At 64.7% G+C, this 57,671-nt stretch carries 47 protein-coding genes (1 of these 47 only partly in view); 28 read left to right on the plus strand and 19 right to left on the minus strand.

Going from position 1 to position 57,671, the window contains the following annotated elements:
* From DUPY_RS07675 to DUPY_RS07685, 3 genes are all read right to left on the minus strand, one after another.
* Positions 1–1,583 carry the 5' portion of a TonB-dependent siderophore receptor gene (locus tag DUPY_RS07675; protein ID WP_070247237.1) on the minus strand. 859 nt of this gene lie to the left of the window's left edge, so the window shows 1,583 of its 2,442 coding nt (coding positions 1–1,583); it begins with the start codon at positions 1,581–1,583; its stop codon lies off the left edge, out of view.
* Between the two features lie 84 nt (positions 1,584–1,667).
* Positions 1,668–2,669, minus strand: a complete 1,002-nt coding sequence (locus DUPY_RS07680) for a FecR family protein (protein ID WP_070247238.1) — start codon at positions 2,667–2,669, stop codon at positions 1,668–1,670.
* A 15-nt stretch (positions 2,670–2,684) separates the two neighbouring features.
* Positions 2,685–3,191 (minus strand): sigma-70 family RNA polymerase sigma factor, encoded by a 507-nt coding sequence (locus DUPY_RS07685; protein WP_070247239.1) that lies wholly within the window; start codon positions 3,189–3,191, stop codon positions 2,685–2,687.
* 173 nt (positions 3,192–3,364) lie between these two features.
* On the opposite strand from DUPY_RS07685, the gene DUPY_RS07690 reads away from it, so the two are divergent.
* Positions 3,365–5,068, plus strand: a complete 1,704-nt coding sequence (locus DUPY_RS07690) for an ATP-binding protein (protein WP_070247240.1) — start codon at positions 3,365–3,367, stop codon at positions 5,066–5,068.
* Positions 5,069–5,082: 14 nt separating this feature from the next.
* On the opposite strand, the gene DUPY_RS07695 is transcribed toward DUPY_RS07690, so the two are convergent.
* Entirely contained in the window at positions 5,083–7,260 is a 2,178-nt protein-coding gene (locus DUPY_RS07695; RefSeq protein ID WP_070247282.1) for a TonB-dependent receptor, read from the minus strand.
* Between the two features lie 142 nt (positions 7,261–7,402).
* Between DUPY_RS07695 and DUPY_RS07700 the strand changes: the two genes are divergently transcribed.
* The 3 genes from DUPY_RS07700 to DUPY_RS07710 all read left to right on the plus strand — a co-directional run bounded on the left by DUPY_RS07700 (position 7,403) and on the right by DUPY_RS07710 (position 10,289).
* Positions 7,403–9,541 (plus strand): TonB-dependent siderophore receptor, encoded by a 2,139-nt coding sequence (locus tag DUPY_RS07700; protein WP_070247241.1) that lies wholly within the window; start codon positions 7,403–7,405, stop codon positions 9,539–9,541.
* Between the two features lie 101 nt (positions 9,542–9,642).
* The gene (locus DUPY_RS07705; RefSeq protein ID WP_070247242.1) at positions 9,643–9,828 is read left to right on the plus strand and encodes a type II toxin-antitoxin system RelE/ParE family toxin; all 186 of its coding nucleotides are present in this window, start codon (positions 9,643–9,645) and stop codon (positions 9,826–9,828) included.
* A gap of 68 nt (positions 9,829–9,896) precedes the next feature.
* Entirely contained in the window at positions 9,897–10,289 is a 393-nt protein-coding gene (locus DUPY_RS07710) for an addiction module antidote protein (RefSeq protein WP_070247243.1), read from the plus strand.
* Between the two features lie 30 nt (positions 10,290–10,319).
* On the opposite strand, the gene DUPY_RS07715 is transcribed toward DUPY_RS07710, so the two are convergent.
* On the minus strand, positions 10,320–10,646 hold the full coding sequence (locus DUPY_RS07715) for an NIPSNAP family protein (protein ID WP_070247244.1): 327 nt from the start codon (positions 10,644–10,646) through the stop codon (positions 10,320–10,322).
* A gap of 137 nt (positions 10,647–10,783) precedes the next feature.
* Between DUPY_RS07715 and DUPY_RS07720 the strand changes: the two genes are divergently transcribed.
* Together DUPY_RS07720 and DUPY_RS07725 are read left to right on the plus strand one after the other, a co-directional pair.
* Positions 10,784–11,965, plus strand: coding sequence for an endo-1,4-beta-xylanase (locus DUPY_RS07720; RefSeq protein WP_070247245.1), 1,182 nt, complete (start codon positions 10,784–10,786; stop codon positions 11,963–11,965).
* Positions 11,966–11,974: 9 nt separating this feature from the next.
* Positions 11,975–12,409 carry a DUF2177 family protein gene (locus tag DUPY_RS07725; RefSeq protein ID WP_208600010.1) on the plus strand — a complete coding sequence of 145 codons (435 nt, stop codon included), beginning with the start codon at positions 11,975–11,977 and terminating at the stop codon, positions 12,407–12,409.
* A 1-nt stretch (position 12,410) separates the two neighbouring features.
* Here DUPY_RS07725 and DUPY_RS07730 read toward each other — a convergent pair whose 3' ends face one another.
* From DUPY_RS07730 to DUPY_RS07745, 4 genes are all read right to left on the minus strand, one after another.
* Positions 12,411–14,162, minus strand: coding sequence for a putative bifunctional diguanylate cyclase/phosphodiesterase (locus DUPY_RS07730; RefSeq protein WP_070247246.1), 1,752 nt, complete (start codon positions 14,160–14,162; stop codon positions 12,411–12,413).
* Positions 14,159–15,496 carry a sensor domain-containing diguanylate cyclase gene (locus DUPY_RS07735; protein WP_084640595.1) on the minus strand — a complete coding sequence of 446 codons (1,338 nt, stop codon included), beginning with the start codon at positions 15,494–15,496 and terminating at the stop codon, positions 14,159–14,161. Before DUPY_RS07735 ends, DUPY_RS07730 begins: the two co-directional genes overlap by 4 nt.
* A complete protein-coding gene (locus DUPY_RS07740) occupies positions 15,493–15,882 on the minus strand; it encodes a phosphonate transporter (RefSeq protein ID WP_070247247.1) in 390 nt (129 codons plus the stop codon). Before DUPY_RS07740 ends, DUPY_RS07735 begins: the two co-directional genes overlap by 4 nt.
* 120 nt (positions 15,883–16,002) lie before the next feature.
* Positions 16,003–17,613, minus strand: coding sequence for a methyl-accepting chemotaxis protein (locus DUPY_RS07745; RefSeq protein ID WP_070247248.1), 1,611 nt, complete (start codon positions 17,611–17,613; stop codon positions 16,003–16,005).
* 360 nt (positions 17,614–17,973) lie between these two features.
* Here DUPY_RS07745 and DUPY_RS07750 point away from each other — a divergent pair, with 360 nt between their 5' ends.
* The gene (locus tag DUPY_RS07750; protein ID WP_070247249.1) at positions 17,974–18,960 is read left to right on the plus strand and encodes a TauD/TfdA family dioxygenase; all 987 of its coding nucleotides are present in this window, start codon (positions 17,974–17,976) and stop codon (positions 18,958–18,960) included.
* A 2-nt stretch (positions 18,961–18,962) separates the two neighbouring features.
* Complete coding sequence (locus tag DUPY_RS29045) at positions 18,963–19,877, plus strand: AEC family transporter (protein WP_070247250.1); 915 nt, start codon at positions 18,963–18,965, stop codon at positions 19,875–19,877.
* 13 nt (positions 19,878–19,890) lie between these two features.
* Here DUPY_RS29045 and DUPY_RS07760 read toward each other — a convergent pair whose 3' ends face one another.
* Positions 19,891–21,270, minus strand: a complete 1,380-nt coding sequence (locus tag DUPY_RS07760; RefSeq protein ID WP_208600011.1) for an aminotransferase-like domain-containing protein — start codon at positions 21,268–21,270, stop codon at positions 19,891–19,893.
* Between the two features lie 145 nt (positions 21,271–21,415).
* On the opposite strand from DUPY_RS07760, the gene DUPY_RS07765 reads away from it, so the two are divergent.
* From DUPY_RS07765 to DUPY_RS27835, 9 genes are all read left to right on the plus strand, one after another.
* The gene (locus tag DUPY_RS07765) at positions 21,416–21,589 is read left to right on the plus strand and encodes a hypothetical protein (protein ID WP_307188192.1); all 174 of its coding nucleotides are present in this window, start codon (positions 21,416–21,418) and stop codon (positions 21,587–21,589) included.
* Between the two features lie 98 nt (positions 21,590–21,687).
* Complete coding sequence (locus DUPY_RS07770) at positions 21,688–22,770, plus strand: catalase family peroxidase (protein ID WP_141749462.1); 1,083 nt, start codon at positions 21,688–21,690, stop codon at positions 22,768–22,770.
* Complete coding sequence (locus DUPY_RS07775) at positions 22,767–23,303, plus strand: cytochrome b (protein ID WP_070247253.1); 537 nt, start codon at positions 22,767–22,769, stop codon at positions 23,301–23,303. The genes DUPY_RS07770 and DUPY_RS07775 overlap by 4 nt, the downstream gene beginning before the upstream one ends.
* Positions 23,304–23,606: 303 nt before the next feature.
* The gene (locus DUPY_RS29105) at positions 23,607–25,226 is read left to right on the plus strand and encodes a methyl-accepting chemotaxis protein (RefSeq protein WP_070247254.1); all 1,620 of its coding nucleotides are present in this window, start codon (positions 23,607–23,609) and stop codon (positions 25,224–25,226) included.
* Positions 25,227–25,699: 473 nt separating this feature from the next.
* Positions 25,700–28,729: a TonB-dependent receptor gene (locus tag DUPY_RS07785; RefSeq protein ID WP_070247255.1), complete on the plus strand. Its 3,030-nt coding sequence runs from the start codon at positions 25,700–25,702 to the stop codon at positions 28,727–28,729.
* 65 nt (positions 28,730–28,794) lie between these two features.
* The gene (locus DUPY_RS07790; protein ID WP_070247256.1) at positions 28,795–29,739 is read left to right on the plus strand and encodes a glycoside hydrolase family 6 protein; all 945 of its coding nucleotides are present in this window, start codon (positions 28,795–28,797) and stop codon (positions 29,737–29,739) included.
* A 25-nt stretch (positions 29,740–29,764) separates the two neighbouring features.
* On the plus strand, positions 29,765–31,000 hold the full coding sequence (locus DUPY_RS07795; RefSeq protein ID WP_084640597.1) for a sugar MFS transporter: 1,236 nt from the start codon (positions 29,765–29,767) through the stop codon (positions 30,998–31,000).
* 54 nt (positions 31,001–31,054) lie between these two features.
* A complete protein-coding gene (locus DUPY_RS07800; RefSeq protein WP_084640598.1) occupies positions 31,055–31,996 on the plus strand; it encodes a glycoside hydrolase family 6 protein in 942 nt (313 codons plus the stop codon).
* A 73-nt stretch (positions 31,997–32,069) separates the two neighbouring features.
* Positions 32,070–32,669: a PEP-CTERM sorting domain-containing protein gene (locus DUPY_RS27835; protein ID WP_229255276.1), complete on the plus strand. Its 600-nt coding sequence runs from the start codon at positions 32,070–32,072 to the stop codon at positions 32,667–32,669.
* A 95-nt stretch (positions 32,670–32,764) separates the two neighbouring features.
* Here the strand turns inward: DUPY_RS27835 and DUPY_RS07810 are convergent, their stop codons facing one another.
* A complete protein-coding gene (locus DUPY_RS07810) occupies positions 32,765–36,079 on the minus strand; it encodes a glycoside hydrolase family 2 TIM barrel-domain containing protein (RefSeq protein ID WP_229255277.1) in 3,315 nt (1,104 codons plus the stop codon).
* A gap of 287 nt (positions 36,080–36,366) precedes the next feature.
* On the opposite strand from DUPY_RS07810, the gene DUPY_RS07815 reads away from it, so the two are divergent.
* Complete coding sequence (locus DUPY_RS07815) at positions 36,367–37,263, plus strand: isoaspartyl peptidase/L-asparaginase (RefSeq protein ID WP_229255278.1); 897 nt, start codon at positions 36,367–36,369, stop codon at positions 37,261–37,263.
* A gap of 172 nt (positions 37,264–37,435) precedes the next feature.
* Here DUPY_RS07815 and DUPY_RS07820 read toward each other — a convergent pair whose 3' ends face one another.
* The 4 genes from DUPY_RS07820 to DUPY_RS07835 form a co-directional block, all read right to left on the minus strand.
* Entirely contained in the window at positions 37,436–38,938 is a 1,503-nt protein-coding gene (locus DUPY_RS07820; protein ID WP_070247258.1) for a tryptophan halogenase family protein, read from the minus strand.
* 191 nt (positions 38,939–39,129) lie between these two features.
* Positions 39,130–40,404 carry a DUF819 family protein gene (locus DUPY_RS07825; protein WP_070247259.1) on the minus strand — a complete coding sequence of 425 codons (1,275 nt, stop codon included), beginning with the start codon at positions 40,402–40,404 and terminating at the stop codon, positions 39,130–39,132.
* Between the two features lie 95 nt (positions 40,405–40,499).
* Positions 40,500–40,883, minus strand: a complete 384-nt coding sequence (locus DUPY_RS07830) for a nuclear transport factor 2 family protein (protein ID WP_070247290.1) — start codon at positions 40,881–40,883, stop codon at positions 40,500–40,502.
* An 88-nt stretch (positions 40,884–40,971) separates the two neighbouring features.
* Positions 40,972–42,147, minus strand: a complete 1,176-nt coding sequence (locus DUPY_RS07835; RefSeq protein WP_084640600.1) for an NADH:flavin oxidoreductase/NADH oxidase — start codon at positions 42,145–42,147, stop codon at positions 40,972–40,974.
* Between the two features lie 82 nt (positions 42,148–42,229).
* Here DUPY_RS07835 and DUPY_RS07840 point away from each other — a divergent pair, with 82 nt between their 5' ends.
* Entirely contained in the window at positions 42,230–43,186 is a 957-nt protein-coding gene (locus DUPY_RS07840; RefSeq protein ID WP_070247260.1) for a LysR family transcriptional regulator, read from the plus strand.
* Here DUPY_RS07840 and choxAB read toward each other — a convergent pair.
* Together choxAB and DUPY_RS07850 are read right to left on the minus strand one after the other, a co-directional pair.
* Positions 43,137–44,732 carry a cholesterol oxidase gene (choxAB, locus tag DUPY_RS07845; protein ID WP_070247261.1) on the minus strand — a complete coding sequence of 532 codons (1,596 nt, stop codon included), beginning with the start codon at positions 44,730–44,732 and terminating at the stop codon, positions 43,137–43,139. The two genes, DUPY_RS07840 and choxAB, sit on opposite strands and share 50 nt — an antisense overlap.
* Before the next feature lie 84 nt (positions 44,733–44,816).
* Positions 44,817–45,758, minus strand: coding sequence for a DMT family transporter (locus DUPY_RS07850; RefSeq protein ID WP_070247262.1), 942 nt, complete (start codon positions 45,756–45,758; stop codon positions 44,817–44,819).
* Between the two features lie 269 nt (positions 45,759–46,027).
* Here DUPY_RS07850 and DUPY_RS07855 point away from each other — a divergent pair, with 269 nt between their 5' ends.
* Together DUPY_RS07855 and DUPY_RS07860 are read left to right on the plus strand one after the other, a co-directional pair.
* Positions 46,028–47,566, plus strand: coding sequence for a CitMHS family transporter (locus DUPY_RS07855; protein ID WP_070247263.1), 1,539 nt, complete (start codon positions 46,028–46,030; stop codon positions 47,564–47,566).
* 71 nt (positions 47,567–47,637) lie between these two features.
* Positions 47,638–47,823 carry a DUF1289 domain-containing protein gene (locus DUPY_RS07860; protein ID WP_070247264.1) on the plus strand — a complete coding sequence of 62 codons (186 nt, stop codon included), beginning with the start codon at positions 47,638–47,640 and terminating at the stop codon, positions 47,821–47,823.
* A gap of 1 nt (position 47,824) precedes the next feature.
* On the opposite strand, the gene DUPY_RS07865 is transcribed toward DUPY_RS07860, so the two are convergent.
* Positions 47,825–48,541, minus strand: a complete 717-nt coding sequence (locus DUPY_RS07865) for a hypothetical protein (protein WP_070247265.1) — start codon at positions 48,539–48,541, stop codon at positions 47,825–47,827.
* A 149-nt stretch (positions 48,542–48,690) separates the two neighbouring features.
* On the opposite strand from DUPY_RS07865, the gene DUPY_RS07870 reads away from it, so the two are divergent.
* The 7 genes from DUPY_RS07870 to DUPY_RS07895 all read left to right on the plus strand — a co-directional run bounded on the left by DUPY_RS07870 (position 48,691) and on the right by DUPY_RS07895 (position 56,135).
* Entirely contained in the window at positions 48,691–49,425 is a 735-nt protein-coding gene (locus DUPY_RS07870) for a hypothetical protein (RefSeq protein WP_141749464.1), read from the plus strand.
* A 316-nt stretch (positions 49,426–49,741) separates the two neighbouring features.
* Entirely contained in the window at positions 49,742–50,068 is a 327-nt protein-coding gene (locus DUPY_RS29225) for an RES domain-containing protein (RefSeq protein ID WP_371851761.1), read from the plus strand.
* Positions 50,069–50,307: 239 nt separating this feature from the next.
* Complete coding sequence (locus DUPY_RS07875) at positions 50,308–50,493, plus strand: hypothetical protein (RefSeq protein ID WP_070247267.1); 186 nt, start codon at positions 50,308–50,310, stop codon at positions 50,491–50,493.
* A complete protein-coding gene (locus DUPY_RS07880) occupies positions 50,490–51,458 on the plus strand; it encodes an alpha/beta hydrolase (protein WP_070247268.1) in 969 nt (322 codons plus the stop codon). The genes DUPY_RS07875 and DUPY_RS07880 overlap by 4 nt, the downstream gene beginning before the upstream one ends.
* A gap of 87 nt (positions 51,459–51,545) precedes the next feature.
* Positions 51,546–53,267 (plus strand): ubiquinone-dependent pyruvate dehydrogenase, encoded by a 1,722-nt coding sequence (gene poxB / locus DUPY_RS07885; RefSeq protein WP_070247269.1) that lies wholly within the window; start codon positions 51,546–51,548, stop codon positions 53,265–53,267.
* Between the two features lie 15 nt (positions 53,268–53,282).
* Positions 53,283–54,392 carry an NADH:flavin oxidoreductase/NADH oxidase gene (locus DUPY_RS07890; RefSeq protein ID WP_070247270.1) on the plus strand — a complete coding sequence of 370 codons (1,110 nt, stop codon included), beginning with the start codon at positions 53,283–53,285 and terminating at the stop codon, positions 54,390–54,392.
* 105 nt (positions 54,393–54,497) lie between these two features.
* Positions 54,498–56,135, plus strand: a complete 1,638-nt coding sequence (locus DUPY_RS07895) for a family 43 glycosylhydrolase (protein WP_229255279.1) — start codon at positions 54,498–54,500, stop codon at positions 56,133–56,135.
* A gap of 46 nt (positions 56,136–56,181) precedes the next feature.
* On the opposite strand, the gene DUPY_RS07900 is transcribed toward DUPY_RS07895, so the two are convergent.
* The gene (locus DUPY_RS07900; protein ID WP_229255280.1) at positions 56,182–57,609 is read right to left on the minus strand and encodes a sugar porter family MFS transporter; all 1,428 of its coding nucleotides are present in this window, start codon (positions 57,607–57,609) and stop codon (positions 56,182–56,184) included.
* Positions 57,610–57,671: the final 62 nt, after the last annotated feature.

Below are 57,671 nucleotides of genomic sequence, written 5' to 3' on the forward strand. Positions count from 1 at the left end.
TTGCTGGTAACGGTGTAGGCGCCGGTGGACACGCCGCCGGACAGCGCGGCCAGGCGGTCCATGTCGAATCTCGGCTGGTAGGGGTCGGGGTTGAATACATCGACCGTGCCCAGGCCGGTGGCGGCGATGGCGTAGCGGTCGTCCGACGTGTAGCGCGAGTAATTGGCCCCCACGATCACTTCGTGGGCGCGGCCCCAAGCCTGGAACGCGCCATTGAGCGAGGCGTCGAAGCCGGCGTGTTCGCCGGCAAAGTCGGTGGCGACACCGACCCGGGTAGCTCCGGTGCCGGTGGCGCGCCCTATGTTGCCCTGGCCATAGCTGTACAGCGACTTGTTGTGTTCATCCATGTACACCGCGCCCACCTTCAGGCGCCAGTCGTTGTCGAACCGGTGGGCCAGGTCCGCGAACACCCGCGTCTGGCGGTTCGACAGGTCGTTCCAGTCGGCGCCGAGGAAGGTGCCGCGCCGCAGGCCCAGGTCGCCACCGTCCGCGTAGCGCGGCAACCCCGCGAACGACGGCGTGGCATCGGTTCTTTCGTGGCTGACCCCGAAGCCCGCAGTGGTGCGCGCCGTCAGGTCGATATCGATGGCGCCGTAGACCGTCAGGTTCTTGCTGCCCACAAAGTCGATAAACGTGTTGCGCCGGTCGTGGTCGAGGACGGCGCGGCCACGGATGGTGCCGCTCTCGTTGAGCGGTCCGCCGATATCGAGCTGCGCGCCATACAAATCGTGCGACCCCGCCCTGGCAATGACATCCGTGGTTTTTTCCTGCTGTCCGCGCTTGCGCACCAGGTTGACTGCGCCACCCATGCTGTCGGCGCCTTGCCACAGGCCGGCGCTGCCGCGCAGCACTTCGGCCCGCTCATACAGCGCCATGTTTTCGGTGAGGCTGCTTGCCTGCGAATAGAACTGCCGCGTGAGCGGCACGCCATCGTACTGGAGCGATGTGATCGGAAAGCCACGGGCGAAAAAATACTTGCCTGCCATCGGGCTTTGGGTGGTGACCACGCCCGTCACATTTTCCAGCACATCGTACAGCGAGGTCAGGTTTTGATCGTCCATGCGCTGGCGCGTGACCACGCTGACCGATTGCGGAATCTCCTTCAGGGCCTGGCTGGTCTTGCCGATCGACACTGTACGGCGCGTGTAGGAGACCGGGTCGTCGGCCGCATCGGACACCACCGTGACCGCCGCCAGCGTGGTGACCGGCGCACTGGCCCGGGCACTGACAGCGTTCGCAACCAGCATGTATTCGCTGCCATTGCCGGCCACGGCGCGATAGCCGCTCTCGTGCAACAGCAGCGCGAAGCCGTCAGCAATACCATGTTCACCGCGCAAGCCGGCGCTACGCATGCCGTCAAACCGGGCCGGCTCGAACACCAGCCGCACGCCCGAGACGGCCGCAAACTCGGCCAGCACATCACCGAGCGGGCCGGCCGCGATGGCATAGCTGCGCTTGGCTGGCGCCTGTTGCGCATGGACTGAGAGCGGCGCCAGTGACAGGGCGCCGGTACCGATCAGCATCAGGGCCAGGGCAAGAGAGGTCGGGCGCAGGCCGGGTGCGCGGTGAAGGGTAGGTTTCATGGTTGTTCAGTTTCCTGGATCGAAGTGGATGGCAGCGTGCATGGACGCCATTACCCCCTACGCCGGACGAGGCGGAAAAAGTGATCACTTTTTCGTCGAATATTTTTCCGTGGCCGATGTTGGCAGCGGTTCAACCACGGTCCAGTAAGGATGCAAGCGCCTGATGCGCACCGGGAAACGCTGGGCCAGCGTGGCCAGGCTGGCATCGACATCGTCGAGCGCGAGTGCGCCGGACACGCGCAGGTCGGCAATGGACGCAGCGCAGCGCAGAAAGCCGGGACGGTGCCGGTCCAGTTCGGCGATCACGTCCGCCAGGCGCATATTGCGCGCGACCAGCATGCCGTTTTGCCACAGGTAACTGTTGGGATCCACGGCGCCGGACTGCAGCACGGTGGCGTGGTCGAACGTGACCTGCTCCCCGCTGTGTACTAGCCGCGCTTGGCCGCTGCGCGGTGCAATCCGCACCGCATGCTCGATCACGGCCACGCGGGTGGCGCCGTCCGCCAGGCGCACGCTGAAGCGGGTACCCAGTGCTTGCGCCGTGCCGTGCGGTGTTTCCACCAGGAACGGACGGGGAGCGGGGGTGCGGTCGGCATGCGTGACGACCAGGACCTCGCCGGCACGCACGATCACGCGTCGCTCTGTCTCGGTGAACACGACATCGGCGGCACTATTGCCGTTGAGCGTGAGCTCGGTGCCGTCGCCCAGCGTATGGGTCCGCCGCTCCCCCTTGGACGTCGCCACGTCGGCCGTCCATTGCGGCGGCGCCAGCTCGTGCCAGCTGCGCCAGGTCAGCCAGCCTGCCGGCACGGCCACCAGGAGCGCGCCGAGTCTGGCAAGGGTGCGGCGGCGGCTGCCGTGATCGATTCCTTGCAGTGTCGTCATGCCGAGTGGGGACGATACCTGCTCGAAACTGCGATGCATGGCCTCGGCCCTGGCCCACGCCGCTGCGTGCGCGGGGCTGCGCGCGTGCCACTGCGCGAACGCTTGCCGGTCGCTCGCGTGCGGTTCGCCAAAGCACAGGGTGATCACCCAGTCGGCGGCTTCTTCGAGCAGCGCGTAGGGAACCGGCGTGGTGGAAGTCATGGGCGCCGGACCGGGTTATTGTTGCGTGCTCATGCAGGCGAGCAGCGCACGCCGGATGTGGCGGCGCACCGTGATGGCCGGTTTGCCGGTGCGGACGGCAATCTCGGCCAGCGTCATGCCTTCGAGCTGTGCCATCAGGAACATCTGTCGCGTCAACGGCTTCAGCGTGCTGAGCATGTTGTCAACGGCGACCAGTGCTTCGATCAGCATCAGCCTGGTTTCGGGCGAAGGCGCTTCGTGCTCGGCAAGATGGGCGACCGCTTGCAGATACGCCTGTTCGATGTCGCGGCGGCGCCAGTAATCGATCAGCAAACCTTTGGCGATGTGCGTGAGCAGGGCGCGCGATTCGCGCGGCGCTTGCATGGAACGGGTGGTCAGCACGCGGATGAAGGTGTCCTGGGTGAGATCCGCTGCGGTGCCGGTGTCGGCCAGGTGGCGCTGCAACCAGGTGTGCAGCCAGCGGCGATGGGTGCAATACATTTCTGCCACATCGGGGCAGGGGACGGAAGTGACCGCAGACATGGCGCCATATGCAAATGAGAATTAATCGCATTATTGCCGAAAATCGCCATGCTGGCAACTCTCCACGCTGTTGAAAAAACAATCGTGTCTTTTCTTGCGCTGCGCGACAAGTTAGCAACCTCACAGAATTTGTTTAACGCCAATGTTACCTTGCGAGTTCAACAGGAGGAACCATGGCAATCGGAAAATCGGTGCGCGACCACGGTGGCGACGCATCTGCGGACGGGGCAACCGGCATCAAGGCCGACGGCCAGATGGACGGCAGCAGTTACAACCCACTGGGCAATCCCGGCATGGAACACTGGCAGGCCACTTACGTCAGCAAGGACGGTATCGAGGACCGTGGCAATGTATTTTTTGCGGCGGTCGAAATGACGCGCATGCCGATGATCATCACCGACCCGCGCCAGCCCGATAACCCGATCGTGTTTGCCAACGGCGCTTTCCTGGACCTGACCGGCTATGCCGAAGGCCAGATCCTGGGCCGCAACTGCCGCTTCCTGCAAGGGGCCGATACCGACCGCGACACGGTGGCCGAGATCAGGCACGGTATCGAAGAGCACCGCGCCGTGGCAGTCGATATCCTCAACTACAAGGCCGATGGGACGCCGTTCTGGAACGGGCTGTTCATGGGGCCGGTGTTCGATAAAGACGGCGAGCTGCTGTACTATTTTGCGTCCCAGCTCGACATTACCGACAAGTTCAACCAGCACCAGTCGTCGATCCAGGCCCAGAAAATGGAAGCGATCGGCGCGCTGACGGCGGGATTGGCGCACGACTTCAACAACCTGCTGCACGTGGCCACCGGCAACCTGGAACTGGCCACGCGCCAGTTGCACGGATCGAATTCGGCCATCGACGCCCTTGAGCGCAGCCGGGGCGCGCTGGACAAGGCCACCCGCCTGACCCAGAAACTACTCACGTTCGCCCGCAAGCAGAATCTGCATCCCAAGCTGGTGTCGCTGAACCAGGTCGTGCTGGGCCTGGCGGACATGCTGGGACCCACCTTGCCCAAGTCGATCACGCTGCGCCTCGACCTCGGTACCAACTTGCCGCAGTGCCAGGTCGATGCCGATCATCTCGACTCGGCGCTGCTCAACCTGGTCAAGAATGCGCGCGAAGCCATGCCCGATGGCGGCGCGATCACGATTGCCACCCGGGAGTTCACCGGCACGGCGCCAGCGAAGCTGCTGGCGAACGGCGCCCATCCGTGCGTGGAAGTGGCGATCCAGGACAGCGGGCCCGGCATGGCGGACGAAGTCGTCCGGCGCGCCACAGAGCCATTTTTTACGACCAAGGGACCAGGTACCGGCCTGGGCCTGGCAATGGTGCATGGCTTTGCCGAACAGTCGCAAGGCAAGCTGCACATTGCCAGCACGCTGGGCAAGGGCACCACGGTCACGCTGAGGTTCCCGTCCGCGCCTGCGTCGCCACCGGCACCGGCTGCGGACAAGGCGGCAGCGGGGGCGGCAGAGGCGTCTGACAATGCGCCGGCCGAGGTTGAGCGCAGCCGGTGGCGCAGCAAGCGGCTGCTGGTGGTGGACGACAATGCCGACATCCTGATGCTGACCACCGAGTTCCTGCAAGCGCTTGGCTACCAGGTCAAGGCGGTTGAAAGCGCTGACGCTGCGCTGGCGTACCTGGCCCGGGGCGAGCAGGTGGACCTGATGTTTACCGACATCGTGATGCCGGGCGGGATGAGCGGCATCGCGCTGGCGCAGGCGGTGGCGCGCGACTACCCGCAGGTAAAGCTGCTCGCCGCCACCGGCTACATGGACCAGTTACCCGAGCAGGGCGACCTGGGCACGCCGCTCGACATCATCCCCAAGCCATTCCGCTTCGACATGCTGGGAGAAAAAATCCGCCAACTGCTCTGACACTATCGGAGCGGTCAGAACCCTACCGTGGCCGACAGCGTGACGCCGCGCGGCGCCCCCAGCACCAGCGCGCCCGAGTCGGACGACACCACCGCCGAGGCCCAGTAGTTGCGGTCGGCCACGTTGTCGATGCGCGCGCGCAGGGTGACGTCGCGGTCGGCAATGCGGGTGACGTAGCGCGCGCCCAGGTCGAAGCGGGTCCACGCGCCGATTTCCATGGTATTGGCCGGATTGATGTACTGCTTGGACGTGTAAACCGCGCGGGCAGTCAGGGCCAGCCCGGCCGCGCCGGGCACATCCCACTCGGTGCCCAGGTTGAGCTGGGTCTTCGGCGCACCGAGCGCATCCTTGCCGGAGAACGCGGTGCCGCGCTGCTCGGCTTCGAGCAGCGACAGGCCGCCGAGCAGGCGCAAGCCCTGCGCAGGCACGCCGAACACGCTCACATCGAGGCCACGGTTGCGCTGTTCGCCGCCGAGCGTGTACAGGCCGTTGAGCACACCGGTGCCGATCGGCTTGGCGGCGGTGTACAGCGCCGCGGTCATGCCGAGTTTGCCGCCATCATATTTCACGCCCACTTCCTTTTGCTTGGTCTTGTATGGCGACAACACCGTGCCGCGATTCGAGTAATCGCTGCCGACGATGCCGCCTTGCACCAGGCCTTCGCTGTAGTTGGCGTACAGCGACAGGTCGCTGCGCACCTTGTAAACCACGGCCGCGACCGGGGTGGTGGCGCTGGCGTCGTAGTGGGTGGCGGTGGCCAGCCCGGTGTTGTAGGCGTAGCCCTGGTCCTTGATGGTCTGCCGGCGCGCGCCCAGCGTCAGCAGGACCGTGTCGCCCTGGAAGCCGAGGGTGTCGGCAATGGCGTAGCTTGACAGGATAGCCTTCTGCGTGGTGCGCGGATCGTTGATGTCGTTGCCGTAGGAGAGGGCGGACGTGGGAATGAAAGTCGTGGTCGGCGCATACAGGTTGGTATTGCCGAGGCCGAATCCGCCGAAGCCGTAGGCGTTGCGCGAATCGAGCCAGAAGCCCGAGGCGGACGCCACCAGCGTGTGCGTGACCGCGCCGGTGGCCAGCTTGCCGCGCACGCCCAGGTCGCCGGTGCGCGTGTTGCGTTTGCCCGCGTTGTCGAAACGGTAGAAGCTGGCCGAGCCGTCGCTTGATAACGAGGTCATGTTCGCCAGGCTGTTGCTTTCCACGCCCGCACGGCCGCCGAAGGCTGCCCAGGCGGTGACGTTCTGGTTGACGTCGTATTCGGCGCGCACGGTGCCGAAGGTGTCGCGCTCCTTCGAGTACGTCCACGGCTGGGCAAAGTTCTTCGAAGCGTCTGGTGCGGCTGGCACGGCCGTGCCGCTGACGGTCACGCTCGGGCGCGGCGCGGTCAGGTCGAAGTCCTGGTAGCCGAGGTCGGCCGAAACGCGCAGGTTGCCGGCGCGGTAATCGAGTCCCACCGTCAACAGGCTCACTTCGCTGCGCTGGTCATCGACAGTGGTTTCACCCTTGCGCTTGACTGCATTGACGCGTACGCCGAACTGGTTGTTGTCACCGAAGCGGCGGCCGATATCGAGCGCGCCATAGCCCTGGCCGCCGCTGGCGATGCCGGCCGTGAACTCGGTGAGCGGGGTGTTGCCGGCGCGCTTGGGCACCAGGTTGATCGCGCCGCCGAGGCCGCTGCCGCCGGGCGCGGCGCCGTTCAGGAAGCTGCTGGCGCCCTTGAACACTTCCACCCGTTCGAGCAATTCCGGCGAGACATACTGGCGCGGCAAGATGCCGTACAGGCCGTTGTAGCCGACGTCGTCCGAGTACAGCTCGAAGCCGTGGATCACGTACGATTCCTGGAAATTGCCGAAGCCTCGCGTGACGCGCACACCGGGATCGGCAGCCAGCACGTCGCCGATGCTGGCCGCTTGCTGGTCGGCGACGAATTGCGCCGTGTAATTGGTGGCGTTGAACGGCGCGCTCATCATATCCACGTTGCCGAGGATGCCGAGGCGGCCGCCGCGCGCGACCTGGCCGCCAGCGTAGGCTTTCGACAGGCCGTCCTTCGACGCGTCGGCCGAGGCAGTAATGGTGACCGTTGGCAGCGTTTCAGGTTCGGCAGCAGTGATGGCGGTGCTGCTCTGGGCGTGGGCGGTGGTGGCTACCAGGAAGGCGGCAAACGCCAACGGCGACATGGTGAAGGCGGGTTTTTGCATGGTGGTGGGCGACACGTGGACGGTGCATCGATAATAGGAATGATTATCATTATAGCCGTACGAGGCGTGTGCTGCTTGCTGGTCCGCGCTGAATTACTTAGAATGCGAATTATTATCATTCTCAACACAAGGAACTCCCGCCATGTCGCACCGTGTCTCTTCGTTTCAACCGCGCCGCCTGGTGCTTGCAGTCTTGCTGGCCGAACTGGCCGTCGGTAGCGCCGCCCCGGCATTGGCACAGGCCCAGGATCAGACCGGCGCCACCGCCCCAGCCGCGACCGACATCGCCGTCCTGCAGCAGGTGCTGGTGACGGGACAGGGTGAAACGGCCACCAGTGCGGTTGCCGGCTACCTGGCCAAACGCAGCGCCACCGCCACCAAGACCGATACCAGGTTGTCGGAAACCCCGCAGGCAGTCACCATCGTCACACGCGACCAGGTCATCGACCAGGGCGCCAGCAACCTGCAGGACGCGCTCAACTACGCAGCCGGCGTGCGCTCGGACGCCTACGGCATCGATTCGCGCAACGACGGCATGCTGGTGCGCGGCGTCTCGCCCGACGAATACCTGGACGGCGTGCGCAAGTCGATGAGCTATTACACCAGCACCGCCCGTACCGATCCGTACACGCTCGAGCGCATCGAGGTGCTGCGCGGCGCCGCCGCCATGCTGTACGGGCAGGGCGGCACCGGCGGCGTGGTCAACATGGTGAGCAAGCGCCCGCAGGCCGTGGCGCAGAACGAGATCGGCGTGCAGGTCGGCAGCTACCAGCGCAAGCAGGTGCAGGGCGACTTCACCGGCCCGCTGACCGAAGACGGCAAGTGGCTGTACCGCCTGGTCGCGGTCAAGCGCGACGCCAACACCCAGGTCGATCATGTACCGGACGACCATGCGCTGGTGGCGCCATCATTGACGTGGAAACCCAACGCCGACACCACGCTGACCTTGCAGGCCCTGTGGCAGGATGATAAAACCGGCTCCACCTCGCAGTTCTTCCCGTGGTCCGGCGTGCTGACGAGCAACCCGAACGGCAAGATTCCAACCAACCGCTTCATCGGCGAGCCCGGTTTCGACCAGTACAACACCAAGCGCAAGACCATCGGCTGGACTTTCGAGACAGCCTTGAACCCCGACTGGAAACTGCGCCAGAACATGCGCTACTCGTACAACAAGAACGACTACCGCACCATCTACGCCGACTCGTTCTCGCTGCCGGGCGGTTTCAACGCCGACCCGGTCAACCAGCGCGTGGTGGACCGCTTTGCCAGCGCCTCGCTGGCGCAGACCAAGGTGTTCGGCCTCGATAACTCGGTGGAAGGCAACCTGGTCACCGGCACCATCAAGCACAAGCTGCTGCTCGGCGTGGACTACCTGCATTACAAGCAGACCGGCTCGGCCGGCTACCCGGTGGCGACCCAGATCGACGTCTATAACCCGGTCTATACCGGTTTTACCTTCGATGACCTGGCGCTGCTGGCGGCCAATACCCAGAAGCAGACCGGCCTCTACGTGCAGGATCAACTGAACCTGACGCCGAAACTGCTGCTCACCCTGGGCCTGCGCCACGACAAGGCGCGCAACGAGACCGAGGGCGCGGAGAGTCAGAAATCGAGCGCGACCACCAAGCGCGCTGGCTTGATGTATTTGTCGGACAGCGGCGTGTCGCCGTATGTCAGCTATAGCGAATCGTTCACCCCGGTGGCTAACAGCGCCCAGGGCCAGGTCTTCAAGCCGCTGCGCGGCGAGCAATGGGAGGCGGGCGTCAAGTACGAGCCGGCCGGTCGCAACCTGTCGTTGAACGCCGCCGCGTACCGCTGGAAAGAAAAGAACCAGCTGGTGGCCGTCACGCCAGTGCTGTCGGCCCAGCTCGACAGCACCAGCGCCCGTGGCGTTGAACTGGAAGCGCGCGGCCAGGTGGCCAGGGGGCTGGAATTGATTGCCCAGTACAACTACATCGACCTCGACGAGCAGCTCAACGGTATCCCGTCGCAACAGGCGTCGCTGTGGACCAAGTACAGCTTTGCCGCTGCCGGGGTGACCGGGTTGTCGGTGGGCGGCGGCGTGCGCCACATGAACGCCTTCCGCGACGGCAACGCTCCGACCACGCCGGACGTCACCCTGGTCGACGCCATGTTGTCATGGGACAGCCCGAGCTGGCGCGTGGCGCTCAACGTCAACAACCTCGGCAACAAAACCTACGTGGCCACCTGCCTGAGCCGGGGCGACTGCTGGTTTGGCGCCAAGCGCAACGCGGTGTTGTCGGCGACGTACCGCTGGTAAGAACCTGTCCCAGTAATGTAGGCCAGGTGCTGCACGCGAAAATTATCCATCCATGGGTATTTTAGATTGCAGCACCGTAATCGAGTGAATACAATGGATGCATGAAGACGACGAAGCTCACTCCATCGTTTCAGGCCTGGCTTGACGGAATCAAGGATGAGATTACTCGGGCGACCATTGTTCAGAAGATTTCTAATCTTCAACGCGGCCTGGGCGATGACTGCGTCTGCGGCGAGGACCAGAACGGTCGGCAAGCCAACCGCAAAGCCGGCAGCCAAGTCCTCTAAACAGTGATGCCTTTAGTTCCAGGCGCAACGCCATTATTCACGGACAATACATCGGTAGGGAGTTAATCATGGATGAGCACGGAATCACTCTGGCCGATCTGGACGGACTGGGTCTGATCGAATTCGACCCTGCGGAATACATTACCAGCGATGAGGCTGCTGCTGCATACATTACTCAGGCATTGGAAACAAATGATGCTGCTATCTTTGCAGCTGCGGTCGGCGACGTGGCGCGTGCGCGAGGGATGGCGGAAATCGCCAAGGCGTCCGGCCTGGCGCGCGAAGGTTTATACAAGGCGCTACGGCCGAATAGCCAGCCGCGCATGGAGACGATCACGCGCGTCCTTGGTGCACTGAATGTACGGTTTAAAGTAGAAGTCATTCCACCGGACGAAAGGATATCGGCAGCCAAGCCAGTGACGAAGGCCTCTGCCAAGTCGGTCGTTAAGCCGTCTGCGTAGAGGCCTGCCACAAAAATCCTGCAGCGGAAATCAGCGCAGTGGCGAATACCCGGTCGGCGACAGGAACGAATTCTCGATATGGCCAACGATCGGCGCCTCGGCTTCGGACGCCGCGCGTTTTGTTATCCATTCGGGATCGACCATGAAATTATTCCATTTGGTCTCGCGCTCGGCCAGGCTGTTCCACTTGAGCAGGTAGGTCAGGGTCTGGTTGCTGGGCCCCACCAGGGTGGTGAAAAAGCCGGCCGGTTCGATGCCGTGTTTTTCCCACAGGGGCAGCGTGACGTTCTGGAAGCGCTCGTGCAGGGCGGGCAGGCGGCCCGGCAGGCAGTGATAAACACGTAATTCGACGATCATGGTGCATCCTTTATCAGTGGTGGTCGCCCAAGAATACCTGCGACCGGCGCTGCCGTCCAGATCGCTACCGTCAGCAAAGCAAACCTTGTCCAGCGTGCGCCGCTTGCATTAAGATGGCAACTCCTCGAAGGAGAACCATGCCCAACCGCAGAACCGTACTCACCATGTTTGGCGCCGCCGCCGGCGCGCTGATGTTGCCCGCCGTCGCTGCCAGCGACGTATCGCTGAAAGATCTCGCCGCCAGAAAAGGCATGCGCTTCGGCTGCGCTGTCGGCGGCCGAGGCGGGGCGGGCGCGGGCGTCCGCTTTGCCGACACCGCTTACGGGCAGCTGCTCGAGCGCGAATGCGGCATGGTCGTGTCCGAGAACGCCACCAAGTGGCCGGCCTTGCAGCCGCAACCGGGGCCGCACCGCTTTGCGGCCGCCGACGAGATGGTCGCGTGGGCCAGGGAGCGGCGCATGCTGGTGCGCGGCCATAACTTGCTGTGGCAATCGCGGCGCTGGCTGCCGGACTGGGTCAACCAGTACGATTTCGGCCCGGAGCCAGCGCGCGTGGCCGAGCGTCTGATGACCGAGCACATCAAGGCGGTATGCACCCACTTCGGCCGTGACATGTTCAGCTACGACGTCGTCAACGAGGCGGTCGATCCCAAGACCGGCGAGCTGATCGTCAACGTCCTGAACCAGAAGATGGGTGCGCTGGAACAGATCGACATGGCGTTCGTGCTGGCGCGCCAGTTCGCGCCTGGCGCCCAGCTGGTCTACAACGATTACATGGGGCCAGGCCCCGGCAGCGCCAAACACCGCGCCGGCGTGCTGGCGCTGCTGGGCGCGCTGCGCGCACGCGGCACGCCGATCGACGCGCTCGGGCTGCAAAGCCATGTCGGCAACACGTTGCCTGCTGCAGCCACAGCCGCCGGCAGCGAATGGCGAAAGTTCCTCGACGAAGTGTCCGGGATGGGCTACGACCTCCTGATCACCGAATTCGATGTCAACGACCGCCAGTTGCCGGCCGACCTGGCCGCGCGCGACGCCGGCGTGGCGGCGATTGCGCGCGATTATCTCGACCTGACGCTGAGCTACCCGCGCTGCCGCGATTTCCTGCTGTGGGGAATGGCCGACAACGTGAGCTGGCTGCAACACTGGGAAGAGGCGCGCCGCGCCGACGGCCTGCCGCAGCGGTCCACGCCGTACGACAGCGAGTTACAGGCGAAGCCGCTGCGCGAGACCATCGCGTACGCGCTGAAAATCATGCCGCCGCGCTTGAATGCCGTGCAAGGTCAGATTTATCGTCCCGAAGCAAACCAGTTGTCGAGATAAGGACATCCCATGGCCGCTACCGATCCGGCGCAAGCCCTCAGTGTGCAACAGTGGCTGCTGGCCTATGGCGGCACCTTGCTCACCATGCTGATCCTCGACGCCTTGTGGATCGGCCTGTACATGGCGCCCGCCTACAAGTCGGCGCTGGGGGACCTGATGCTGCCGCAACCGCGGCTGGCCAGCGCCGCCGCCTTCTACCTGCTGTTTGCCGCCGGCGTGGCGTTCCTGGCCGTGGCCCCCGGCTTGCGCTCAGTCAGCTGGCAGACCGCGGCAGTGCATGGCGCGGTGCTGGGCTTGACCGCGTACGCCACTTACGATCTGACCAATTACGCCATCCTCAAGGTCTGGCCGCTGGGCTTGACGCTGGCCGATATCGCCTGGGGCGCGGTGCTCACGGCGGCCGCAGCCGCCGGCGGCTGGTTTGCCGCCAACCGCTGGGGCTGAATTAATGCGCAGCTGCTGGCTGCGCCGCATGCGCAGTGAGCCACTGCTGCAACGCTGCACTCTCTAGCGGCCGGCTGTACAGATAACCTTGCCCCTTGTCGCAGCCTTGCGCATGGGCCACATTGGCCTGTTCCAGGGTTTCGATGCCTTCCGCCACCGTGGTCATGCCCAGGCTGCGGGCGACCAGCACCGTCGCTTCGATCAGCACCTTGTGGTGGGCACTGCTCGCTGCCAGGCTGACGAACGAGCGGTCGATCTTGACTGTATCCACCGGCAGCAGGTGCAGGCTCGATAGCGACGAATAGCCGGTGCCGAAATCGTCGAGCGCCAGCTTCACGCCAAGTTGCTTGAGGCCGAGCAGCTGGTGCTGGATATCAGCGCCTTGCGCCGCCAGGCTTTCGGTAATTTCCAGTTGCAGTTGCGCCGCCGGCATGCCGCTGGCGGCCAGAATCGCGGCCACCCTGTCGCACAGGTCGGCCTGGGTCAGTTGCGCGCGTGACAGGTTGACCGCCAGCAGGCGCGGCGCGGCAGTACTCAGTTGCCGCTGCCAGGCGACGAAGTCGCGGCATGCGGTGGCCAGCACCTGCTCGCCGATCGCGTGGATCAGGCCGGTCGATTCGGCAATCCCGATGAAATCGATGGGGCTCACCAGGCCGCGCACCGGGTGGCGCCAGCGCACCAGCGCTTCCACGCCCGCGCCCGGATCCATGTGGCCGTCTGCCAGCAGGCCCACCACTGGCTGGTACACATTGAACAGTTCGGCGCGTTCGACGGCGGTGCGCAAATCCGCTTCCAGGCTGCTGCGCAGCAGTGCCTGGTCGCGCATTTCCTGCTCGAACGCCACTGCGCGGTTGCCCCCCTGCGCCTTGGCCACGGCCATGGCGATGGCCGCGTCGCGCAGCAGGTCGTCGGCATCGTTCTCGCCGGTTTTCAATACCACCAGCCCCAGGCTGAACGTCAGCGCGAGCTCCTGTTCACGCACGCGGTAGGGCAGCCCCAGGCGCTCGAGCAGGCGGCTGGCGATGCGCTCCACCACGCCGGGCTCCGGCAAGCCGTCGAGCAGTACGGCAAACTCGTCGCCGCCCACGCGGGTGACCGCTTCCATCACCATGCCGCCGTCGCCGGGACGTCCGCCCGAGCGCAGCGTCGAGCGCAGGCGTTCGCCCACCAGCGTAATGACCTGGTTGCCTGCCGCGTTGCCCAGCGTATCGTTGACCTGCTTGAAGCGGTCGAGGTTGACCAGCAGCACCGCGCAGTGGTCTCCGGTGGCAGACCTGGTGCGCGCTGTCATCTTGCGCAGCAGGGTCATGGTGCCGGCACGGTTGGGCAACTGCGTGAGCGTATCGAGCTGGGCCGCGCTGGCCAGCAGGCGCTGTTCGCGCACCACTTCGTGGGTGGCGTCCAGCAGCACCGCCATCAGGCGGTTGTCGTCGAGTTTCAGCAGGCCGAGCGAAAGCACGGCAGGGCCGTCGGCAGCGCCATGGGTTTCGTCCACGACGATGCGGCGGCCTTCGCAGACCACGCCCTGCTGGTCCGAAAATTGGGCGCACAGCTGCGGCAAATCCGGCGCGTGGCGGCGCAGCACGTGGAAAAAGTTTTCCATGTCGCCGTCCGGCGCCAGCGGCATCAACAGGCGCGAGGCCATCGGGTTGAGCAGTTCGATGGCGCCGTCCTTCTGCAACTGGATCAGCGCCACCGGCGCCCGGTACAGGAACTGTACCAGCGCTTCGTAAGCAAGTTCGCCTTCGCTCATGCCTGCTCCGGTGCCGGGTTCTGCCAGATCGCTACCTGGTTGCGGCCGCGCCGCTTGGCCGCGTACAGCGCTTCGTCGGCGCGCTTGATCAGGCCATCGAAGCCGGTAAGGGTATCGTCCATGACCGCCACGCCGATGCTGATCGAATAGGCGATCGTCTGTTGTTCGTAGAGGGCGGGGGTGCGCACCACCTCGGCGCGCAGGCGTTCGGCGATCACCCGCGCGTCGTCCAGCGCCACGGACGGCAGGATGACGGCGAATTCCTCGCCGCCGATGCGGGCGAGCACGTCCACCTGGCGGCATACGCTGCGCATGGTCTGGGCCAGGTGGGCCAGTACCGCGTCGCCGGCCGGGTGGCCATGGCGGTCGTTGATGGCCTTGAAATGGTCGGCGTCGATCACGAGCAGCGCCACCGGGCGCACGGCTTTCAGGCGGCGCGTCAGTTCCAGGTCGGCTGCTTCGAAGAAGGCGCGGCGGTTCGACAACCCGGTCAGGTGGTCGCTGTAGGCGGCCTTGCGCAGGTTTTCGCTCAGGTCGCGGCGGTCGGAAATATCGCGAATGATCATGCAGTAGGCAGGATCGTCATCGGTCCGGGGGACTGGCGAAGGCGCGGTGTCGTCGGCGCGCGCGGGCAGCGGCGAAATCATCGCGCTGCCCCAGAATTCGCTGCCGTCGGCGCGCTGGCGCAGGCCCTCGTCGAGGGTCCAGCCGTTCTCGTCGGCTTCGCGCAGGCGGTCCAGTTGCTGCGCCTCGGTGGTGGCGCCGTCGGGATAGAAGCGGGCGTACGGCTGGCCCTTGATGGCCTCTGCCTGGTAGCCGGTCACGCGCTGTATGCTTTCGTTCCACGATTCGACCCGGCCCTGGCGGTCGAGGCTGACCAGGGCGTAGTCGCTGATATTGGTCATGATGGCATTGAGCCAGGCATCGGTTTTGCGCAACTGGCGCTCGCGCCGGTCTTGTTCGGTGACGTCGGTGAGCACCGCCATCAAGCGGTCGGCGTCAAGTTTCAACATGCTGAGCGACATCACCTGGGGACCGCCGCTCTTGTCGTCCGCGTGCACATACAGGCGGATGGCGTCGCAAATCGGGCCTTGCGGCGCGGCGTAGCTGGCGCATTGCTGGCGCAGATCGGGGGCGACCGGCGCCAGTGCGTCGAACAGGTTGATCAGTTCGCCGTCGCGGCTGAGCGGCATCAGCAGTTGCGCCGACACCGGGTTGAGCATCTGGATGGCGCCATCGGCGTCAAGCTGCACCAGTCCCACCGGCGCCATGTACATGAATTGCAGCAGCGCTTCGTATTCCTGCGCATCGGGATGGTCGGGCGCGGTGCTCACGGCCGCTGCACCAGCACGTAACCCAGCGTGGCGCCGGGCAGGTACAGCAGCCGCAGCTTGACCTTGGTGGGGCGCATGCGCAAGGTCAGCACGTAGTTGATGGTGTCGTCGAGCGGCACGCCTTCCGCGCGCGCGTCGGCAAAGCGCTGGGCCACCATGAAGTTGTTCATGCACGGCGCCACCGCGAGGAACAGGTCCTGGCCCAGCACGCGTGCGGCGCGCAGGCCGGCCGCCTGCGATTCGAACGCGTTGTAACGCTGGACGCGGCCGTCGTCGTCAAAACCGATCACCCCGAAACCCAAGGTGTCCAGCGCCTCAGCGTCGCTGTGTTCCAGCAAGGCTGCGAGGTCGGGTTGGTCGAACGGTGTTTCGGCTGGCAATGTCATGGTCGGATTCCTTCACGGTGGGCAACGAGAAGGGTAACATTGTCTTGCGGCAATTTACCACTGCTCACACCTGGCTTATGTGCGCTATATGTGCGCCACTTAGCATTCGCGTGAGGAAACTCAAGCCGGGAGACGTTTGCGGTTCGAACTGGGAGCGAAAGCTCGGCCCGAAGACCTGGCCAACTGGAACACCGACACCAGCTCGCTCAGCGCGGCAGCCTGCTGCTGCATGCTCTGCGAAGCGGCCGTTGCCTCTTCCACCAGCGAGGCGTTTTGCTGCGTCACGGCGTCCATGCCGGCGATTGCAGTGTTGACCTGCTCGATACCGTTGCGCTGCTCGGCGCCGGCGGCGCTGATCTCGCTCATGATGTCGGTCACGCGACGCACGCTGACCACCACGTCTTCCATGGTGGCGCCGGCCTGCTCGACCAGTTTGCTGCCGCTTTCGACCTGGTTGACCGAGTCGCTGATCAGTTCCTTGATTTCCTTGGCTGCCGCTGCCGAGCGCTGGGCCAGGTTGCGCACTTCGGAAGCGACCACGGCAAAGCCGCGACCCTGTTCGCCGGCGCGCGCAGCCTCGACCGCCGCGTTCAAGGCCAGGATATTGGTCTGGAACGCGATGCCGTCGATGACGGCGATGATGTCGACGATCTTGCGCGACGACTGGTTGATCGAGCCCATGGTCTGCACCACCTGCGACACCACGGCGCCGCCTTTTTGCGCCACGGCCGAAGCGCTCAGCGCCAGGTCGTTCGCCTCGCTGGCGCTGGCCGAGTTTTGCTTGACGGTGCTGGTCAGCTCTTCCATCGACGCGGCGGTTTCCTCGAGCGACGCAGCTTGCTGCTCGGTACGGGCCGACAGGTCGACATTGCCGGCGGCAATTTGCTGCGAGGCGGTGGCGATGGTGTCGGTGCCGGTGCGCACCTCCTGGACCAGGCCGGCCAGGCTGTCGCGCATCGATTTCATGGCGAACAGCAGGCTGTCCTGGTCGCCGGGGCGGGTGTCGATGGCAACTGTCAGGTCACCGTCGGCAATCTTGCCGGCAATTTTGACCGCGTAGTCAGGCTCACCACCGAGTCGCTTGACCAGCCAGCGTGTAATCAGCGTCGCGCACAGGGCGCCCAGTACGACCGAGCCGATCAGCAACGTGATGATCCAGAACCGCGCCGAGTCGTACAGCGCATCGGCTTTATCGGAGGCGGCGTCGCCGCCGTCGCCGTACAGCGTGACCAGCTTGTCGATCTGGCCACGCAGGGCGACGATCAATTTATTCGATTCGCCGCGCAGCAGCTGTTTCGCGGTGTCGCTCTCGGCCGCGCGCGAGGCGGCGCGGATCTTGCCGTCTTCGATCATGTAGCGGTCCCACAGCGACAGGAATTCGCCGTAGAGCGCTTTTTCTTCGGGCGTGGCAATCAGCTTGGCGTAGGTGTCCTGCATCTTGCGCAGGTCCACCAGGTCGTTGGCGATGACCTTGTCGTACTTGTCCATCTCGGCCGGGTCGGTGGAAATGATGTACTGGAATTCGCGGGTGCGCACGCGGGCGATCTGGGCCTTGAGGTCCTGTACCACGCGCATCGCCGGCATCCAGCGCTCGGACAACTCGGTGGATGCGCTGTTGATCTGCGCCAGTTTTACGATGGCAAAGATATCGACTGCTGCAGCCAGCGCCAGCACCAGCGCAAACGCCAGCCCCAACTTGGTTGCCAGCTTCAAATTACGTAACGAAGTCATAAAAGAATCCTTCAGGCAATGAGCGACGGCGCGCCCTGGTGTGTTATTGGAAGAGACAAGTTAGAATGTGTGACAATTGCCACCAAGAAACGGATAATATCACGTCGCAATTATTTCTGTGTCGTAAAAATATTGGCAAGAGGGCCAAGTAATTTCTTCATAGACACATTTATGCTAAGAATAATCATCAATAGATTATTTAGTAGTGAATATTGACCCGGTACCCCGCAGCGCCGCATTCCGTCGTGGTTGAACCGGAAACCGCACGAAGGTATGGTCGTTCCATCATGTTGCGTTGCAATATGGTGTGGCTTAGTATTCCGGGAATGTTGCCTTATGGCATTTCTTTAGGAGGTCTAGATGGGCATAGCACTTCAGCAATCCCCGCACGTATTTGTCAACCGCCGCAATTTCGACTGGGGCCATGACCAAGCTGCAATTATCGCGCTGGTCAGCCGCTACTTCGGCGACTTCAACGGTAACGGCTTCTATCCGCACCCGGACGAGGTGGCCTTGCGGCGCGCGCTGCTGACCATCCCGTCACTGCAAGCTTTGCAGCGCTACATTGCCGGCGCCGAGGCGCGCGGCCTGGCCATCACCGGCCTTGGCCTTGCCGGCCTCGACGAGGCGCCGCGCAACGCCGTGCTGTACGCGATAGCGCTGAGCCTCGGTTATCCGACCTCGACCGACCAGCGTACGCAGCGCGTGGCCTGGGATATCCGCGCCCGGCCCGGCAGTGCACCCAAGAGCAGCTTCGTGACGTTTTCGGAGCGGGTAGGCAGTGCCGACATGCATACCGATTCGTCGTTCTATCCGATGCCGGAAGAACAGTTCCTGTTGTACGTGGTCACTGCGGCGCGCTGCGGTGGCGGCGCCTCGCTGCTGATCGCGGTCGACGAGCTCTACGCCGAACTGCAGCGCAGCGAGGCCGGCCGCGAAGCGTGCGCGTTGCTGTTCGCGACGCCGCTGCCATTTCGCGTGCCGTCGGTGTACGCGGCCAGCGACGAACAGGTGGAAATCGAGCTGGCGCCGGTATTCGAGCGGCAGGGCGGAGCGCTGACCATGCGCTGGCGCTACGACGCGCTGCTCAAGGGCCTGGCGGCCCGGCCGGCGCTCGATACGCCAGCCGTGCGCGCAGCGCTGGACCTGCTGCACGAAGTGATCGAACAGCGCGCGCCACGCTTTTGCCAGCAGTTGCCGGACGATACCTTGCTGTGGGCGGACAACCGGCGCACCCTGCATGGTCGCGCCGACTACACCGATGCGGCGCGTCACCTGATCCGCATCCGCATGGGCGACAGGCCGAATGCCGAGCGTATCGGGCCCTCCGGCATTTCGGCGGATTGAACATGGTGAATGCGATTCTGCCGGTATTGCTGATCATTGCGCTCGGCGTGGCGATCCGGCGCTTCGGCTGGCTGCCGGAAGCCTTTTTTCCATCGATAGAAAAATTTTCGTACAACATCTGTTTCCCGGCGCTGCTGCTCAGCGGCACGGCGCGGTTAAGCTTTCAGTCGGCGCAGGTCGGCGAGCTGGCGCTGGCCACGGTGCTGCCAACCCTGCTGGTGACGGTCGTGGCCTTGCTGGCGCTGTTGCCGGCGCGGGACATGCCGGACGCGGCGCGGTCGTCGGTGGTGCAGGGAGCGGTCCGGCCCAACACCTATTTCGGCATCGCCGTCTCGGCGCTGTTGTTTACGCCGGCAACGGCGGCGCTGGTGATGTTGGCGCTGGCGTTGTGCCTGCCGCTGGTCAATGTGATCTCGGTGATCGCGCTGTCATGGTGGAGCGGGGTGCCCACCCAGCCGGCGCGCATCGCCCGCAACCTGGCCACCAATCCCATCATCCTGTCCACGCTGGCCGGCGTGATCTGGAGCGTGGCCGGCCTGCCATTGCCGGCGCCGCTGTTCAATACGCTCGACATCCTGGGCAAGGCGGCCCTGTGCCTGGGGCTGATTTGCGTGGGCAGCGGACTGGTGTTTTCACTGCAGGGCTTGCGGCCGCTGGCGCTGGGCACGACGTCGATATTGAAGCTGCTGGTGCTGCCGCTGCTGGCGGCCAAGGTGTGCTTGCTGTTCGCGGTGTCGGCCCCGGTGGCGCTGGCGGCCTGTTTCTATTGCGCGCTGCCCACCGCGCCCAATGCCTACATCATGGCCAAGCAGATGGGTGGCGACACCCGCCTGATGGCCGCGCTGATCACCGTGCAAACCTTGCTGGCGGCGCTGACGGTGCCGCTCGGCGGGCAGTTTTTGCAGTGGCTGAGATAGCTTACTGGCCGGACTACTCGGGCGGCTGCGCCAGCAATTGCGACAGCCGTTGCAGGCCCGCCTGCAAGTGGCCACGGTCCCTGGTGCTGCCCAGCGAGATGCGGATGGCATTGACGGCGGTGCTGCCCTTGGCAAACGCCTGCGCCGGCGTGACGGCGATGCCGACGCTGCCGGCGGCCTGCGCCAGCCGGGCAGGGGTCCAGTACGCCGGCAACGCGAGCCAGACATGCAGGCCGTCGCCGAGGCCGCTGTAGCGTCCGGCCAGGATGTCGCGGGCCATGCGGTGGCGCAGGCGCGCTTCGGTGCGGATGCCGTCGAGCAGGCGGCCGGCCGAACCGTCGAGTATCCACTGGGTGGCCAATGCCGCCGTCAGCGGCGCCACCATCAGCGCAAATGATCTGAGCGCGACCAGAAAGCGTTCGCGCTGCTGCACATCGCGCAGCAGCACGAAGGCGGCGCGCAAGCCCGGCGTCAGGCATTTCGACAGGGTCGAGATATAGACCACCTGTTGCGGCGCAAACGTAGCGAGCGGCGGTGGCGGCGCCTCGGCCAGCAGCCAGTACGGATCGTCCTCGACGATGATGACCTGGCAGCGCTGCGCAATGGCGGCCAGTTCCTTGCGGCGCCTTGCCGGCATGGTGATGGCAGTGGGATTCTGTAAGGTGGGATTGAGGTAGATCAACCCCGGCCGGTACTGGCGGCACGCTTGCTCCAGCTGCTCGGGCAGCATGCCGTGCTGGTCCGTGGCCACCGCAACCACGTGCCGGCCGAATTGGGCCGCGGCGTCGCGTAGGCCGGGATAACCGATCGGTTCGGCCAGGATGATGTCGCCAGGTGCGGTGAACGCCAGGATCAGTGCAGCAATCGCTGCCTGGGCACCGGGACAGACCACCACCTGGCGCGCATCGACCTGGCCGAACATCGGCGCCAGCCAGGTGGCGCCGGCCTGGCGGTCGGAGTCGCTGCCGCCGCCCGGGTGGTACGTCATCAGCAGTTCATTGTCCGACCGCAGCAGTACCTGGGACAGGCCTTGTCTGAGCAGGTCGTCGAAGTCCACCCCGTCCGGCGGGGGCGGGGTATTCATGCTCAGGTCGAGGATCGACGTCAAATGCACTTTTGGCGCTGCGACATAGGTGCCGCGTGCGCCGCGCCCCTCCAGCAGCTGGCGTCGCCTGGCTTCGTCGTAGGCGCGCGTGATGGTGGTCAGGTCGACGCCCAGCTGCGCCGCCAACTGGCGCTGCGGCGGCAGCCGGTCGCCCGGCGCCAGCGCGCCATCCGCCACTGCCGCCTGCAAGGCATCTGCAATCTGCAAAAAGCGTGGTCCGCGGCTGCCGGCCAGGCGCGGCAGCCAGGCGGCAAGGTGCTGTTCTTGTATGGTTTTTACGTGGGACATTTTGTCTCGATGTATGGATGTTGTTTTTCAGTAGTATGCTGCAGATCGCCTCAATCACCGCCTGCAATCACCGGAAATACCCGAAATCATGGAATGGATCCCCTTAGTCTTCTTTACGTTCAAGTTTATCGTGCTTGGAACGGGCATGTTCTTTGCCATCAAGTGGCATTACGATCAAGGCCGCAAGACCAGGGAAAAGCGCGCGGTGCTGCGCGCGGGGGGCAAGGTGGCGGCGATCTTCGTGCTGGCGCTGCTGGCGGTGGCCGTGGTCACCTACCTCATGGTCAGAACGCTCGGCATGGACCTGCATTTGCCCTGATCTGCGGAGCGGCAAAAAGCGGGCTGTACCAGTTATGATCATGCGCACGACGAGTACACCGCGTCGCCAGCCATCGACCATACGAAAGCCAGCCCCACATGCCTACCCCAAATCCGCGCCGCGGCTCCATGCTGCTGCTGTTACCGATTGCCCTGATCCTGGCCATCCTTGCCGCGCTGTTCGCGTGGGTGGGTGGCTGGTTCGGCAACCACAATCTGACGCCGCAGAAAATGATGAACTTTGCCGAAGGCTCGGGCAAGCAAGCCTCGGGCTTTCGCCGTGCCCACAGCAAGGGCGTGTGCTTTGCCGGCACGTTTACCCCGGCGCCCGACGCGGCAAGCCTGTCGAAGGCGCGCGCGTTTGCGCAGCCGTCGATCGAGGTGATCGGCCGCTTTTCGGCGTCGTCCAACAATCCGTACGCGCCCGACGGGGCGTCGCCGGTGCGCGGCATGGCCGTGCAGCTGAAAACCGACGACGGCCAGGACTGGCGCATTGCCATGAACAGTTTCCCGTTCTTTGCCGCCGCCACGCCGCAGGCGTTCCAGGCCATGAACGAGGCCGGCAAGCCCGACCCCGCCACCGGCAAGCCCGACCCGGAAAAAATGAAGGCCGTGCTGGCCGCGCACCCGGAGATTGCCGCCTTCCAGGCCTGGGCCAAGACCGCGCCCCGGTCCGACAGCCTGGGCAATACCCGTTTTAACGGCGTCAATGCTTTCCGCCTGACCAACGCCCAGGGTGACCAGCGCATGGTGCGCTGGTCGATGCGGCCGCGCCTGCCGTTCGTGGCGCTCACGCCCGAACAATTGAAGGCCGCCGATCCCGACTTTCTGATCGCCGACCTCGACCGCCGCCTGGCCGCCGGCCCGCTGCTGTGGGACCTGGTGGTGCAAATCGCCGCACCGGGCGACCCGATCACCGACCCGTCGAAGGCGTGGCCCGACACGCGCCAGCAAGCCACCATCGGCACCCTGGCCATGAAGCACGCCGAGCCACAAGCGACCGGCCCGTGCCGCGACCTCAATTTCGACCCGTTGATCGTGCCGGACGGCGTCGCCGGCAGCGAAGATCCGGTGCTGCGGGCCCGCTCGGCCGCCTACTCGGTGTCGTTCAACCGCCGCGAACGTGAAATTGCCGAAGGCAAGTCCGCCTATCCTGCCAACCAGAACGGGAGCGCCCGATGAACCGTCCACGCCACTTCAACCTGCTGGCCCGGGTGCTGCACTGGTCCATGGCGCTGGCCATCCTCGCCATGCTGTTCGTGGGCGCCGGCATGGTGGTCTCGCTGCAATACCGCGCGCCGTTGCTGGACTTGCATCGCCCGCTCGGCATCGCCATCCTGTTGCTGGCCATCGTGCGCCTGGCCAACCGCCTGGCCCGGCCTACGCCGCCGTTGCCTGCCGACCTGCCGGCCATCCAGAAGTTCGCCGCGCACGCCTCGCACTGGCTGCTGTACGGGCTGATGCTGGCGATGCCGCTGATTGGCTGGGCGATGTTGTCCGCTGGCGGCTACCCGATCAAGATGTTCGGCGGCGTGCACCTGCCTGCAATTTTGCCGCACAGCCCGGAGGTGTACGGCATGCTGCGTCCGCTGCACGGGGTGCTGGCGTACGTGCTGTTCGCCACCATCCTGGCCCACCTGGGCGCGGCGCTGTTCCATGCCTGGGTACGGCGCGACGAAGTCTTCGGCCAGATGGCCAAGGGTGGTCCGCAGTAGCTTTTTCATGCAACCGGCGCTGTGATGGTTCTACCACGCCGGTTGCTACAAATTTATAAAATATTGCTTCGTGGAATTTCCTAATGTAATATTGTGCTACCGGTTGCCCGTCGTGGCGCCACGTCTCCTTGCTCCCAAAGCCGAGCATTCTGCAAGTTGTTACCGGCCCCCTACCTGCCGTCGCAGCCTGCCTCACTTAAACAATTCAGTGTCCACCAGCGCATCCGGCCCGATGACCGTCTGCGCAGACACTTTGCGGCGGGCGGTGCGCATTCGGCACCAGTCGCGGGACAGGAAAAAAACATGAACACTTTATGGACCAAGATGGGTATCGGCACCCGGCTGTACGCCGGCTTCGCGCTGATCCTGGTAATACTGATCACCTTGTTGACGGTTGCTTACGTCAATTTTTCAAAGCTGAACGAAGCCAACCAGTGGAACGAGCACACGCACGAGGTGCTCGGCGCCAGCCAGGAAATGCTGGAAAGCCTGATCAACATGGAGACGGGCGAGCGCGGCTACGCCTTGACCGGCGCGCAGGCGTCGCTCGAGCCGTTCGTGGCGGGCCAGGCCGCCTTTAAAAAGGCGTTGACGCATGTGCGCACGCTGACGTCCGATAACGCGGCGCAGCAGGAACGCCTCAAGAAGCTCGAGGAAGCCGAGCAGCAATGGCGCGCCACCGCTGCCGAGCCGGCGATTGCACTGCGCCGCGCCAGCGTGGCCGGCACCGCTACCGTGGAAGCGGTGATCGCCTTCGAACAGGCCGCCAAGGGCAAGACGCTGATGGACCAGATGCGCGCCATCTTGGGCGAGCTGGCAGGCGCCGAGCAAACCTTGCTGGTCGAGCGCGCCCGCAATGCCGCCACCATGCAGGCCACCACCAGGATGACGCTGATCGGCGGCGGTGCGCTGGCGGTGGTGTTGTCGGTCTTGCTGGCCACCATCCTGGCAAGAATGGTGTTGCAGCCATTGCGGGCGATCCTGCTGGCCACCGAGGACTTGCGCAGCGGCGAGGGCGATCTGACCTATCGCCTGCCGGCGCTGTCCGCCGAGTTCGGCCAGGTGGCGACCTCGCTCAACGGCTTTATCCAGAAGCTGCACGACATCATCAACGAGGTCCGCAAGGGCACCGAAACCATTGCGTCGGCCAGCCAGGAAATTGCCACCGGCAACCTGGACCTGTCGTCGCGCACCGAGCAGCAGGCCAGTTCGCTCGAAGAAACCGCGTCGTCGATGGAAGAGCTGACGTCCACCGTCAAGCAGAACGCCGACAACGCCCGCCAGGCCACGGCCATGGCCGGCAGCGCAGCGGACGTGGCAACGCGCGGCAGCGCGGTGGTGGGGCAGGTGGTCCACACCATGACGGCGATTAACGATTCGGCTAAAAAGATCGCCGACATCATCGGCGTCATCGACGGCATTGCGTTCCAGACCAATATCCTCGCGCTCAATGCTGCCGTGGAAGCGGCGCGTGCCGGCGAGCAGGGCAGGGGCTTCGCGGTGGTAGCCACCGAGGTGCGCACCCTGGCGCACCGGTCAGCCAGCGCCGCCAAGGAAATCAAGGCGCTGATCAACGACTCGGTGGACAAGGTAGCCGCCGGCACGCAGCTGGTGGGCGCCGCCGGCGACACCATGGACGAGATCGTGGGCAGCGTGCGCCGTGTGACGGATATCATGACCGAGATCAGTGCCGCCAGCGCCGAGCAGGAGTCGGGCATCATGCAGGTCAACCAGGCCATCAGCGAGATGGACAGCGTGACCCAGCAAAATGCCGCCCTGGTCGAGCAGGCGGCAGCGGCGTCCGAGTCGATGCAGGACCAGGCCCGCCAGCTCGAGCAACTGGTCAATATCTTCAAGCTCGAAGGCGCGGGGCAGCAACGCCCGGTCGCGCCACGGCCGCGCAAGCTCGCGCTGGCCGCCTGACCTCGCGTTTTACCCTGGCCCCGGTGCGTTCGTCGCCGGGGCCAGCTTGCATCTTCCCCTGCCGCAATTGTCCCCCCACACATCTCTGCGCCGCCCAGGCCCCTGGGCGGTTGCCCTGTCCAAAGTTTGAAATCGATTTCAATGCATGGTCTTCAAAGATAACTTTCAAGTCAAGCGGAAAGTAGTCGGGACCAAGAAAATGTCGGCGATTTGGTATTTTTACTACGTTTAGTGGACTGCATTAAACAAATTCATTGACGCAGCTTTTGTAGTTCGGGTAACTTCGCGTCCTTGAAAGCGATTTCATAACAGCAGTTGGTGAAAAACATAAAGCAACCAGAAGTTGTTTTTGCTAGGCGCGCTGCGACGGGCAGTTGCCAGCTTTTTTAGACGCTGTTTGACAACGATTTCAAAACCCGCTAGCCGGCCTCAAGAGCGGTAGCGAACCAACATACATCTGCATCGGAGACAGAATGAAACACCTGAACAAGACGGCCATGGCGATTGCGGTAGCCCACCTGGGCATGATGTCCGGCGCCGCCTGGGCGCAAACCACGGCTGCCGACAAGCCGCCGGTCGAGCCGGCCGAGGCCAAGGTCGTGGTCGTGTCCGGCCAGCGCGCGGCGCTGCAGTCGGCCCAGAAAATCAAGCAAAATGCCGACGAGATCGTCGATTCGATCAACGCCGACGACATCGGCAAGCTGCCCGATCGTTCCGTCACCGAGGTCTTGCAGCGGGTGGTGGGCGTGACCATCGACCGCAGCATGGCAGGCGACCCGCAGCACTACGCGGTGGAAGGCTCGGGCGTGGCGATTCGCGGCCTGAACTACGTACGCTCCGAGCTCAACGGCCGCGACTCGTTTTCCGCCAACGGCGCGCGCTCGCTCAGTTTCGAGGACGTGCCGCCCGAACTGATGGCCGGCGTCGACGTGTACAAGAACCCGTCCGCCGAGCAGATCGAAGGCGCGATCAGCGGCCTGGTCAACCTGCGCACCGCCATGCCGTTCGATTACAAGGGCTTCCGTGGCGCCGTCTCGGGCCAGATGTCGTATTCCACGCTGCGCAAGGGCAAGGCCACGCCGTCGACCTCGCTGCTGCTGTCGGATCGCTGGGCCACGCCGTTCGGCGAATTCGGCCTGCTGGTGGACTTTGCCAAGTCGCAGAGCGACACCCGCACCGACAACTTCCAGGTCGAGCCGTACTATCCGCGCGACGACCTGGTGCCCGGCAGGACTGTCTGGGTGCCGAAAGGCGTGACCTGGCGCACCATGGAATTCGAACGCGAACGCAAGGGCCAGTACGCCGCCGCCCAGTGGCGCCCGAACCGCGACCTGACCGCGTCGCTCACGTATTTCAAGTCCAGCTACGAGAACAGCTGGAACGAGCAGGCCATGCTGATGTCGCACGCCACCCCGTTCGATATCAAGGTGGCCAACGGCGTTTACGCGCCCAACGGCGCCCTGTTGTCCGGCACGCTGTCCGATCCCGACCACAGCGGCATCAACCTGAACCCGGACCGCCGCATCTCGAGCCGCGACTCGTCCACCACCGATATCGCCCTCAACGTACAGTGGCGTATCAACCAGGACTGGACCGTGCGCAACGACTTCCAGCGCATCCGCGCCAGGACCGAGTCGCTGGACTCCGACGTGGCCACCGGCCTGCGCTTGCCCAAGCAGGGCCTGGACCTGACCGGCGGCCTGCCGAAGCTCACCTTCGACGACGCCGACCGCGCCTACATCGCCAATCCCGCCAATTACTACTGGGCCTATACGATGGAGCACCTGGACCGCTCCACCGCCAGCAACAACGTGTGGAAGACCGACTTCCAGCGCAGCTTCGACCACCCGGTGCTGCGCGACGTGCGCTTCGGCGTGCGGTTCACCGACCGCAAGTCCGATACCCGCACGTCCAACCCCAGCTACAACTGGCAGCCGATCACCCAGCCGTGGATGCTGGGCTGGGATATCCCGAACCTGGCCTTCCTGAGCGATCCGCGCTTTGCCGGCGGCGCGCGGGTACACCCGTTCAATAACTTCTTCAATGGCGACGCCTCGGTACCGGCCGCAGTGTTCCCGGCCGACGCCCTGGCGCTCGGCTACCCCGACAGCTACCAGAAGCTGCACGAGTACCACACGGTGCTGTGCCAGGAGCGCGTCGCTGCCCAAGGGGGCGGCACCTGTGATCCGTGGAAAAAGGCGTCGTTCGGGACCGACCCTTCCGAGAACAACAACGTCCAGGAAAAGACCAAGGCGTTCTACACCCAGCTGCGCTTCGGCTTCGACGACCTGAAGTACCCGGTGGACGGCAACCTCGGCGTGCGCTACGTGAAGACCGACATGACCGCTGCCGGCTACACCGTGTTCAAGCCGAACATGCCGGCGATTCCGGCGGGCGCCGCCGTGACCGGCGTGGCGATCCCCAATATCGGGGCAATCGCGAGCGCGGCCGACTTCAGGAACAGCTATAACAACTTGCTGCCGAGCCTGAACCTGCGCCTGAAAGGCACCGACGGCTGGCAGTTCCGCCTGGCGCTGGCCAAGGCGATTTCGCGCCCGGACTTCAACAAGCTGCAGGCGTATAACTCGCTGTCGCAAGTCGTCAACAGCAGCAGCAACCCGACCACCGGCGCCGTCAATATCGACAACGTCAGCCTGACCGGCGAGGCGTACGGCAACCCGATGCTGCGGCCCACCAAGTCGACCCAGCTGGACCTGACGGCGGAATGGTATTTCGCGCCGGGCGGCTCGCTGACCTTTGCCTTGTTTAACAAGCGCCTGAAGGACATCGTGGTGGACCAGCTGGTCAGCGTGGAACTGCCCGATACGGCCGGCACCATGCACAGCTTTGCCGTGACCTCGCCGGTGAACGGCGCCAAGGGTCGCGCCAACGGTTTCGAGGTGGCGTACCAGCAGTACTACGACAGCGTGCCGGACTGGCTCAAGGGCATCGGTTTGCAGGCCAGCTTCACCTACGTGGACAGCAAGCGCGACCTGTACAACCCGGTATATTCCGCGTATTGCAGCGGCAGCGCCGACGGCAAGGTCAACCTGAACCTCAACATCAACGGCTGCGACACCGATGGCCGCGTATTCGGCAACCTGCCGCTGCAGGGACTGTCCAAGCGCAGCGGCAACCTGTCGCTGATGTACGACCGTGGTCCGGTCTCGGCGCGCGTGGCGTACAACTGGCGTTCGCGTAACCTGCAGGCGGTCAATACCTTCGGCGCGCGCGGCACCGACGGCAAGGACACCAACCCTGCCAGCCCGACCTTCGGCGCCACCAACCTGGCCTGGGGCCTGCCGCTGTGGGCAGAAGCGTATGGCCAGGTCGATGCATCGATCTTCTACAAGATCACCGAGAAGCTGTCGATCGGCCTGGAAGCGCAGAACCTGAACGACGTCAAGTTCCGCCAGACCATGGACCAGCACATCGGCAATCTGAACCACACCTGGTTCAAGACCGGCCCGCGCTACACTGCGCAGCTGCACTACACGTTCTAAACGTGTTCGCGGGAGCGCGCTGCCCTGGCGCTCCCGCTTGTCGACCTGTCACCGATGAGGAAACCATGAAATCCAGGCTGAAAATACTGGCGCTGGCGCTGGCTTGCCAAATGGGCGTGCTTGCTGTCGCCACTGCCGCAACTGCCGTCCCAACCGAACTGTATGTCGACCCGCAATCGAGCGCCGCCACCTGGGTGCGCGACCATCGCGACGACCCGCGCGCAGCCGACATCGGCGCGCGCATCGCCAGCCAGCCCGGCGCACGCTGGTTCGGCGGCTGGAGCGGCGAGATCGGCGCTGCCGTGGACAAGTACGTGGACGCCGCTGCTGAAGCCGGCCGCCTGCCGGTACTGGTGGCCTATAACATTCCCGCGCGCGACTGCGGCCAGCACAGCGCCGGCGGCGCCGGTTCCATCGCCGCCTACCGCGACTGGATCCGTGCCTTTGCCGGCGGCATCGGCGGCCGCGCCGCCGTGGTGGTGCTGGAGCCGGACGCCTTGCCGCAACTGGACTGCCTCGACGCCGCCGGCAAGGCGAGCCGCCTGCAGTTGTTCCAGTACGCGACCGGCCAGTTGAAAACGCTGGCGCCGAACGCCCAGGTCTTCATCGACATCGGCAACAGCGACTGGCTGGCGCCGCAGGAAGCGGCAGCGCGGCTGGTGGACGCCGGCGTGGCGGTTGCTGCGGGCTTTGCCCTGAATGTCTCGAACTACCGCACCGATGCCGAGAGCAATCCCTATGGCATCGCCGTCGCCAATGCACTGCGCGACAAGTACCAACTCGATAAATCCTTCGTGGTCGATACCAGCCGCAACGGCAACGGACCGCTGGGCAAGGAGTGGTGCGACCCGGCCGGGCGCCGCCTGGGCGCCGCACCGCGCATCCACGCCGCCGGCAGCCAGCCGGCCATGACGCTGTGGATCAAGTCGCCGGGCGAGGCGGACGGCTGCGCCGCCGCCGCCGGCGCCTTCGTGCCCGACCTCGCCCACAAGATGATCGACGGCCGCTAACAATATATCTATATAAAGGATCAACGTGTCACTCATTCAACCGGCCCAGACCCCGCCCGATACCCCAGCCGCCATCACCGCGCCGCAACCGGGTCGCACTGGCGCACTGACCATGGTCACCATGCTGTTTTTCATGTGGGGCCTGATCACCGCGCTCAACGACGTGCTGATCCCGCACCTGCGCGCGGTGTACACGCTGAGCTACGTCCAGGCGATGCTGGTGCAGTCGTGCTTTTTCGGCGCCTACTTCCTGGTGTCGCTGCCGGCCGGCGCGCTGGTGCGCCGCATCGGCTACCAGCGTGGCGTGGTGGTCGGCCTGGCCACGGCCGGCATCGGCTGCCTGATGTTCTATCCGGCCGCGCAGGCAGGCTTTGGCCTGTTTTTGGCAGCGCTGTTCGTGCTGGCCAGCGGCATCACCATGCTGCAGGTGGCGGCCAATCCGTACGTGACCATCCTCGGCCCGGCGGCCACCGCGTCCGGACGGCTGACGCTCACCCAGGGCTTCAACTCGCTGGGCACCACGGTCGGCCCGCTGGTGGGCGCCTGGCTGATCCTGTCCGACAGCGCCGCTGCCGGCGCCGACGCCGTCAAAGGTCCGTACCTGCTGCTGGCATGCACCTTGCTGGCGCTGAGCGTGGCCTTCGCGCTGGCCAGGTTGCCGCAGGTGGCGGCCACCGCCGACGACCGCACGCCACTGGTATTGCGCCAGCACCCGCGCCTGGTGTTCGCGGTGCTGGCGATTTTCCTGTACGTGGGAGCCGAGGTGGCGATCGGCAGCTTCATCGTCAGCTTCCTCACCGAGCGCCATATCGCCGGCCTGACCGTGGCCAACGCCGCCCACTACGTCAGCCTGTACTGGGGCGGGGCGATGGTGGGACGCTTCGTCGGCGCGCTGGTGATGCGCCGCGTGAGCGCGGGGACCGCGCTGGCGTGCAGCGCGGCGCTGGCCGTGGTGCTGATCGTGGTGGCGGTAGCGGGCAGCGGCAGCGTGGCCATGTGGGCGATCCTGGCCGTGGGCCTGTGCAACGCCATCATGTTCCCGACCATCTTCAGCATGGGGCTACACCAGTTGGGCGCCGGCACCGGCCAGGCCGCCGGCCTGCTGTGCATGGCGATCGTGGGCGGCGCCGTGGTGCCGGTGGGGCAGGGCGTGCTGGCCGACGTGGTTGGCGTGCAGTGGTCGTTCCTGCTGCCGGCCGCCTGTTATGTACCGATCTTGTGGTTCGGGATCAAGTATGCCGGAATATACCGGCAGCGATGACCCCTGTTGTAGGTAGTGCAGACGTGGCATCAATACACCAAAATGGAGACGATGATGAAACTGAAACACACGAAATCCCTGGCCAGGCGCCTGCTGCCAGCGTTGTTGCTGGCAGTGTCGGTCACGGCGGCGGCAGCGCTGCCGCCGCTGTACGTGGACCCGCAATCGACGGCCGCCATCTGGGCCCGTAACAACCCCAGCGACGGCCGCGTGACCGACATCCGCAACCGCATCGCCAACCAGCCCGGCGCCAGGTGGTTCGGCGACTGGAGCGGGGGGATCGGCGCGGCGGTCGGCAATTTTGTCGGCGCCGCTGCGGCCAACGGCCGCACCCCGGTGCTGGTCGCCTACAACATCCCGGCGCGCGACTGCGGCCAGTTCAGCGCCGGCGGCGCCGGCTCGCTGCAAGCCTACCGTGACTGGATCCGCGCCTTTGCCGCCGCCATTGGCAACCGCCAGGCGATCGTGGTGCTGGAGCCGGACGCCTTGCCGCAACTGGACTGCCTGGACGCCGCCGGCAAGAGCGCGCGGCTGGAACTGTTCCGCTACGCGGTGGCGCAATTTACCGCGCTGGCGCCGGGCGCCTACCTGTACCTCGACATCGGCAACAGCGCCTGGCTGGCGCCAACCGTGGCGGCCGCGCGCCTGGTGGACGCCGGCGTGGCTGGCGCACGCGGCTTCTCGCTCAACGTCTCCAACTACCGCACCGATGCCGAAAGCAATCCGTACGGCGTGGCGGTGGCCAATGCGCTGCGCCAGCGCGGCCTGCAAAAAAATTTCGTGGTCGATACCAGCCGCAACGGCAACGGCCCGAATGGCACCCAGTGGTGCGACCCGGCCGGACGCAAGCTGGGCGTCACGCCCCGCATGAACGCGGCCGGCAGCGCGCCGGAGATGGCCTTGTGGATCAAGTCGCCCGGTGAATCGGATGGCTGCGCGGCAGCGGCGGGAACCTTTTCACCGGAGCTGGCGTACAAGATGATTTACGGGTTCTAGCCTGTCGAAAAGTGTCATGTCAACATCCCTGTGTTACATTTGCGCACTTACAGGGAGAAAACTCATGGCATGTATGCGTAAAAGACTTCTTTGCGGCCTGCTGGCATCGGTACCGGTGTTGGCCACCAACGCGGCGGTGGCGGACACCTTTACCTTCGAGCTGACCTGGTCCGGCCAGTGGGCTTACGGGCCCGATGGTCCATACGGCAACAGCGACGCCAAGGCTTCTGCGGTGGTGGTAGTGGAAGCGCCGGCTTCCGACCCCAACGTGTCCATGGACCGCATCCGCAGCATGACCATGACCGTCGGTGATGCAGTGGTCGGCAACGGTACTTTCAGCCAGCGCGATTTTACGTCCATCTCCACCTCCTACCGGCTGCTGCCCACGCTGGCGTTGAACGAGCGCTTCTGGCTGACCAGTTACAACCTGTACGACTTCACGTTCTTTGGCAAAGGCAACGGCGCGCCCACCCAGTTCGCCAACTACACGCTGTGGTCGGGCGGTGTCCAGGGCAGCAATGCTCTCTACATGAGTTCAATGTACGTGACCCGCACCCTGACCTCCGCCGTGCCCGAACCTGCAACCGCCGCGCTGCTGCTTGGCGGCCTGGCCCTGGTGGGCGCCATCGCGCGGCGGCGTTCCTCACCCGGTGCGGATAATCTGCGCTACTGACGGCGCGGTAGTCGAACCTATCGAACAGCATGCCGTGGCCGCAGTGGCGCCGCAGGATCGGCGCATCTTTGCCTTTCCAGGCGACGGGGTGGACATCAGTCGAAGCGCAATGTCAGGCTGCCTTCGTAGCCGCCATTGGCCATCGGCCAGGCGGCTGCAGGGCCGAGCGCTTCGGTGGGCGTGAATTTCTCGCCGATGGCGGGGATCGCGTGCAGCCACGACAGGTCGCCGGCAGGGAATTCCACCGTCGTATTGGCGTGCGAGATGCGCGGCGTGCCCACGCGCAGGTAGCCTTCCGCCTTGTTGTCGTTGCTGTTGATGTGCAGCCTGCCGGTGGCAGTGTCGAAGCGCGCCCAGCGCACGCAGGCAAAGAAGCCCTGCGACTCCGGGTAGCGGAAGCGCTCGCCCGGTTGCTGGTCGAACTGCACCACCTCGTGCACGCCGAGCCAGGTGCCTTGCAGTCGATTTTTCCACACGCGATAGGGGCCTTCACCGAGCCAGCGCGTGCTGCGCAGCGCAGCTTCCGGGTGGTCGAACGTGATGCCGTGGTATTGCACCGCGCCGTCCAGGCGATAGCTGTAATCGAGCGTCAGGTCGCCGTTCGCGGCCATGGTCCAGCGCACGCGATCAAGTCCGCCGCTTTGGCTGGCCTCGATCCAGGCGACGGGTTTGCCGTCGGCATTGGCGCCGGTGCCGGTGCTGGTGCCGGAGCTTATGCCAGCTGCGCTGGCACTGGCGCTATTGGCCGCTCCGAGCAACGGAAATCGCCGGGCGGCGTGGCCCAGCCGTACGCTGTTCAGGGCGAGTTTCTGGCCGTGCTGGTCGGTGGCGTTGGTGATGCGTACGGCGAGCACCGGCTGTGGCGGAATGCGGTAAGCATTGCCGTCCGATTTGCGGCGGGTGGAGTCGAACACGGTTTTCCAGTTGGCGCCGTCGGCACTGATCTCGATCCTGAAGCGGGCGTAGGCGGCGCCCTTCCCGAATGCGGGGACGACTTCGATGACGCTGGCTGTCTGGGGCGTGGCCAGGCGGTGGACGGTGGCGCCAGCCGGGATGCCGCCGTTGCCGCCCGCATGATTTGCGGTATCGACTGCCAGCGGCAGCCAGGCCACCTCGGTATCGGCTGCGGCCAGCGGACGGGCGTAGGCCAGGCGCGGGCCGTTTGTCAGGGCCGACACGCGGCTGCCGTGTTGCAGCGTACGCAGCTGGCCGGTGGCCGCGTCGAAGATGGCGCTCACCGGTCCGGCCGCCAGGCGCACAGTGTCGCCCGTTGTGCTTACCGTGGGTGCGGCTGACGATGGCGCAGCAGCGGTAACAGTTGTTGGCGCAGCGCTGTTGGCAGAATCGGTCTGGCGGCTGGCGGCGTGCGCCAGCCGCGCCGGTTCGGCAAATCGGGCAGACAGGCGTTGGGACAAATCCCTGGCTGGATAAGTCCGAGTCCAGATCTGCTGCCCATCGGCGCCGGTGGCGGTGACCTCCAGCGCATCGGCATCGCGCTGGCGCCAGCCGGCCGGCAAGTGCAGATCGAGTTTGCCATCGCTGCGCGCCGCCACGCCGCTGGCGCTGCCCGCACCCCTGGCCAGTTCGCGTGGCTTGGTCGAGCCATCGTCCGGGCTGGCGAAGCGCAGCAGCCGCCAGTCGAAACGCACCTGGTCCAGGCCGACGAAGTCATAACGGTTGTGTACCGGCAGCGTGCCGTCGAAGCCGGCATCGAACCTGGCAGCACCCAGTTTGACCGGCGACCAGATATCCTTGACCGCGTAGTAGCTGCCTTCCTTCTCGTGGTGCGGACCGACGATGCCGTCCGGGCCGTACGTGCCATACGGGTCGATGCGTTTGGCCTGGTCGGTGCGGACCACGCCTTCGTCCACCAGCGCCCAGATCACGCCGCCCGCGCCCATGGGCGACGCCATCATCGCGTCCCAATAGTCTTGCAGGCTGGCACCACCGCCACCGTCGTACAGCGCGTGCATGAATTCGGTCGGCATGAACAGGTTGGGGCCGCGCAGGCGTTCGTTGACCAGGTTCCAGTTCGGATAATGCTTGGTATCGAGGCCATTGAAGATGGCCCAAGGGTGGATGACCGGGCGCTGCTGCGGATCGTGCTTGCCGAACTCCGCATCGAGATCGGTATTGAAGCCGCCCTCGTTGCCGTTGGCCCAGAACAGGATGCTCGGGTGGTTGACATCGCGCGGCACCATCTGCGCCACCAGCTTGCGGCCGATGGCGGTGCCGTGCGCGGCCTGCCAGCCCGACAATTCGTCGATCACGTACAGGCCCAGTTCGTCCGCCGCTTCGAGAAAGGCGGGATCGGGCGGGTAGTGCGACATGCGCGCCGTGTTCATGTTCATCGATTTTATAAGGCGCGCGTCGGCGTAGTGGTCGGCGCGGTCGAGGGCGCGGCCTGTCGCGGGCCGGAAGCTGTGGCGGTTGACGCCCTTGATGACGATCTTGCGCCCGTTCAGGTACAGGCCGTCGCCCTGGCGGACTTCGAAGGTGCGGAAACCGAAGCGGGTACTCTGCGTATGCAGCGCCTTGCCGCCGCGGCGCAGGGTGAGGCGCAGCGTGTAGAGGTTGGGGGTTTCCGCGGACCACAGGCGCGGCGCGGCCAGGGTGGCGCGCAAGGTGACGCCAGCGCTGGCGGAATCCGGCAGCACGGCGCGAAACACCGGCCCGACCGCTTTGCCGCCCGCATCGAATACCTGGCCGTCCACCGTGGCCCCAGGCAGAGGGTGCGACAAATTCACGTGCGCGGACAGGGAGCCATCTGCTCGCGCATCGATCGCCACGGCTGCAATGGCCTGCACCGGCGCCGCTTCCAGCCACACGGGACGGAAGATGCCGCCGAAGACCCAGTAGTCGCCGGCCCGCTCGGCCTTTTCGCTGACCGCGTCCGACGCCGCCTTGTTGACATCGACTTCCAGCAGGTTGTCGGCGTCGGCGGACAGTTTGACCAGCTTGGTGATGTCGTAGCCGAAACGGTAAAAGCCGCCGATGTGGGGCGGCCCGGCCGGCCTGCCGTTGACCCGTACCGTCGCCTCCGTCATCACGCCTTCGAATACCAGCCGGATGGTGCGGCCGCGCCAGGCCGGCGGCACGGCAAACTTCACCCGGTACTGGCCCTGCTCGTTGTGACGCTTGGCGCCTTCACCGTAATCGTAGCCACCGTATCCTTGCAGCTCCCAGTTCGATGGCACCGGTATCGTCGACCAGGCGCCGGCGCGGCGACCGTCGGACACCTTGAAGTCCCATGGCACCGCCGTTGCCGGCCCTTGGCCGGACAGGTAGCGCTGTTCGGTGACGGGGACGGCGGCATGGCCCGTGGTCGCGACGCAGGCCAGTAACGCCAGCAACATCGGCATCGGCATCGGCATCGGCAATCGGGCGAACATTGTGACAACCGGGTCCATGGCAGGCCTCCGTAATCAAACCGCCCAGCATAGCCACACTGTGACTCGAAGTCATCCATTCTTGGATCGCGCCATCCAAGTGATCGCGGCGATGATTATTTGGCCCACTGACGATCAGACTGGTCTTACATCGGCCTGGCTCAAAGACGCACAGAGCACGCGAGTTGGCCTTGCTAGAATTTATTCGTTTCATCCGCCCACGCCAACCCGGACCTTTCTATGCTGCCATTACACGACAAGCCGCCTACCATTCCCGCCGGTGCAGGAAAATCGTCGAGGGGACAGCCGTGAGCGCCCCGGTGGCAGTGGTGGTGCACGGCGGCGCCGGCGCCTCGCAGGACGACGTGGACGGCTGCCAGGTGGCAGCGCGCGCCGCCCTCGATGTGCTGCAAGCCGGCGGCGAGTCGCTCGACGCAGTGGTGCGCGCCGTGATGGTGCTCGAAGACGATGACCGCTTCAATGCCGGCACCGGTTCGGTGGTGGCCCCCGACGGCGCCACCATCGAAATGGACGCCTCGGTCATGGACACGCGCGGCAGGCTGGGTGCGGTGGCGTGCGTGCGCGACGTGCGCAACCCGGTGCTGCTGGCACGCGAAGTGGCCAACACGCCGCACCGCCTGCTGGCCGGTGAAGGCGCGCAGCGATTTGCCGAGGTCAGCATGCTCGAATCTTCCTTGCCGGTGACCGGCGAGCAGGCCAAGCGCCGTGCGGTCAAGCTGGCACAGGCACTGAAAGCGCCGTCGCCGGCGGAGACGGCCAAGCGCGCGGCGCTCTTGCGTCAATGGAACTATCCCGACCAGCCGGTACCGGCGGCGGCCGAAGGCTGCGACACCGTGGGCGCTGTCGCCCGCGACGCCGAAGGCCATTTCGCCGTGGCAGCTTCCACCGGCGGCGTCAGCCCGGCGCTGCTGGGGCGGGTGGGCGACACGCCGCTCATCGGCGCCGGTTTTTATGCCGGGCCTGAAGGCGCGGTGGCCGCGACCGGCACCGGCGAAGACATCATCCCGCTGCTGCTCTCCCATACCGTGTACCAGTGGATCGCGGACGGCGTGCCGTTGCAGCAGGCGCTCGAACGCGGGGTGGCGCTGCTGCCTGCCGACAGCGACGTCGGCATCATCGCCGTCAGCCGTACGGAAGCGCGACACCATAGCAACCGGGCCATGCCAACCTCGAACGGAGACTAAATGGACAACAGCAAACCAGAACGCAACGGCCACCTGGTCATCATCGGTGGCAGCGAAGACCGCACCGATGGCCGGGGCATCCTGAAAAAATTTGTCGAACTGTCGGGCGGCTCGCAGGCCAGCATCCTGGTCATCACAGCGGCCAGCGCGGTACAAGATACGGCGCTTGTGGTTATGGCTTGCCCCCAGGGCAGTACCGCTCGACGTACGCCTGGTGCCCCGGCATCTGCGCCACCGTCCGGTCGATGCCGGTGCGGATGCCATCCAGGAATGCTGCCAGCTCGCGCTCGGGCATCACGTGCGCGGTATGGTGCTGCGTGCGCGGAATCAAACCCTGGCCCAGCATCACCTGCACCCACGAGTTCTCGGAAAACAGCTCGTTCTGGGAGCGGAACACCCGGCCCGAACCGCCAAACAGGTCGAGCCGGTGCTGCAATGACGGCGGCACTGCCATGTCCCGCGCGGCGCGCCAGTACGGCGTGTCGTCACGCTCGGTCACCTTGTAGTGCAGGATGATGAAGTCGCGGATGGTGCGGATATCGTCGGCGGCCTGGGTGTTGAATTCGGCCACGTCGGCCGGCTCGATGCCCTCGGTCGGGAACAGCTGCAACAGGCGCACGATGCTGCGCTGAATCAGGTGGATGCTGGTCGATTCGATCGGCTCGAGGAAGCCCGAAGCCAGGCCCAGGCCGATCACGTTGCCGGCCCATACCTGCTGGCGCTGGCCGGGCGTGAAGCGGATCACGCGCGGCTCGGTCAGCGGCTTGCCTTCCAGGTTGGCCAGCAGCGCGGCCCGCGCGGTGTCGTCATCGACGAAGCGGCTCGAGAACACCATGCCGTTGCCGGTGCGGTGTTGCAGCGGAATGCGCCATTGCCAGCCCCAGTCGTGGGCGATCGCACGCGTGTACGGCACGGCCGGGCCGACCGATTCAGTCTGCACCGCGATGGCGCTGTCGTTGAACAGCCATTGCGACCAGTCATCGTATGGCACGCCCATGGTCTGGCCCAGCAGCAGCGAGCGGAAGCCGGTGCAGTCGAGGAACAGGTCGCCTTCCAGGCGGCGGCCGGAATCGAGCACCAGCGCCGCGACGTTGCCATTGGCCGGGTCGCGCTGGACGTCGGCGATCTTGCCCTCGATGCGTTCGATGCCGAAGTGTTCGGCATAGCGGCGCAGGTAGCGCGCGTAGCGGCTGGCGTCGAGGTGATAGGCATACACCAGGCCGTCGTCGGGCAGGTGGCCGAAGCGCAGCGCGCGCGCGGCCTTGTGCTCGAGGCAGTAGTCGCCGTAGTCGGCGGCAATGCCGGCCTCGCGGCCTTTTTGCCAGAAGTGGTGGAAGCCGGCGGTCCAGTGGTCGGTGCCGGTGGAACCGAATGCGTGGATGTAATCGTGGCCGCGCGCACGCCAGTTTTCAAAACTGATGCCGAGCTTAAAGGTGGCCTGGGTGGCTGCCATGAAGTCGCGCTCGTCGATGTCGATCAGGCGGTGGAACTGCGCCAGGCTCGGGATGGTGGCTTCGCCCACGCCCACGGTGCCGATGTCGTCGGACTCGACCAGCTTGATGTCGAGCACCTTGCCCAGGGTGCGGGAGAGGGCGGCGGCGGCCATCCAGCCGGCGGTGCCGCCGCCGGCGATGATGAGCCGGCGCACCGGGCGGGATTGCTGTTGGTGAGGCATGTCTCGGAGTTCCTCTCTGCGTGGAGGGAACCTCGAAAAACCTACTGCGCGATCCGCTATCGCCGCTCCGTTGCTCAGCGTACAGCCGTACGCTTGCGCTACTCGCGACGATAACGAACCGCTCGCTACGGTTTTTCGAGGTCCCCTGGAGATGATTATTGTTGTATTGCCAACCGCATATTCTACACTCGTTAAGCTCCCGTGAGCAGCCTCAGCAACTGGCCGGCGATCCAGCCGCCATAGGTGCCCAACGCATAGCCGAGCACGGCGAGCAGCACGCCCACCGGCGCCAGTGCCGGGTGGAAGGCGCTGGCCACTACCGGAGCACTGGCGGCGCCACCGACGTTGGCCTGGCTGCCCACCGCCATGTAAAAGACCGGCGCCTTGATCAGCCAGGCTATGCCCAGCATCAGCGCGCCGTGGAAGCTGATCCAGATCAGGCCGAGCACGAACAGCTCGGGATCGGAGAAGATCGCCGCCAGGTTCATCTGCATGCCGATGGTGGCCACCAGGATGTAGATGCACACCGAACCCACCTTGGAGGCGCCGGCGCCTTCGAGCTTCTTGGCGCGGGTAAATGACAGCAGCAGGCCGAACGTGGTGGCCAGCACCGTCACCCAGAAGAAGTTGGCGGTCAGGCTGAAGCGCTCCAGTTCCGGCGCGTGGGTCTTGATGAACGGCACGATGATGCCGGCCAGCCAATGTGCCAGGCCGGTAGCGCCCAGGCCGTAAGCCAGGATCCACACCATGTCATACGAGCTGGTGACGCGCGCGCTGTCCAGCTGCACTTTTTCGACCTTGACGCGCAGCGCGTCGAGCGCGCTGGTGTCGGCGCCGCGCCAGGCATCGATGCGCGCGCTGCGGCTGGCCAGGAACAGCAAAAACGCCATCCAGATATTGGCGCAGATGACATCGACCGCGACGAATTTGCCGAACACGTCCGCGCCCACGCCATACACTTCCTTCATGGCTGCCTGGTTGGCGCCGCCGCCGATCCAGGAGCCCGCAGTGGTGGTCATGCCGCGCCAGATGGCGTTGGGGCCTTCGGGATTCAGCAGCGACGGATCGAACACGCCCATGATGGCCAGTGCGACCGGTCCGCCGATGATGATGCCGGCGGTGCCGGTCAGGAACAGGATCACGGCCTTGGGGCCCAGCTTGGCAATCGCACCGAGGTCACAGGCCAGGGTGAGCAGCACCAGCGCCATCGGCAGCAGGTAGTCGCGCGCCATCGGATACAGGCGCGAGGTTTCGCCGTCGATCACGCCAAAGGTGTTGAGCAAGCCGGGGATGAAGTAGCAAAGCAGCAGCGCCGGCACCACCGCGTAAAACTTGCGCCAGAACGGATTACTGGACCGCTCGCTCGCCATCACCAGCGCCAGGATGGCGACCAGGATGCCGAGCACGACCGGGTCGGCGGCAATGAGGGGAGCGGTGGATGGTGCGGTTGCGCTGGAGACGGCCATGGAGTTCCTGTAGGCTAGGGGCGTGGGCGGACAAAGCGGCGATAGTAACAACATTCATGCTTGCCGTCACCATCGACCGGTCGCCCGCTGCTCCATCACGGCACCACGTGAGTGTGATAGATCTTGCTCACCACGGTCCAATGGCCGTCGACCTTCAGTAGGTTGAAGAAGTCGGTGAAGCAGAAGCCGGAGATGTCATTGGTGTCGATGCGCGCGCTGGCGGCCGTACCCACGATGTCGACGTTGACGATTGCACCCTGCGCTTCGGGCGAGGGTTTGAAGCTGCTGTCGATGCCCTCGAACAGCAGATCAATGGCGCCGCCGGTCAGCTTACCCGCGCCATCGACGCCGAACATGGTGGCCTGCGGGTGAAAGGCCGGTGTCATGAGGCTGCTGTCGGCCTGCTTGGCGCCCTGGTTGTACTGGTCCAGTACCGCGACGATGGCTTGATAGTCTTGCACGTAGATTGGTTTGTTCATGGTATTGCTCCTCTTCATGGTAAAACCGGCCGGGTGGCCGGCATGGGGCTGGTTGTTGGTGCCGGTGGTTGCGGGTTGCTGCTGGTCGCTACTGGTTGCTGCCGTCGCTACGGTGGCTGCCGGTGCCGGCAGGCGGCGTGGCAGCATTGGCGGGGGTCCATGGCCCCAGTTGCTGCAACTTGGCCTGGCGATGCTGCAGCCACCAGCCTACCTGAGGATGCCAGGCTGTCTGTGTAGCCTGCTGCTGCGCATGCAGCGGAAAATGCGGGTCGCGCAGTGCGGCATGGCCCAGGGCAACCAGGTCGGCCTCGCCGCCGGCGATCACGGCCTCGGCCTGCCGCCGATCGACGATCATGCCCACGGCCATGGTGCCGATCTGCGCCTCGCGGCGGATCTGGGCAGCGAACGGTACCTGGAAGCTGTAGCCGGTCGGGTAGTCATAGACGTTGAAGCCACCGGCCGAGCAGTCGATCACGTCCACGCCGACTTCCTTCAAAATCTTGGCGAACGCCACGCTGTCTGCGATGGTCCAGCCGTCGCTGCTGCCATCGACCGCCGACAGTCGCACGAACAGCGGCTTGTCCTGCGGCCAAAGCGCACGCACCTCGACGGCGATTTCCAACGGCAGGCGGATGCGGTTTTCGAAGCTGCCGCCATATTCGTCGGTGCGGTCGTTGGTCAGCGGCGACAAAAAGGCATTGAGCAGAAAACCATGGGCGTAGTGCAGTTCCAGCACATCGAAGCCGGCCTGCAACGCGCGCCGTGCAGACGCCAAAAAGTCGGCGCGCACCTTGGCGATACCCTGCGCATCGAGCGCATCCGGCACCAGCCAGCCGGCAGCTACCGGGCGCGCGCTCGGCGACACTACCTGCCACGGCAGTTCGCCGCGGGCGGCATCGGCTTGGTCGAGCGGGCCGTTGCCTTCGTAGGCGCGCTGGATGCTGGCCTTGGGGCCTGCATGAGCGATCTGGATGCCGGGCGTGGCCCCGTAGCTCCTGGCGAACGCCGCAATGCGCGCCAAGTTGGGGATATGGTCGTCGTCCCACAGGCCCAGGTCGCCATGGGTGATGCGGCCTTCCGGCGCGACTGCGGTCGCCTCGAGCATCAGCAAGCCGAAGCCACCGAGGGCGAAGCGGCCGTAGTGCACCGCGTGGTAGTCGTTGGCATAGCCATCCTTTGCCGTGTACTGGCACATCGGGCTGAGGACGTAGCGGTTGCGCAGCGTGACGCCGCGCAGGGTAAGAGGTTCGAAGATTTTGTTCATGACGTGGGTCTCGTAGTGGTGCGATGTAACCAGTATGCGGATCGACGATAATGACGTAAATAGTCATTGCCGGAGATAGAGTATGGATAAAAAAGTCATAATCGATAGGCAGTCTGCGCCGCCCCTGCACCTGCCCGGACTGATGACCTTCGAGGCTGCCGCCAGGCGGTTGAATTTTGCGCGCGCGGCGGCCGAACTCGGCGTTACCCCCACGGCGATCTCGCGCACCATCAAGAAGCTCGAAGCGCAACTGGGCGTGCGGCTGTTCAACCGCACCACCCGCAGTGTGAGCCTGACCGAGGCGGGTGCTGCCCTGAACGCGTCGCTGGCGCCGGCGCTGGCGTTGATACGCAACTCGCTGGCGCAAGCCCTGACCGCGACCGATCAACCGTCGGGCACGCTGCGGGTGAGTTGCTCGTATGTGGCCTACCGCATCCTGGTCGAACCGCATCTGGCGGCTTTCCTTGCGCACTATCCGCTGATTAACGTGGAGGTCTCGCTCGATAACCAGCTCAGCGACATCGTCAACGCTGGTTTCGACGTGGGCATCCGGATGGGCCGCAAACTGCAGAACGACATGATTTCGGTGCTGTTGGGCATGGTGCAAAAACGCATCGTGGTGGTGGCGTCCGATTACTTCCGCGAGCGCACCGAGCCCACTGCCATCGCCGAACTGCTCGAACACAATTGCATCCGCCAGCGCTACTCGGTCGGCGGCAGAATGTATGACTGGCGTTTTGACGACCAGGGGCAAAGCGTACACATCGATGTGCAGGGGCGCCTGACGTTCGATGAAATGCGCACCGTGCTCGATACCGCGCTACAAGGCCACGGCATCGCTTTTGTGCTGGAAGCGTTTGCGCGGCAGGAATTGGACAGCGGCGCGCTGCGGCATATTTTGACCGATCACTGGGGCCTGGACGACGCCTTTCATTTGTACTACCCGCACCGCGAACACATGCCGGGAAAACTGCGCGCGTTCGTCGATTTCATGCGCGCGGCGGCACATGGCTCATCGCATGTTCGGTCAGCGCCGTGATGGTCAGGCTGGGATTGACGCCGAGGTTGGCGCCCAGCATCGAGCCGTCGCAGATGTACATATTGCGGTAGCCGAACACGCGGTTCCTGCCATCGCACACACCTTCGGCAGGTGTGCGGCCGATGCCGGCGCCGCCCATGCAATGCGCGGTCATCGGGATATTGAGCAGGATCTCCGTCATCGATGTGAGCGGCACGCCGCCGGTGGCCCTGGCGGCCTTGATGGTGAAGTCGTTGGCGGAAGGGATGAAGGTGGGAATGCGAGCGCCGTGCGTGGTCAGCTGTTTTGAAAACGGCCAGAACCAGCGGCGCTTGAGCTTCATGGTCAGATGGCCGTCGAGCGTTTGCATGCACAGGAAAATCATCGATTCGCGCGCCCAGCCACGAGGTGAGAGCGCGCGCAAGGTTGTTACCGGCCGCGTGACGAGCAGCTTGAGCAGGGTGGCGGCCCAGGTGACGATCCTGGTCCAGCCGGGTCGGCCCAGCGTCATCACGGTGGTGAGCATTCCCATGGCGTCCGAGCCCTCGGGATAGCGTACTGTCTCGATATGGGTGTGGGTATCGATATGGATGCCGGAACCGATGGCGACGCCGCGCGACAGATCGGGGCCGGAACCGGGGAAGCGCACGCCGATCAGCGACTCGGCATTGGTGCGCACGTACTTGCCCAGGGCGTCGGAGATGTTCGGCAACGATCCCTTGTCCCGCAGCCGGAACAGCAAATCCTGCGTGCCCAGCGACGACGCGGCAAACACCACGCCCCGACAGCTGATGCGGCGCCGCTGGCCGCGTTCGGGTCCGGATACCACCAGCAGTTCCACCCGGTAGCCGTCCGCACCGTCGGCCTTGTCGTTCAACGGTCGCACGTCGGCCACCCTGGTCTCCGCGAACAGTGCCGCACCTTGCTGCTCGGCCAGGTACAGGTAGTTTTTATCGAGCGTGTTCTTGGCGTTCTTGCCGCAGCCGACCATGCAGCCGCCACAGCCGTCGCAGGCAGTGCGGGCCGGACCGGCGCCACCGAAATACGGGTCGGGATAGGTGACGCCGGGCTTGCCGAAGAACACGCCCACCTCGGTCGGATAAAACGATTTTTCCACGCCCACCGCAGCGGCCATCTCCCTTAGCCGCAGGTCCGCCGGTCCCAGCAGCTGGTTGGTCGTGACGCCCAGCATGCGCTTGGCTGTCTCGAAATGGCCTGGCATGACGGCCTGCCAGTCGTTCAGACCGGCCCAGCTGCCCTGTGACCAGACCGTGGCAGGCGGCACCAGCAGGGTATTGCCATAAGTGATGGAGCCGCCGCCGACCGCGTTTCCGTGCAGGACAACGACATGGCGAAAGAACTGCATGCTGAAAAAGCCGTTCAATCCCAGCGCCGGGCGCCAGAGCCAGCGCGACAGCGACCACGTGGTCTTGGGCAGGTTGTCGGCGCTCCAGCGCCGGCCTTGCTCGACCACCACCACGCGATAGCCTTTTTCCACCAGCCGCAGTGCGGAAACACTGCCGCCGAAGCCGGAGCCGATTATCACGAAGTCGTAGTCACGATGCACCTGTGTCTCCCCGGCGTCTGTTATGTTTTACCTTCGAACATGAACATTACTACCTTCCCTTGACTAACTCAACGCCTAGGGGAACTAATCCTGGTTGCTTCGCGTCACCAGCCATATCCCGCCGCATACCAGCAGCAGCGCGGCCAGGTTTTTCCATTCCAGGATGGTTTCGTTGAGGAACAAGGCTGACAAGGCCGAGCCGAATACCGGCACCAGGAAGGCGAACACGCTGATCTTGCCGACCGGGTTGTACTTCAGCAGCAAGCTCCACACGGTAAAGGCCACGGCCGAGAGCAATGCCAGGTACACCAGCAGTGCAGTCGAGGCCGGCGTCATGGTACCGAGGGTGCCACCGGTCACGTACCCGCCCACCAGCAAGGCCAGGCCGCCGATGGCCAGCTGCCAGCCGGTCATGACCATCGCGTCCATGTTCTTCGAGACGTATTTGCCGTAAATGGAGGCCGCCGACAGCACGAACGCGGCAATGACGATAAAACCTTCGCCCAGCAGCGACGGCGGCGCGGTGAGCGGACCGCCGCCGGCATTGACCGTCAATACGCCGGCAAAGCCGAGCAGGCATCCAATACTCTTGCGCGGCGACAGCTTGTCGTTGTGATAGACGAAGTGCGCCAGCAGCACGCTGAAGAAGGTGGTGGTGGCGTTCAGGATCGAGGCGCGCACGCCGGTGGTGTACGCCAGGCCAATATAAAAGAACACGTATTGCAGGCCGGTTTGCGCCACACCGAGTGCCGCTACCTGGCCGAACTGTTTGCGGTCCAGCCGCAGCACCGGTTTGCGCATGCAAGCGGCCAGCACCAGCAGGCAGAGGCCGGCGAGCAGAAAACGATAACCGGCAAAAATTAGCTTGGACGGCACGTCATGCTGAGCGATACCGAGCATCTCGTAACCGTTCTTGATCGCCGGGAAGGAGCTGCCCCACAGGACACAGCACAGCGTGGCCAGCGCCAGCACCATTTTTGGATTGGAAAAAAACTGTTGCCCGTACGGCGATGCTGCTTTGCTCATGAGATTGCTTGTGATCGTTTGTGATTGCCTGTAATTGCTTGTTAAGCGTTTACCAAAGCTCGCCATGATACTGCACATTCAACAGGGTCGTACCTGGTCGGAGGATCGCTCGCGGCGAGGCCAGCACATTGTCATGAACGCCTCGGCCCGCACTGAAAGACAATTGAAAGCTTCGGGCGTTTATAGTATTCACATTGCTGATGTTGCATATGCGAGAAAACTATAACCCCGGCGTGATTGCCGGAGATGAAATGCTTGGAGGAAATCAAATGTTGACCGTGCTAGCCTATTCGATGGTCGTTGTCTTTATGTTCCTGATCATGACCAAGCGCCTGCCGGCGCTGGTGGCGCTGATCCTGGTGCCGGTGCTGTTCGGCGTGATCGGCGGCTTTGCCCCCGAACTCGGGCCGATGATGCTCGCGGGTATCAAACAACTGGCGCCGACCGGCGTCATGCTGATGTTCGCCATCCTGTACTTCGGCATCATGATCGACGCCGGCCTGTTCGACCCGGTCGTCAAGCTGATCCTGAAACTGGTCAAGGGCGACCCGTTGAAAATCGTGGTCGGCACGGCCGCGCTGACGATGATCGTCTCGCTCGACGGCGACGGCGCCACCACCTACATGATTACCGTGTCGGCCATGCTGCCGCTGTACCAGCGCCTCGGCATGAGCCGCCTGGTGATGGCCTGCGTAATCATGCTGGCCGGCGGCGTGTTCAATATCCTGCCATGGGGCGGCCCGACCGCCCGCGCCGCCAGCGCCCTGGGCGTGGACGTCGGCCACATCTTCGTGCCGATGATCCCGGCCATGATCGTCGGCGTGTGCTGGGTGCTGTTCGTGGCTTATGTTCTGGGCCGCAAGGAACGCAAACGCCTGGGCGTGGTGGACTTGCTGCCGCTGAAATCGAAAGCTGCCAAGGCTGCCAAGGTTGCCAAGGAAGAGCAAGACGCCGCCCCGGTTCCGCAGAAAGCCTATGCCGGTTTCGAACAACCGCGCCAGGCCAATGCTGCGATGGGCGGTTACACCCCGTCCAATGGCGACATGCAATTCGGCCACAGCGACGGTGCGCGCTTCGTTGCCCGCCGCTCGGGCGGCGACCGCAAGGTCATCCACATGAATTGCCCGCCCGAGGTCGAGAACTGCGACGACATCAAGGTCGGCGATCCGAAGACCGCGCGTCCGAAACTGATCTGGGTGAATTTCCTGCTGACGCTGGGCCTGATGGTAATGCTGGTGCTGGCCGTGCTGCCGCTGCCGGTGCTGTTCATGATTGCGTTTGCCGTGGCCATCATGATCAACTACCCGAACATGGAAGAACAAAAAGAGCGCATCGCCGCCCACGCCGGCAATGTGCTGCCGGTGGTCTCGCTGATCTTTGCCGCCGGTATTTTCGTCGGCATCCTGCAAGGCACCAAGATGGTCGATGCGATTGCGGCAAGCGTGATCTATGCGATTCCAGAGTGGATGGGCCCGCACCTGGCCATCGTTACCGGTTTGCTCAGCATTCCGTTCACGTTCTTCATCTCGAATGACGCGTTCTACTTCGGTATCGTGCCGATCCTGGCCAAGGCCGCTGCGGTCTACGGCATCACCGGCGCCGAAATCGGCCGCGCCTCGATCATCGGCCAGCCGGTGCACTTGCTGAGCCCGCTGGTGGCGTCCACCTACCTGCTGGTCGGTATGGCGAAGATCGAGTTCGGCGACCACCAGCGGTACACGCTGCTCTGGGCGATCTCGGCTTCGCTGGTGATGCTGGTGGCGGCGCTGGTGTGTGGCGTGATCCCGTTCATGGGCGTTGCAAGCTGATCCTGGCTGTGCGGTAAAATAGCGATTCGAAGGCCGGCTTGTTGCCGGCCTTTTTCTTGTTGAAGGTATTCATGGCAGTCAAGTCTCCCTGCACCGGCGTGTGCGAATTCGAAGGCCGGACCGGCTACTGCGGCGAATGCCTGCGCACGCTGGACGAGGCGCGCTCGTGGAAAAAGATGACCGACCACAAGCGTCACCAGATCATCAACGACAAACCGCGCCGCATCCAGAAGCTGGCCAAGGCGACCAGCACTTAGGTCACTTGCCCAGCAGGCGCAGCGACTCTTCCCAGTTGCCCAGCCATGCATGCAGGAAGTCGTGCGACTTGAATGCCCGCTTCAAGGGGCCGATCGGGGCGCGGTACACGTCGTGCAGGCCGAGGGCCAGCGTGACCGGGTTCCATACCGCGTTACGCTTCGACTTCTTGGCGCTGGCTTTGACGCGCGCGCCATCGTCGCCAAAAATCCCGATCGCTTCATCGAGCGCCTGCTCCAGGTTCAACTTCACCAGCGCGCCAAACGCCTGCAGCACTTCGGCCTTGCCGATGCCGGCCTGGGTTTCGGTGGTGGCGAGTTTCTGTTTTTCCTCTTTCGAGACCTGCGCCTCCTGTTTCAGCCTGGCCACCAGCCGTTCGAGGTCGCGCTTCTGAAAGCGCAGCTGGTCCAGTGGACGGGTAAAGCCGGGTGGCGGCAGCCGCACCGGCAGCTTGTAGGCGTCCTTGGTCATGGTGATCAGCACGTCCGCGCTGCCGGCCGCCAGCCGGGCCACGTCGTCTTCGAAATAGACCGGGGCGGCATAGCCGCCGTTGGCGTCGCCGAACAGCTCGGGATAAGCAGCATCGTAGTCGAGCCAGACCACCGGGATCAGCGCGTTCTCGAGCATGCGCGCCAGGGTCCACGGCGCGCCCGTCTCTTGGGCGAGCCAGGCGCAGGCTTCGGCGGTGGTGGCCCGGAAGGGCAGGTCGGTGGTGCTCATGGTCTCTCTCGGGGTGTCGGTGGCGCGCAGAATAACATGCAGGTGCCAATCGCTGATCGCCAGCCTGTTGCTAAAAAGTTGTTTTGGTTGCTTTGGTTGCCAACTTGCGACATGCGTGTACAATCAAACCATTCGAAAAGGAGGTTGTGATGTCAAAGCAATCCGTTGAAAAAACCACGCGTCCGCGAGAGTTGCGGCAGGATCAGGCAAGGTACGGCGCGCATTCAAAAGAGCGTGCTTCAGGATCGCCTGCCCTCATACTACGCGGCGCTGATCTCGGCGATGGCTTTTACGTTGTGCAGCTGACCGACGAAGCGATCGAGAAATTAAATTCCGCAACCTCCAGCCTGCAGTTTTCTTCGCAACATTTGCGTCATGTTCCAAAGATGAGCCGCGAGCAGATGGCCGATCTCGTTGCACGGATCAAGCGGCGTTCCTCGGCCGGAAGTGCAACAGCGGAAGATGAAGCTGGTATGGTTTCGCCAACAGAGAACCTGGAGTTTCTTGAACGCTTGAGCGATATGGAGCGCAGTGAGACGAGTACGCTGGAAAAGAGCGGCCAGCTGCTTGACTCGCAAGTGCTGGCAGCATTGATGGGGGTAACACGCCAGGCTATCAATAAAGCCGAGGCCGAACTACGCATGTTCTCGCTTGATGGGGCTGCTGGCAAAAAGCTCTATCCGGCATTCTTTGCTGACAAAAAAATTGACCGTCGGGCCGTTCAAAAAGTGAGCAAGGCGCTGGAGCGCCTGGCAGGTTCCAGCAAATTGCAATTCTTTATGAATCCTCGCGTTTCACTGGGTAAGAAAACCCCTGTGGAGGCGCTTCGTCGAGGAAAATTTGAGCAGGTCTTGGCAGCTGCAGTAGCATTTCGCGAGGCGTGATTGGCTGCTCTTCGGCTGAGGGTGCCGGATAAATCCCTCTCGACCAGTACCGACCTGGATGTGGTCTCACTCTCGGCGTGCGAGATGATACGCATTTCGGGATTTTCCAGCGACGAGCCGTTTTTCGGTGTCAGCGGGGGTAATCGTTTCGACGCACCCGGATGCGTGGTTAAAGCACCAGAATATGCCAGCTGTTACCCGGGACTGAGTTTTGAATGTTGCCCTCGCCTAGTCTTTGCTGCACGACGCGGTGCATGCCAAAGGGAAATTCAGCATTGCCCGGTCTGAATTTGATCGCCGCTGGGTCCATCGGTTCGTGGCAAGGTTGAATCTATTCGACTTGACTGGCCATTTGTTAAAGGCGATGGGAGGACATGCGGGATTATCAGGAACGGGAAACTACAAGGTAACGCAGAAATGGGCAAAAGCTGTATTTGACAATCCCCTGAAAGTTGACGGCTTCATGTATGTTTCACGCCATCTCCCGAACGCTAAGGCGGTGGTCCTGTTTGACCGGGCGAGAGGCAAGCTTGCCTCACAGGGCCTCTCAAGCCCTTTGATCGGCGCGCCTGAGTTATTAAGCGCACTACACAATTTTCGGATACAGGTGCCCGTACCTAAGCCTGGAATCAAGCCACGCTAATTTCAAAAACATGAAGTCAGGCCGACCGCATTAAGATTTGCAGCTTCTTCGTCCAGCGTGGCGCTGTAGACGCGGGTGAGGGCGCAGCGGCCGAGTAGCGAGCAGGCCAGCAATGGCACTATCAAACGTAACATCGGTTCATCCTTTTTACTGTCAAGCGCCAGAGTGTACCGTGGAAGACTGCGCGCACTGTTCGCCGCCGTACCGTGCGCCGGCGCGCCTTATGCGATAGTGATGAGATGGATATCAAAAAACTTCCGCGTACCGATGCCCACCAGGCATCCATCGTGCGCCAGGGCCTCGAGTGGGCCCGCACCTACGGTCAACGCAGTGCCGCCGCCTTCCTGCTGGTGCGCAAGGTGCCGCGCCCGGTGGTCGAACGCATTCTCGCTGCCGCCACCCGCAAGGAAGACCGGGCGCGATGAGCCTGGTGTTTGAACCGCGGGCGCTTGACGACATGCGCAGCTTCAACCGCAAGCTGGCCTGGGCTCCGCGTTTCAGGATCAGCAACCGGGTGATGCCGTTCATGATCCAGTCCTTGCTGCGCCTGTCCCAGTTCGTTCCTGACGTGCGCACCATCAGATCCGGCGTGCGCATCGCGCGGTGCACGGTGCAGGCCGACGGGCTGAGCGTGCCGGTGCGGCTGCTGCGCGGCCCCGGGCCGGCGCGCGCCGTGGTGCTCGATTTTCACGGCGGCGGCTGGGCCATCGGCAACGCCAGAATGAACGACCAGCTCAACGCCGAACTGATTGCCGCCTGCGACGTGGCCGTGGTGTCGGTCGATTACCGTCTGGCCACCAGTGCGCCGCTGGCCGCCATCATGGACGATTGCCTGGCGGCCGCGCGCTGGCTGCTCGGTGGCGGTCTGCCGGAATTCGACGGCTTGCCGGTGTTCGTGCTCGGCGAGTCTGCCGGCGGCCACCTGGCTGCTGCCACGCTGCTACGGCTCAAGGCCTGGCCTGATCTGCTGCGCCGTATCGACGGCGCCATACTGTATTACGGCGTTTACGACCTGGCCGGCACGCCGAGCGTGCACGCAGCCGGCGCCAATACGCTGGTGCTGCACGGGCCGTCGATGGCCGCGTCGCTGCGCCTGCTCACGCCCGGCCTCACCGACGAGCAGCGCCGTGCGGCGCCGGCGTCGCCGTTGTACGGCGACCTGGCCGGGCTGCCGCCGGCAATCATGGTGGCCGGCGAGCGCGATCCGCTGCGCGACGACACCACGCTGATGGCCGCGCGCTGGGGCGCCGTGGCAGCTGTCGAATGCCACGTGGTGCCCGAGGCGCCGCACGGATTCATACGCTTCCCTGTGCGCATGGCGGCGCAGGTGCGTGGCCGCGTGCATGACTGGATCAATGACCGCAGCAGGGCGCGCTTACCTCCACAATAGGAGATGCCAAACGCCGGCGCGCGCCGCTACACTGGTTTCATCTTGAACCGTTTATCATCTTGAACCATTGATCGAGGAGTATTGACCATGAGTGGAACTGCAGCGGACTATCTGGCAAGCACCCTGGCCCAGGCGGGCGTCAAGCGTATTTATGGCGTGGTGGGCGATTCGCTCAACGGCCTCACCGATTCGCTGCACCGGCAGGCGCAGATCGACTGGGTGCACATGCGCCATGAAGAAGGCGCGGCCTTTGCGGCTGGCGCCGAGGCCCATCTGACCGGCGAGCTGGCCGTGTGCGCCGGCAGCTGCGGTCCCGGCAACCTGCACCTGATCAACGGCCTGTACGACTGCCAGCGCAGCGGCGTGCCGGTGCTGGCAATTGCCGCCCATATTCCGAGCGCCGAAATCGGCATCGACTACTTCCAGTCCACCCACCCGGAAAGCCTGTTCAAGGAGTGCAGCCATTACGTCGAGCTGGTGTCCAACCCGGCGCAGCTGCCGCAGATCCTGCACCGCGCCATGCGCGTGGCGGTAGCCCGGCGCGGCGTGGCCGTGGTAGTCATCCCCGGCGACATCGCCACCGGGCGCCTGCATGCCGAACCACCCGAGTGGCTGCTGCCAGTGGCGCCATCGGTCCAGCCGCAAGCGGCCGAGGTGGCGCAGCTGGCGACCATCCTCAACGAGTCCGAACGCGTGGCCCTGTTTTGCGGCGCCGGTTGCGCCGGCGCCCATGCCGAGGTGATGGAACTGGCGCGCACGCTGCAGTCGCCCATCGTCCACACGCTGCGCGGCAAGGAACACATCGAATACGACAACCCCTACGACGTGGGCATGACCGGCCTGGTGGGCTTTGCGTCCGGCTACAAGGCCATGAAGCGTTGCGATACGCTGGTGGTGCTGGGCGCCGATTTTCCGTATCGCCAGTTCTTCCCCGAACATGCGCGGATCGTGCAGATCGACGTGCGCGCCGAGGCGCTCGGCAACCGTTGCCCGCTCACGCTCGGACTGCTGGGCGGCGTGAAGGAAACACTGACCGCCCTGCTGCCCAGGCTCGAGGCCAAGACCGACGGCAGCTTCCTGTCCAGCGCCCAGCAAGACTACGTGGAAGCCCGCAAGGACCTGGACAAACTGGCCGAGCTCGACGAAGGTACGCGCCACATCCACCCGCAGGCGGTCACCCGCATCGTCAGCGAGCTGGCGGCAGACGACGCGATTTTCACCTGCGACGTCGGCACGCCCATCGCCTGGACCGCGCGCTACCTGAAACTCAACGGCAAGCGCCGCCTGGTAGGATCGTTCAACCACGGTTCGATGGCCAACGCCATGCTGCACGCGATCGGCGCACAAGTGTCGCACCCGGACCGGCAAGTGATATCGTTCTCCGGCGACGGCGGCTTTGCCATGATGATGGGCGAGTTCCTCACGCTGCTGCAACTGGACCTGCCGGTGAAGATCGTGGTGCTCAACAACGGCACGCTGGGCTTCGTGGAAATGGAAATGAAGGCGAACGGCTATCCGGACGTGGGCTGCGACCTGAAAAACCCCAACTTCGCCGCCATGGCCGAAGCCATGGGCATCAAGGGCATCCGCGTGGAAGACCCGCAGGCGCTCGAAGGTGCAATTGCCGCCGCACTGGCCCACAAGGGGCCGGTGCTGGTGGACGTGGTCACGCCGCGCCAGGAACTGATCATGCCGCCGAAAACCTCAATGGAGGAGGCCGGCAACTTCGGCCTGTTCATGCTCAGGGCCGTGCTCGATGGCCGCGCCGGCCAATTGATCGACCTGGCCAAAGTCAACCTGCTACGCTAAACAAAAGGAAGCACCATGCCGCAATCCCGATTATTCACGCCGCTCAAGGTCCGCAACCTCACGCTCGACAACCGCATCGTCATCGCGCCGATGTGCCAGTACTCGGCTGTCGATGGCTGCATGAACGACTGGCACCAGATGCACCTCGGGCAACTGGCGCAGTCGGGCGCGGCGCTGCTCACCATCGAAGCGACCGCCGTGCTGCCCGAAGCGCGCATCAGCTACGGCGACGTGGGCCTGTACGACGACGCCACCCAGGCTGCCATGGGCCGGGTGATCGACTCGATCCGGCGCTGGTCCGACATGCCGGTTGCGGTGCAACTGAACCACGCCGGCCGCAAGGCGTCCACCCAGAAACCGTGGGACGGCGGCGCCCAGATCGCCCCGGGCCAGCCTAACGGCTGGCCTACCGTCGGACCGTCGGCGGTAGCCTTCCGCGACGACTATGTGCCGCCGGCGGCGCTCGACAAGGAAGGCTTGCGCCGCATCCGCGACGGCTTTGATGCCGCCGCACGGCGCGCCGCCGACCTGGGCATCGACGTGATCCAGATCCACGCCGCGCATGGCTACCTGCTGCACCAGTTCATGTCGCCGGTCTCCAACCGGCGCACCGACGAATACGGTGGCTCGCTGGACAACCGCGCGCGCTTCCCGCTCGAAGTGTTCGACGCGGTGCGGGCAGCATTCCCGCACGACCGCGCCATCAGCGTGCGCATTTCCGGCACCGACTGGGTGCCGGGCGGCTTTACCATCGAAGAGGCGCAAGCCATCTCCACGATGTTCGAGGCGCACGGAGCGGATGCGATCCACGTCTCCAGCGGCGGCTCGCACCCGGACCAGCAAATCCCGGTCGGTCCCGGCTACCAGGTGCCGCTGGCGCGCGCCGTCAAAAGCGTGGTCAAGATACCGGTGGTGGCGGTGGGCCTGATCACCGATCCGCTGCATGCCGAAGCCATCATCGGCAATGGCGACGCCGACCTGGTGGCGCTGGCGCGCACCGTGCTGTACGACCCGCGCTGGCCGTGGCACGCGGCGGCCGCGCTGGGCGCACAGGTGAAGGCGGCCAACCAGTACCTGCGCTGCCAGCCTTCGCTGTACAAGGAGCTGTTTCAATCACCGCGATGACTAAATGCTCGCGGCGGCAGTTTTGATATGCCTGCCGCCCGAACCGGCATAGCCCGGGTGCTCCTCGTCCGCTAGAATTTCCGGCATAACAACGAGGAGAGACTGATGCGGTGTTCGATAACAAAAAACACAAGCTGCGCACGCTGGCTGCCCGGCTTGCTCCTGGCGATGGCCGCGTCCGGCATGGCGGGCGCCGGGCCTGTCGCGGCGGACAACGCGCCCGAAACGGCGATCACGGCCGACGACGCCAACCCGGCGAGCGCGGCCAACTCTGCCAGCCCGACCGCCGGCGCCACCGCAGCTGCAGCCAACCGCACCATCCGCAATGGCGACTTCTGGCGCGATACCAGCGGCGCACCGATCTACTCGCAGGGCGGCGGCGTGCTCAAGGTGGGCGACAGGTATTACTGGTACGGCGTCAAGTACGAGGAGGCAGTGCGCTACATCAAGGACCGGAAGGCCGACGGTGCTTCAACGAAATTCAATGCCGTCACAGCCTATTCATCGCTTGATCTGGTCAACTGGACCAACGAGGGCGAGGTCATCAAGGTGGCGGCTCCCGGCAAGATCTTCGAGCGCGACGCCTGGCTGGGCCGCCTTGGCGTGGTCTACCACCCGCGCACCGAAAAATACGTGCTGATCACCCAGTACGGCAGCAAGAGCGCCGGCAACGGCGTACTGTTCGCCACCAGCGACACGCCTGCCGGCCCCTTCACCTACCACAGCCTGCAAACCCAGGTCGCCAACGTCAACGGCCCGGCCACCGGCGACCAGACCGTGTTCGTCGACGACGACGGCCAGCCTTACCTGGTCTTCAGCAATTCCGGCGAACGGCGCCATTTGTACGTGGCGCCATTGCGCGCCAGCGACTTTCTGCAGGTGGAACCGGCCACGCTGGTGCACCAGGCGCCTGCCGGTGGACGTGAAGGCAACGCCATGTTCAAGCACAACGGCCTGTATTATTTCTGCTCGTCCGAGCTGCACGGCTGGAACGCTTCGCGCAGCTATTACATGACCGCCGCCAGCATCAACGGGCCGTACTCGCCCGAGCGCCTGATCGAGGGCACCGAAGCCGACTTTTCGCACGTCTCGCAAAACGGCTTTTTCATTCCCGTAACTGGCGGCAAGCAGGGCATGGTGCTGTTTGCCGGCGACCGCTGGAGCAATTACGCCGGTAACGGCGATGGGTATAACATCTGGGTGCCGCTCACGTTCGAGGGCACGGCGCCGGTGTTTCACTCGCTGAGCGAATTTTCGCTCGACCCCCAAAGTGGGGCCTGGCAGGCGGGCAAGGGCAACAACTACGTGCGCAACCCCGGTTTCGAGGCCGACCGCGTGGCGCAGACCGGCGTTGCCGGCTGGGTGGTCAGCTGGACCAATCTGAAAGGGCCGAGTCCCACCGTCAACGTACTGGACCGCCGCTCCGGACGCTGGGCGCTCACGCTGGCGCACGACCAGCACACCATGGGCAGCGCGGTGCAGAACGTGACCTTGCCCAATGGCCGCTACACGCTCAAGGCCTGGGTGAAAAGCAGCGGCGGCCAGAAGGTGGCGCGCCTGTACGCCTACGGCCACGGCGGACCGGAAGCGGCGGTGTCGCTCGCGACGGCGCGCGGCGGCTGGACCGAGGTGACCGTGCCTGGGGTGGCGGTCAGCAACGGCAGCGTGCAGGTGGGGCTGTATTCCGAAGGGCGGGACGGCCAGTGGCTCAAGGTCGATGATGTGAGCCTGGTGGCGGAGTAACAGGTCAACCCCGCAACCCCGGCCCTGGTCCTGCGGGCTTGGGGATCTAGCGCCAGCCCTGTTCGATCTCTTCCAGGCTCTTGCCACGCGTCTCGGGCAACTTGCGCAGCACGAATACAAACCCGGCCAGGCAAATCACCGCGTACAGCCAGAACGTCATCCCGGTGCCCATTGCCGCGTTGATCAGCGGGAAGGTGTAGGTCAGCAGGAAGCACGCCGCCCACAGCGCGGTGGTGGCCACCGCCATGCAGGCGCCGCGTACTTCCTGCGGGAAGATTTCGGACAGCGCCACCCAGGTCACCGGCGCCAGGGTCATCGAGTACACGGCAATTGCGGTCACGACCAGCAACAGCAGTGGCCAGCCTTGCCAGCCGGCCAGGTAGCAGGCGCCCAGCGCCAGGTAGATCACGAACAGGCCCGCGCAGCCGAGCAGCATCAGCCGGCGCCGGCCCCAGCGCTCGACGGTGGCCAGCGCCACCAGCGCGAACACGCAGTTGACCACGCCGGTGATGACGATGTTGAACAACATGTCCGACACCGCGTAGCCGGCCGAGGCGAAAATCTCCTGGGCATAATTGAAAATCACGTTGATGCCGCACCATTGCTGCAGCACCGCCAGCACGATGCCGATCACCAGCACGCGCGCAAAGCGCGGCTCGGCCAGTACCTGCCGCAGGCTGCGTCCGCTGGCGGCGCCCAGCGCGGTGCGGATGTCGTGCATGGCGTCGCGCGCGTAGTCGGCGCCGCCCAGCTTGTGCAGCGCCGCCTGCGCCTCGTGATGGCGGCCACGGCCGGCCAACCAGCGCGGACTTTCCGGAATCAGCAGGCAGCCAAGCAAAAACGCGACCGCTGGCACGGCAGCGGCGGCAAACATCCAGCGCCAGCCGGTGGTGCCGTTCCAGCTGGCGGCCAGCTGGGCGGCAGTGGCGCCGGCCGGCACCGGCTCGGCGATCAGGAGGTTGACGACCTGCGCGCCGAGGATGCCGAGCACGATGGCGATCTGGTTCAGGCACACCATGCGCCCGCGTATCGCGGCCGGGGCAATTTCGGCGATGTACACCGGTGACAGGCCGGCAGCCAGGCCGATGGCCACGCCGCCGATCATGCGCCAGGCGATAAAGCTGTCGAACGAGCCGGCCCAGCCGGTGCCCAACGACGACACGGCAAAGATCAGCGCTGCGATCAGCAGGCCGCGCCGGCGGCCCAGGCGGTCGCTGATCCAGCCCGAGCCGATGGCGCCGACCAGGCAGCCGACCAGTGCGCAACTGACGGCCCACGCCTGCTGCGCTGGCGCAACCAGTTGAAACCACGCCTCGTAAAACGGCTTGGCGCCGCCGATCACCACCCAGTCGTAACCGAACAGCAGCCCGCCCAGGGCAGACACGGCCGCCGCCAGCCACAAGGTTGTGGTCGAAGCTGGCGGGTTGGCTGCCGTCGCGCTGCCGGCTGCCGGCTGGTCTATTCCATGCATCATTGCTCGGTCCTTTGCTTGTCTCTTTATTGTAGGAGTTACTTCGTTCGCGATTTTACAAAGGA

This window comes from Duganella phyllosphaerae (assembly GCF_001758785.1).
GTDB classification, from domain to species: Bacteria; Pseudomonadota; Gammaproteobacteria; order Burkholderiales; family Burkholderiaceae_D; genus Rugamonas; species Rugamonas phyllosphaerae.

Bases quoted from the DNA above. Each gene is read 5' to 3' on its own strand.
- DUPY_RS07680 (WP_070247238.1), bottom strand. From the start codon at position 2,669: ATGACTTCCACCACGCCGGTTCCCTACGCGCTGCTCGAAGAAGCCGCC.
- DUPY_RS07685 (WP_070247239.1), bottom strand. From the start codon at position 3,191: ATGTCTGCGGTCACTTCCGTCCCCTGCCCCGATGTGGCAGAAATGTAT.
- DUPY_RS07690 (WP_070247240.1), top strand. From the start codon at position 3,365: ATGGCAATCGGAAAATCGGTGCGCGACCACGGTGGCGACGCATCTGCG.
- DUPY_RS07695 (WP_070247282.1), bottom strand. From the start codon at position 7,260: ATGCAAAAACCCGCCTTCACCATGTCGCCGTTGGCGTTTGCCGCCTTC.
- DUPY_RS07700 (WP_070247241.1), top strand. From the start codon at position 7,403: ATGTCGCACCGTGTCTCTTCGTTTCAACCGCGCCGCCTGGTGCTTGCA.
- DUPY_RS07705 (WP_070247242.1), top strand. From the start codon at position 9,643: ATGAAGACGACGAAGCTCACTCCATCGTTTCAGGCCTGGCTTGACGGA.
- DUPY_RS07710 (WP_070247243.1), top strand. From the start codon at position 9,897: ATGGATGAGCACGGAATCACTCTGGCCGATCTGGACGGACTGGGTCTG.
- DUPY_RS07715 (WP_070247244.1), bottom strand. From the start codon at position 10,646: ATGATCGTCGAATTACGTGTTTATCACTGCCTGCCGGGCCGCCTGCCC.
- DUPY_RS07720 (WP_070247245.1), top strand. From the start codon at position 10,784: ATGCCCAACCGCAGAACCGTACTCACCATGTTTGGCGCCGCCGCCGGC.
- DUPY_RS07725 (WP_208600010.1), top strand. From the start codon at position 11,975: ATGGCCGCTACCGATCCGGCGCAAGCCCTCAGTGTGCAACAGTGGCTG.
- DUPY_RS07730 (WP_070247246.1), bottom strand. From the start codon at position 14,162: ATGAGCGAAGGCGAACTTGCTTACGAAGCGCTGGTACAGTTCCTGTAC.
- DUPY_RS07740 (WP_070247247.1), bottom strand. From the start codon at position 15,882: ATGACATTGCCAGCCGAAACACCGTTCGACCAACCCGACCTCGCAGCC.
- DUPY_RS07745 (WP_070247248.1), bottom strand. From the start codon at position 17,613: ATGACTTCGTTACGTAATTTGAAGCTGGCAACCAAGTTGGGGCTGGCG.
- DUPY_RS07750 (WP_070247249.1), top strand. From the start codon at position 17,974: ATGGGCATAGCACTTCAGCAATCCCCGCACGTATTTGTCAACCGCCGC.
- DUPY_RS29045 (WP_070247250.1), top strand. From the start codon at position 18,963: ATGGTGAATGCGATTCTGCCGGTATTGCTGATCATTGCGCTCGGCGTG.
- DUPY_RS07760 (WP_208600011.1), bottom strand. From the start codon at position 21,270: ATGTCCCACGTAAAAACCATACAAGAACAGCACCTTGCCGCCTGGCTG.
- DUPY_RS07765 (WP_307188192.1), top strand. From the start codon at position 21,416: ATGTTCTTTGCCATCAAGTGGCATTACGATCAAGGCCGCAAGACCAGG.
- DUPY_RS07770 (WP_141749462.1), top strand. From the start codon at position 21,688: ATGCCTACCCCAAATCCGCGCCGCGGCTCCATGCTGCTGCTGTTACCG.
- DUPY_RS07775 (WP_070247253.1), top strand. From the start codon at position 22,767: ATGAACCGTCCACGCCACTTCAACCTGCTGGCCCGGGTGCTGCACTGG.
- DUPY_RS29105 (WP_070247254.1), top strand. From the start codon at position 23,607: ATGAACACTTTATGGACCAAGATGGGTATCGGCACCCGGCTGTACGCC.
- DUPY_RS07785 (WP_070247255.1), top strand. From the start codon at position 25,700: ATGAAACACCTGAACAAGACGGCCATGGCGATTGCGGTAGCCCACCTG.
- DUPY_RS07790 (WP_070247256.1), top strand. From the start codon at position 28,795: ATGAAATCCAGGCTGAAAATACTGGCGCTGGCGCTGGCTTGCCAAATG.
- DUPY_RS07800 (WP_084640598.1), top strand. From the start codon at position 31,055: ATGAAACTGAAACACACGAAATCCCTGGCCAGGCGCCTGCTGCCAGCG.
- DUPY_RS27835 (WP_229255276.1), top strand. From the start codon at position 32,070: ATGCGTAAAAGACTTCTTTGCGGCCTGCTGGCATCGGTACCGGTGTTG.
- DUPY_RS07810 (WP_229255277.1), bottom strand. From the start codon at position 36,079: ATGGACCCGGTTGTCACAATGTTCGCCCGATTGCCGATGCCGATGCCG.
- DUPY_RS07820 (WP_070247258.1), bottom strand. From the start codon at position 38,938: ATGCCTCACCAACAGCAATCCCGCCCGGTGCGCCGGCTCATCATCGCC.
- DUPY_RS07825 (WP_070247259.1), bottom strand. From the start codon at position 40,404: ATGGCCGTCTCCAGCGCAACCGCACCATCCACCGCTCCCCTCATTGCC.
- DUPY_RS07830 (WP_070247290.1), bottom strand. From the start codon at position 40,883: ATGAACAAACCAATCTACGTGCAAGACTATCAAGCCATCGTCGCGGTA.
- DUPY_RS07835 (WP_084640600.1), bottom strand. From the start codon at position 42,147: ATGAACAAAATCTTCGAACCTCTTACCCTGCGCGGCGTCACGCTGCGC.
- DUPY_RS07840 (WP_070247260.1), top strand. From the start codon at position 42,230: ATGGATAAAAAAGTCATAATCGATAGGCAGTCTGCGCCGCCCCTGCAC.
- DUPY_RS07850 (WP_070247262.1), bottom strand. From the start codon at position 45,758: ATGAGCAAAGCAGCATCGCCGTACGGGCAACAGTTTTTTTCCAATCCA.
- DUPY_RS07855 (WP_070247263.1), top strand. From the start codon at position 46,028: ATGTTGACCGTGCTAGCCTATTCGATGGTCGTTGTCTTTATGTTCCTG.
- DUPY_RS07860 (WP_070247264.1), top strand. From the start codon at position 47,638: ATGGCAGTCAAGTCTCCCTGCACCGGCGTGTGCGAATTCGAAGGCCGG.
- DUPY_RS07865 (WP_070247265.1), bottom strand. From the start codon at position 48,541: ATGAGCACCACCGACCTGCCCTTCCGGGCCACCACCGCCGAAGCCTGC.
- DUPY_RS07870 (WP_141749464.1), top strand. From the start codon at position 48,691: ATGTCAAAGCAATCCGTTGAAAAAACCACGCGTCCGCGAGAGTTGCGG.
- DUPY_RS07875 (WP_070247267.1), top strand. From the start codon at position 50,308: ATGGATATCAAAAAACTTCCGCGTACCGATGCCCACCAGGCATCCATC.
- DUPY_RS07880 (WP_070247268.1), top strand. From the start codon at position 50,490: ATGAGCCTGGTGTTTGAACCGCGGGCGCTTGACGACATGCGCAGCTTC.
- poxB (WP_070247269.1), top strand. From the start codon at position 51,546: ATGAGTGGAACTGCAGCGGACTATCTGGCAAGCACCCTGGCCCAGGCG.
- DUPY_RS07890 (WP_070247270.1), top strand. From the start codon at position 53,283: ATGCCGCAATCCCGATTATTCACGCCGCTCAAGGTCCGCAACCTCACG.
- DUPY_RS07895 (WP_229255279.1), top strand. From the start codon at position 54,498: ATGCGGTGTTCGATAACAAAAAACACAAGCTGCGCACGCTGGCTGCCC.
- DUPY_RS07900 (WP_229255280.1), bottom strand. From the start codon at position 57,609: ATGATGCATGGAATAGACCAGCCGGCAGCCGGCAGCGCGACGGCAGCC.